Consider the following 55,814-nt stretch of genomic DNA (forward strand, 5'->3'; position numbering starts at 1 on the left):
TCCCAGTCGGCGCGCTTACTCAGCCCGGAGTCCTTGTAGCGCAGCGCGGCCAGGTGCGGCACGTGCTCGTCGGCGACCAGGTCGGCGACCACCTTGCCGAGATCCTGACCGGGCGCGTAGAGGTTGGAGACGGTGAGCACATCGGCGTCGCGGCGCAGCTCGTCGGCGAGCTGGGCGGTGGTCAACGGGCGCGGCTGCTCCAACCCGTCGACGTGGTGGTACCACAGCTCCCGCGCCTCGCACCGGTCCAGCAGCCAGTCGCGCAGCGCCTTCGCCTGCATCGCGTCCCAGCCCTCGGTGGCCCAGCGCCGCTTGCACTCCGGCCGCTCGATCAGCCCGATGTTCCGGTTACCCTCGATGACCGCGATCCGCCGCTCCACCACCGCCCGGTACTCATCCGACCAGTGCGCCGGTAGCTCTGTGACGGCTTCAAAATCGTGACTAGGGTGCTTGAACCACGCCGTCTCCGCCTCACCGGCGGCGACCTTGCGGGCGAGCACGATCTCGAACGTCCGCTCCCCCAGCTTCAGCTCGGGCACCGAGTCGACCGGCACGGAGAGTTTCTCGTCCAGCAGCCCGTAGAGCGAGTAGACCTGCCAGTCCAACTCCTCCTGCAACCCGATCATCCGCGCCCGAACCGAGTGCCACTCGTCGCGAGCGGCGGCCAGACGCTCGCGGGTAGGAACCCCAGAAGCTGCGACCGCCGCCCAGGTTACCGTGGCGAGCCGCTGCGCCAGCCGGTCGATCTCCCGGCTCAATTCCAGCGGGTACGCCGACGGTAGCGGAAACTCTAGGAGCTTTGTGCCGGTGAACTCGTAGAACGAATACCAAGGTTCGGGGCTCCATCGATTTCCACCGCCGCTAGAGTTATCCGCGCCAGTCTTCGCATGGCTCACCTGCTTAAGCCAGAAACAGGCCACCGAACTGTTTAGTACGCCGAGCAGGCGCAGGTGATCGTCCTCCGACGCCCCCTCCGCCAACTTGATCACCGGCGCCGAACGATTGAAGACCTTCCCACCTCGGTCCAGCACAAACTGGTTGTGGGTAGCTACGAAGGCAAACGCAATGGAGAGCGGAACGCGGAGTTTGCTGGTGTAATTTTCAAGGTGCTCGTACCAAGGCCGCCCCTGCTGCGAAAGGGTTCGTCCGAAGATCACGCGGCTCTGGAGAAGCCGCCGGACCGGCCATAGAGTGAACGAGGGAAGAGGGTGGCCTGGTTCAACGACCGCCGTTTGCGCCGCATTGGAATAGGGTGAGCGAGTGACCGGGGGGGGAACAATTTCGTAGTCCCGAACGCACTCTCCGGTGACGAACGGCCGAATGTACTCGAGTTCGTTAAAACGACGTGCCGTAGCCTGATTCGGCAGCACCCACGCATCGTCTTCGCCGACGACCGTCGTTCGGCCAATGGCGTCGATCGCCTGCATTAGCTTTTCCGGCCGACGCTCAAGTTGCGCGAGAAGGCCGTCCGCACCGCCGCCACTCAAACTCCATGGAAAGGACGCCAAACGCTCCCTCGGCAGGTCAGCTACGCTGATCCACTCGGATTCGGAGCCGACGCGGTCAACCTGAGTGACGATCGCTTGCCAGACCTGACCCTTGCGCGGGTCAAGCGGGGTGTTTGGCTCACCACGTACACCCATCACAGCACGGATAGTTGTTGCTCGACCTCGCTTGGCATTTCGTCCAGCCAGGATCACCGTCGGGGTTCCATGACCTGGGATATAGGCACCCGAGGTGTCAATGACCCGGGTCAAGTCAATCTCATTGGTGAAATAGTCCTCGATCAGCCTCTTGCCAAACTCTCGCTTCATGAAGGAGTTGGCGGTGATCTGGCCGACATATCCAGAATTGCGGCCGTCCGTGTCAGCGTTCTTGGCGAGTTGGAAGAATCGTTGAATGAAGGGGACCGAAAGCGCGTATTGCTTATAGCATGCGCTATAAATTTCTCGGTACAAATCATTGAGGCGTCTGTCTTTAACAGTAATGTACGGTGGGTTGCCTACGACTACGTGGTAGCCACCCTCTTTGAGAATGCCCGGGTGCTCGTGCAGATCTTCAGTCGCGTAATGGAATCCCGCCAACTCGTCAGTTCCGCCGCCGAAAAGATCGAGCTGCCGAGCCTTGATGAGGGAGTCGCCGACGGCCAGGTGCAATGGGAAGGCGTAGCTGGCCGTGTCGGCCAGGGTCTTGAGGTGGCAGGCGCGTAGGGCGGCGACCAGGAGGCGGAAGCGGGCAATGGCGACGGCGAAAGGATTGATGTCAACACCGTGGACGGCGTCCAGGGCGAGGCGTACCCGCTCGTGGGGGTCGCGGTTGGGGGCGTGCTGCTCCCACTCCTTGAGTAGGCGGTGGAACGCGCCGAGGACGAAGTGCCCCGATCCGCAGGTCGGGTCGATCATCTTGGCCACGTCGTGGCCGAACTCGTCGATCGCCGGGGTGAGGGTCAGATCGAGGATGAACTCCTCGACGAACTCCGGGGTCTGGAGCAGGGCGTAGGTCTTGCGGGCCGCCTCGGAGAGGTCCTGGTAGAGGTCGCCGAGAAAGCGGGTGTCCCACTCCGGTTCGGTGAAGTTGTGGACCAGGCCGCCGCTTTCGCCGCGCCGACGCCAGAAGCTGATCAGCTCCTTGGCCGCGTCATGGGAAATGTCGATCTGGTAGAGCGGGTTGTGCCGCTTGTCGAAGAGCGCCTTGCCGGCCTGGGTGCTGGCGATGGCGTCGAAGCCCTGCTCCAGCCAGCCGCGCAGGGTCTCCTCGGGCCGCTCGCGGAAGAACTGCGCCTCGGCCTCCTCGGCCAGCACGAGGCGGTCCCCCGGCCCGGCGAGGTAGGGGTCGGGCAGCAAGCCGTTGTCCTCGCAGAAGCGAACGAAGACAGTGCCGAGCACCCAGGCGACGGCGACCTGGGTGACGCGCTCGTCCCGCCAGGCCGCCCATGTGGCGGCGGTACGCCCGACCTTGAAGGCGTGGTCGTACTCGTCACGCAGTCGGAGGCGCACCTCCTCGACCGATTCGGCCTGCTCCCGCAGGTCCTTTTCCAGATTCTTGACCTGCTTCTGCAGGTCGGACAAGAGCAGCTTCCGGTCGATCACGCGACGACTCTAGCTGTCCCGCGTACGGGACGGAGGTACCCGTAAGGGCCAATCTGCCCGACGGGTCGCTACCTACGGCTCCCGCATCCAGGTCTTCGGGTCGGTGACGAAGACGCCCTTGCCCTGCTGCCGGCGGATCACCCGCAGCGCTTCGAGGCGGACGTAGGCCAACTGCACGGTCCCGTAGCTGACACCGTAGTCGGCGCGCGTCTCGGTGATCGACGGCAGCCGGTCACCGGGCTTCAGCTTCCCCGACCTCACGTCGGCCATCACGTCGTCGGCAATACGCAGATATTCGGCTGATTCGGGCATGTCACTCCTCGCGTGGCAACCCGAATTCGATCACAGCTCGACTCACTAAACAACGTGCTTTGACTTCCCTGTGTTCCCTAGTTATGTTTGTCCCGAGCCGCTCCTCGCGTGGCAACGAGTTCGGCTCATCCCCCTGGTCGGGGCGGGTGCGCGTGCCCGTCCCGACCCACCGGACTGCTCCGCTGTCGTACCGCTGATCAGAGCTGCGGCGGCGGAGCGGGCGGGCCGCCCGCAGCCGGCGTGCGGACGGCCCGCCCTTCCAGACCCACTGCAAGGACCTTCCCCGCTTCCGCCTGCACAGGAGAGGAACGACGTGGCCCAGGTGTATCGAGGTGGCCAGCTCTACGGGACCGGTCGCCCGGCCCGGTTGACCCCACACGAGGTGCGGACCCGCACCTTCGACCCGCGCCGCCGTGGCGCCGACCCCGATCAGGTACGCGACTTCCAGGCCCTGGTCGCCGACGAGCTGGCCGACCTGCACCAGCAGGTACGCCTGCTCAGCCAGGAGAACGACCGGATCAAGCGGGCGCTGCGCGACTGGCAGACCATGCACGCCCGGGAGTGCCGGCCGCCGCAGGAGTACCGCACCAACGAGGGCCACTGGTAGCCGTGCGCCCCTCCCCCGGTGACCTGCTGATCATCGACGGCCGGGCCTCAGTGCAGTTCGCCGGGGAGCGGGCGCTGATGTTGAACGTCGTCTCGGTCTGCGATCGGCCGACGTACGCCGGCTGGGTCTGGCTGACCGGCTACGTCATCAACCGCGCCGGCCGCGCCACCGCCAAGCGCGAGGTCTACGTCCAGTTCGCCGGCCTCCGCCGCGCCTCCACCCTGAACGCGCGACCGTCAGGGGCAGCAATCTTGTCGTAAGCGTCCCTATGCTCTTTCAAATGACGAGGGTGACGCCGCAGCAACTCGCGGCCACGCGAGGTTGCATGCTCGGGCTGATGCTGGGTGACGCGATCGGCGCCGCCGGCAGCACGGTCCCGTCTGCCGGAACGCTACGGGCCACGAGTGCCGGCCAACTTGCCTGCTTCACCGTCGAGGGCCTGGTCCGCGCCCATGTACGCGGGATGCACAAGGGGATATGCCACCCACCCGGCCAGGTCTGGCACGCCTACGTCCGCTGGGCTACGATGCAGAGGATCTCCGGCGTAAGGCGGTGGCAGGAAACGGACTGGCCAGACGGCTGGCTTGCCCAAGTCCCGGCACTGAGGGAGCGGCGGGGCTCCGCGCCTGCGACGGTGACTGCCCTCCAGGGCGGAGAGGCTGGCACGCTGGAAAAGCCGGGCGGCACCAGCATCGGCGCACACGGTCTCACCCGCAGCCTGCCCGCTGGACTGTGCACCTGGTGGGTGTCGCCGGGAGAGTTGGGTGCAAGCATCGCGGCCCTCAGCCACTCCGGCGATGCTGCGGCGGCAGCCGCACTTGGCGCCGCGATGATCCACCTGATTGGCTCTGGCCACACCATAGTGGGGGCGGCCATGAGGGCTCGCAGTGTTCCTCACGGAAGCTGGCGCGACACAACCGCTGATCTGCTGGCACCCGCGCTGGCCGCCGCCGAAGCAAAACCTCGTCAGCCGTCGGAACTCGCCCGCCTCGCACCGGATGCCACAGCCCAGTCAGCGCTGCTCGGTGGGGTTTATGTCGCTGCGTCGTTCGCTGGTCGAGAGCAGGTCAGGGAGGCGCTGCTGTTCGCTGCCGCGACGGGCGCCAAGCACGCCGCAACAGTCGCAGGCGCACTGCTGGGCGCTGCCCACGGCCCGGACGCGCTACCCGTCGACTGGATGTCCCGAATGGAACTGGCGTGGGTAGCCGATACGCTGGCCCGCGATCTGGTTACCCAGGTCGCGAATAGCCCCTCCGGAGCCGAGTACGTGGAGGCAACCGATCCGCACTGGTGGGAACGCTACCCCGGCTGGTGATAGTGGCCGGTGCAAAGTCATCCTTGATGCCGTCCCGGACATCTGACGCCAGCGTTGCCGCAAGCCGAAGCGAGGGTAACCATGCCAAACAGGCCAGACCTCACCCTGTTTGTTGCATACGATGTCTCCACGGTAATTATCGCAACCCAGCCTTTGCGCATAAGGCGGAGAAGCGCTATTCGCAGGGACCACGGCAACGTTATCGAGTTCGAGCTATTAGCGTTTGCACAGATAAGGCGCATCGAAAGCAAGACCAGGACTACGGCGGCAGCCGGCCAGGTCCTACTTTCCGACCAGGCTGACCGCATGGAATTCCTTGGCGCGCTCGACACGATGATGCGGATTCGGGCGACATTGCCACTGCTTGATAGCATGGTGGATCCTCAATACGGCGACCTGATGCTCGCGCGCGCCCTGTGGCAGCTGGCAGAGCTACTTGACCGCCGACAGGAGATTCGCAGGGTCAGGGATCGCTTGATACAAATGGACTACAGTGACCTTCCGGCAGATAGCCTCGCCGTTTTTCGCATTCTCGCACAGATTGACCAAGTGCGCGACCTGTGGAGCGACAACAATGGCAGGATCGAGAAGGTCCTAGCAGATCTGCGAGCGACACTTGAATCCAGCAGCCGGTTTATCCGAGAGAGGAGGGCAGAGTCGTCTGTGAACCAGACCCTTCAGGAGATCGAAACGACTCTCCTGAATCTGGCCATCACAGCCCCTCCTCATCATCCCGACGCCAGTGAAAACCTGTCCGAAACGACCATTGCAGTTCTAAATGCCTATAAGGAATTGTCCAGACAGTACGGTACCGAATGACTCAGCCATTCATGGCAGCCAGAGAATATCGGTGCTCGCGCATCTATGGCACCCTCCGTTAAGGGCTGTTTCGGACAGCGGGACTACGCGCAGTGCGCACAGGGCTGCAGACGACCACCGACGTCGTCATGTGCCCAGCGTTCAAGTTCGGGGAGGTGGCCGCAGATCTTGATGTAGTCGGTCGTCCAACTGCGACCTTCTGTCGAAAGCTCCGTGATCCATTTGCAGCTGGCCCGATGCAGGATCAGGTAGCTGGGGCTGGGGCTGCGGCTACTGTTCACGACGTACCCCTCTGGGTTGCTGGAGACCCAGCTCAGGTAAGCCTCATCGTCATCCTTGAAGCGCTGCATAGGGCCAGGATGAACCGTCATAGCGCCGGTGGGAAGGCCCGACCGCGTCGCCGGGCGTTGGTCGTGCCGTCCTGCGGCCGACTAGATGATCGGGGGCACGACCTATGACGGACTACCCACCGCGCTGCGGTGGGCGTTGACGACCCAGGCGTCCGGCAGACCGATCCACTCGTTGTCGCCCACCCGCACCACCGCACCGTCCAGCTTCGGCAGCAGCGCCGGGTCCTCCATCGGGCAGAGCAGCCACATGCCCCCCGCCCCACTCCGCGCCGCGTCGGCCAGCTCGTAGAGCCGCTCCATCGCTCGGTACCGGGCCAGCACCGCCGCGTCGTGCAGCAGCACCGGCCCCGCCTCGGCCGACAGTTCGGCGCGCAGCTCCGGCGCGGCCAACTGCCACGCCCGCTCGACGTACTCCCCGAGCTTGATCGCCCCCCGGGAGCCGGGCGGCGCGATGTCCGCCCCGACCACCGTCTCCCAGGTCGGCTTGGGGTGCGCGTCGACCAGGGCGTGCAGGTGGTCGAGGAAGCGGGCCGCGACGTTGACCGGCCGGGCGTCGAAGCGCCGGGCCAGCTCCTCCCGCGCCAGGCCGTACCGCGACAGACGTACCGTCAGCGCCCGGAACCCGCCCGCGGACCTCGCGCCGGTCAGCCGCTCCTCGGCCCGCATCGCCGCCGCCAGCTCCGGCGACTCGGCCGTCCACCGGCTCGGCGCGACGGTAACCGACGGGCGCCGCTGCATGATCGACATGGAGGACGAGGCGTTGCGGGGCGGCAACGGCACGTACCGGTCGCGGTCCCAGCGCAGCTCGAAGCCGGCCTCGGCGAGCAGCCGGTCCAGCTTCGGGTGCGGGGGCAGCGGGTCCAGCTCCGGGAAGCGCGTCCGCACCCGCTGAGTCACCTGCTCCGGCGTCAGCCCGCGGCCCCCCTCTGTCGAGGTCGCCGGAGGCACCACGCCGGCCTGGGCCAGCCGCAGCGCGCGTACCGGATCGAGGTCGCGCGGGTAGAGCTCCAGCCGCGCGGTCGCGGCGGCGCGCTCCGAGGCCGCCGCGGCCAGCAGCACGCGTCGCCGCTCGTCGATGACGTCGGCCGCGCCGCCGGGCGCGGCGACCGCCGCGAGGGTACGCAGCACCGTCGCCGGACTGGGTAGCACCTCGCTGGCGGCGAGCTTGTCGGCGGCCCGGCCGAGCGCATCGGCGTAGTCGAGCAGCGCCGGCGCGGCCGGAGTGTCCGGCGCGTCGTCCTCGCCCGCCTCCAGGGCCACCAGCAGCCGGTCACCACGCGGGTGTGGCTTGCCGTTGATGTCGGCGCGGGCATGCCGGCGCAGCAGCAGGCGCGGCTCGTCGGCGAGCGCGTCGACCTCCACGGCGGCCCGCACCGCGGCGACCGCCACCGCGAGCCGCAGCGCGTCCCCGGTACGCACCGAGCCGCGGCTGCTCAGCAGGGCCGCGGCCAGCTCGGCAACGCCCATCACCCGGCCGCCGTCGCGCAGCAGCTCGATGATCTGGGTACGCACGCTGCCGACCACCGGGATGTCGTGCCATCGCTTGCGCTGCTTGCCGAGGATCTGCGCGATCCGGGCGGGAGTGACACCGAGCGGCTTGGCCACCTGCGGGTGCTGCGGCCACAGCGGCAGGTCCGGTAGGACGCCGGTGGCGTCGGGCAGGTGCAGCGCCAGCCGGGTGGCCTCGATGTCGTTGGGGTTGCGGCTGGCCGGGACGAGCAGCGTGGCGATCGCGTCCAGGCCGACGCGTACCAGATCGGGGTCGCCGTCCCCGGCGGCGGCCTCGGAGGCCACCGCCTCCGTCGCGGCCTTGCGGGCGGCGGGCGTGGTGGGGATGGTCTCCCGCTCCCCCAGCCGGCCGCGCCACTCCTTCACCCGGCGTTGCAGCTCCTGGCGGGTCTTGGCGCCCAGGCCGGGCAGGTGGGCGAGCTTGTTGGCGACGGTGAGCAGCTCGCCGACGGTGCTGGCGTCGAGGCGGTGGGCGGCAGAGACCGCGCGCGGGGTGAGCCCGGCCGCCTCCAGGGCCGTGGCCCGGGTCGCCTTGGTGGCGGCCTCGTCGCGGGCCGCCTCGGCGGCCTTCTCGTCCGGCTCGTCGGCCTCGATCTCGGGGTGGTCGGTGCCCACCGGGGCGCTCGCGTCGGAGCGGCGGAACACCTGCTGCCAGGCGTCGCGCATGTCCTTGAGCGAGGTGAACCGCTGGCGGTGGTCGCGGTGTAGTGCGCGCTGGAAGAAGTCCGCCAGGTCGTCGCGGATGGCCGGGTCGAACGCCTCGACGGCCAGCACCGGCGGGCCCTCGGTCAGCTGCGGCTCGGTGCCACCGTCACCCCAGACGGGCAGCTCGCCGGAGGCCATCTCGTGCAGGGTGACCCCGAGGGCGTACCACTCGGCGTGCTTGTCGTAGCCGGGGCGGGTGGCGGTGCCGAGGAACGGGTCGAGGTAGCGGGGGGTGCCGGCGGTGATCTCCTTGACCGAGACGCCGGCCAGGGAGAAGTCGAAGAGCACCAGCTGCTTGGTGCGGTTGGGGCGCACCCGGATGGCGATGTTGTCCGGCTTGATGTCCCGGTGGTAGACGCCCTCCCCCTCCAGGTAGTCCAGGGCGCCGAACAGGTAGTCGCTGTAGGTCTCCAGCTCGTCGACGGTGAGCCGGCCGTCGTCGCGCAGCTTGCGGGCCAGGGTGCGGTCCCCGGCGTGCTCGAGCACGACGACCGTGCGGTTGCCGATCTGCAGCGGCTCCGGCCGGGCCAGCCGAATCACCCGCGAGTCGGTGAGCGGCCCGAGGACCCTCGCCTCATGTGCCAGGCGGGCGCCCTTCTCGTCGGAGAGCCCGACCTTGAGCACCTCCTCCCGCCGGGTGCGCTCGTTGAAGCCGAGGAACGCCCGGCAGGTCGAGCCGGTACCGAGACTGCGGACGATCTTCCACTCGCCGACCCGGTCGCCGCCGCGCGCCTCGAGGGGGTCGACCTGCTCGGGCTCCGGCTCCTCCGGGTGCACCGACTTCGGCGGCGGTGCGGTCAACTCCTCCTCGACCACCTGGAGCATCTCGACGAACTCGGCCACGGTGGTGAGGCGCTGGGTCGGCACCGGGGCGGTGGCCGCCTGAATCAGCTCGTCGGCGAACTCGGTGATCCCGTCGGCGATCGCGGAGGCGCGCAGCCCGTTGTCCCGCGCGAGCCGGGTGAGCAGTTCGGCACGCTTCGCCGCCGGCGGCTGGCCGGTCAGGATCAGGTAGCTCAACGCGCCGAGGCCGAAGACGTCCATCGCGACCGCGTCCGGCTTCGGCGCGGTCAGCTCCGGCGCGAGGTACGCCTCGGCCGAACGCTCGATGTGCGAGGCCGCGTGCGTGGACAGGGTGACCGGATCGCCGCTGCTGCCCCCGCCGCTCCCGTCGACACCACGGGTCGCCGCCTGCCAGTCGCTGATCTGCAGCTGCGGAGTCAGCCACGCCTCGTCCTCGCTGCCACCCCGCCGCTGTCGTCCCGGGCTGACCAGGACGCTGCGCGCCGACAGGGCGCGATGGTGCAACCGCCGGCGGTGCGCGTACGCGACCGTCTCCGCGAGCTGGCGGATCATCGCCAGGCGGCTCAACGCGTCGAGGCGCTCGCCGTACTGGGCCATGTAGTGGTCGAGGCGGATCGAGCGGGGGTCGTACCGGAAGATCAACGCCGGCCCGGCCTCGTGCGACTCCATCGAGTCCACCTGGACGATGCCGGGGTGGTTGATGCCGTGCATCACCTGCATCTCGCGCTTGGCGGCGCGTTCGATGCTGGCCCGCTCGGCCTGCACCGCGTTGCGCTCGACCAGGTAGATCCGGACCCGGCGGCGCTCCCGCTCCAGGTCACTGTGCCGGGCCTCGTGGTCCTGCCAGGTCGGGCCGACATCGAACGGACGGGGCTCCAGCTTCCACGCGCCGATCTGGTAGTGCCGCCGGCTGCGGGCGATGCCGACCTCTTCCAGCAGGTCCGGCAACGCCGCCGACATCTCCTTGGTGACCCGCTGCTGCTCGTCCTGCGGCGGGCGCTGCAGGAACGAGCCGATGGTCGGCAACTGGCCCGGCTGGTGGCCGGGCGTCGGCTCGGGCCCGTAGACGCCGTGCAGGTGGTGATCGGAGAGCCCGATGTGCAGCCCCGGCCTCGACAGGAACACCGCCGCCTGCACGAACGGGATCCGGACCTTCGCCCCCTTCCGGCGTCCGGCGGCGACCTGGAGCAGCGACTTGAGCTTCTTCGCCTTCGCGTCGGCCAGGTGCAGGGGGTTCTCGAAGACCCGGGTCTTGTTCGGCCCGTTCAGGATCCAGTTGGAGCCGCTGGAGATCAGCCGGCCGGTCAGGCTCTTGATCTCGATCAGGTAGAGCCCGCCCGGACCGGCGACCAGCAGGTCAACCTCGTAGGGGTGACCGGTCTGCGCGGTGAAGGTGAAGTTGGACCACGCCCGGTATGGCTCCGTGTCCGGCAGCAGCGCCTGGACGTGCGCCAGCGCCTCCCGCTCGTGCGCGAACTGCGACGGCGTGATCGTGGTCCACCGGCCCTCCTGCATGGCAGAGATCCTAGGGCCAGGTGAGCAGGACGGGCCCGTCCGGCAGGCATCCATCGGTCAGCCTCACCAGATCATCCCCAGTTCCTGGTACGCGCGCGGCAGGTCGTCGACGGCGAGCACCTGCACCGGCGCCGCGCCACCCTTCCCCGTCACGAGCACCAGCGGGTAACCACCCTCAGCGTCGTCCGGTCGATGCAGAGCGGCCTCGAGCTCCGCCACGGCGCTCGCGAGCGTGGCCGACGCGGCGACGTTCCTCGGCCTCACGGGGCCGACCTCCGGGTGGTCGGCAAGTTCCGACACCGCGACACCGAGGTCGAGCAGCACCATGCCATCCGCTTCGGCCTTGGCCTCCGCCCAACGTCCGACCTGCTCCCTGGTCACCAGGAGCCAGCCACGCTGCCCGTCCTGGTACGGCAGTTGGGAGAAGTCGCCCCGATGCATCGTCTGCAGCGCTTCCCGGAGCGGCGTGGTGGGGAGGCAGGTGCGGGCCTCGGTGGCGATATCGCCGACCTTCCGGGGATGCCGCAGAGCACCCAGGATCTTCTCCAACCGCTCCACGATCTCCTTCGGCGGGGACGCGACCGGCCCGGAGTAGCCCTCGAACGACACGTGGGCGTAGGCGTTGCGGACGCCGCGGCAGCGGTCCAGGAACCGTTCCTGGTCGGCGGTGAGCAGCTTCTGCTCCCGCGCCCAGGCCAGCAGGCTGAACGCGGTCTGCTGGCTCGAGGCACCTCCGGTCTGCTTCATCCAACGGTGCTTCAGGTCCGATTCGAGCCCTTTCCAGGCAACGTCGAAGCGGGTGACGAGTGATTCCCTGTCGTTCTTCGCCATCGGCCGGCCCTTCCAATCCGAACTGGCGGTCCGGGACCGGCCCGGCTTCGCAGCCGATGATCATAGGGTCGTGATCCCCTCAGGTGTCCCCGGGTGCCGGGCTGCCGGCCGGAGGCAGGGTAGAGCCAGGGTCCGACCTGGAGCCGCCCCGTAGGGCGACGGTGCTGCGCAAGGCGGTCGAGATGCGCCCCGGACCGCCGTCTCGTGCGGCGCTCTCAGCTCCCGGTGGTGTGCTCCGGCAGACCCTGCCGCGCCCGCAGGAACGGCCCCAACCCCATCCCGTCCTCACTGGCCAGAAACGCCCCGCGCGCCGTGAGCAGCGCCTCCTCGGCGTGCGCCATGCAGCCCCATACCGTGTCGCCCCAGGAGTCGGCGAGCTTCACCTCGGCCGGCTCGCCGCACGGCTCGCCCTGCGGCCCGCCGATCTGGCACCTGGCCGGCGCCCCGCCTCGACGGCTGACCGCCTCGGCCGCCTCCCTGATCAGCGAGAACCGGGCCTCGGCGCCGGGCTGGGCCACCCGGTCCTGCGCCGCCACGGCTCGCCGCTGGCCGAACAGCACCGCGTTGCCGTCCGGGTCGATGACGCGGCACTCGCCGCCAGGGGCGTGCTCGGGGTAGCCGGCGCGCTGCACCGCGTACCCGGCCGAGGTCAGCCGGTCGACCACGGGCTCCAGCTCGTCGACGTACAGGTAGATCAGCAGCGGCAGCTCGACGGTGACCAGGCGCGGCGTGACCGCGGCCAGCAGCAGGGTCAGCTCCCCGCACTGCAGGTACGACCAGCGCGAGTCCCCGTCGCCGCCGGTGCGCACCTCGGTGTAGCCGAACACCTCGTAGAAGCGCCGCGCCGCGTCGGCGTCCGCGACATACAGCACCGGCACCTGCGCCTGCACTCCACTCTGCACCGCGTAACCCTACCTACAGGCGACCCACGAATCACGTCTTCGAGATCGGCTTTCTCGTACCCCCACCGCGGCGTCGGCCCGCCTACGATGCCGCCATGCCCCCCTCACCCGCGCGCAGCTCCCGGACCACCGACTGGACACCGCCGCGACGGCCGGACTGCTCCTGCCCGGAGCACCACGACGACCTCGCCGAGCTGGTGCTGCCCGCCACCGAGCCCGGCGACCCGGCGATGACGCTGCCGGACCTCGTCGCCGCGAACGCCCTCGGTGTCCTGCCCGCCGAGCCGCGCGACCGCTGGCTGGAGGTCCACGACGAGTCGGACAGCGGCCCGTCGCGGCTCGGCCCCTTCCACTGGGGGCTCTGGCTCGGTGACGAGGCCCGGTCGTGCTACGACGACGACTCCGAGCGGTCGCTGGACCAGGCGCTGCTCGACCGTCCGGGCGTCGACCGGGTCGAGTGGATGGAACGCGAGGAGTTCCTGGTCGGGGCCCCCACGCTCTGCGCGAGCGGGCTGCTGGCCGCCATGGCCCGCGCCCTGGCCGATCCCCGGGTACGCGCCGCGGGCCGGCCGGCCGCCTAGGCCCGCCCGGCGCCGCCGTACCCCGGCGGGCGCGACCGGGGTCAGCGGGCGAGCGCCGCGTAGCGCCCGTCGCGCGCGATCAGCGTGTCGTGGCTGCCGGACTCGATGATGCGGCCGTGGTCGACCACGGCGATCTGGTCGGCCTCGCGCACGGTCGAGAGCCGGTGCGCGATGGTGATCACGGTACGGCCCCGGGCGAGCCGGTCGAAGGCCCGCTGCACCGCCCGCTCGGTCTCGGTGTCCAGGGCGCTGGTGGCCTCGTCCAGCACCAGGATGCGCGGGTCGCGCAGCAGCGTGCGGGCGATCGCCAGGCGCTGCTTCTCCCCGCCGGAGAAGCGGTGGCCACGGGAGCCGACCACGGTGTCGTACCCGTCGGGGAGGCCGGCGATGAGGTCGTGGATCTGCGCGGCGCGCGCGGCGTCCTCGATCTCGGCGTCGGTGGCGTCCGGCCGGGCGTACCGCAGGTTCTCCCGCACGGTGGTGTGCAGCAGGTAGGTCTCCTGGCTGACCACGCCGACCACGGCGGCGAGGTCGGTCAGCCGCAGGTCACGCAGGTCGACGCCGTCGATGGTGATCCGGCCGCTGCCGGGGTCGTGCAGCCGGCTGATCAGGGCGGCCAGGGTGCTCTTGCCGGAGCCGGTCTCGCCCACCAGGGCCAGGCTGGTACCGGCCGGCACGTCCAGGGTGATCCCGGCGACGGCGGCGGTGTCGCTGCCCGGGTAGCTGAAGGTGACGTCCTCGACGCGCAGGTGGCCGCGTACCCGCGCCGGGTCGATCTGCACCGGGTGCGCCGGGTCGTCCACCTCGACCGGGAGGTCCAGGTACTCGAAGATCCGGGCGAAGAGCGCCAGCGACGCGGTCAGCGTGACGCCGACGTTGAGCAGCCCCATCAGCGGGCGGAACAGCCCGCCCTGCAGGGCGGTGAAGGCGACCAGCGTGCCGATGCTGAGGGTGCCGGCGGTGCCGGGCAGGCCGGCGCTGAGGTAGATCACCGCCGGGATGGCGGCGAAGATGACCGTCATCGTGGCCATCCGCCAGCGCCCGGCCAGCTCGGAGCGGAGTTCCAGGTCGACCAGGCGGGCCGACGAGGCGGCGAACCGGTCGATCAGCGCGGCGCCCGCGCCGAGGGTCTTGCTGAGCTGCACGCCGCTGATCGACAGCCCCTCCTCGATGGTGACGTTGAGGTCGGCCAGCTCGCGCTGGCGCTGGGCGGTGATCTCGCGGCGCATCCGGGCGACCTTGCGGGTCAACCAGATCGCCGGGGGCAGCACCAGCAGGGAGACCAGGGAGAGCCGCCAGGACAGCGCCACCATGGCGGCCGCGGTAGCCACCACCGTGGTCAGGTTGGCCGCGATCGAGGTGGCGGTGGAGGTGACGACGGTCTGCATGCCGCCGATGTCGTTGGTGATGCGGGACTGCACCTCGCCGGTGCGGGTGCGGGTGAAGAACGCGATGGACTGGCGGTGCAGGTGGGCGAAGACGTCGGTGCGCAGCCGGTGCATCACCAGCTGGCCGACCCGGGTGGAGATCCAGGTCTGCACGACGCCGAGGACGGCGGTCACGGCCGCGACCGCGATCATGCCGCCGACCAGCCAGACCAGCAGGGTCAGGTCGCGCTCGGGCAGCGCCCGGTCGATCACGGCACGCAGCAGGAACGGCGTGGCCATCGCCAGCACCGACGAGGCCACGATGATCACCGTGATGACGGCCAACTGCCAGCGGTACGCGGTGAAGAGCCGCCCGATGCGGCGCAGCGACACGTCGCGGGCCTGCGCCTTCTCGGCGGCGGAGACGGTACGGGGGGCGCCGCCGCGGCCCTCCCGGTGGGTGGGGGTCGAATCCAAGGAGTGCCTCTTCCTGTCGGGTCGATTACTGAGGTTACCTCATCATGAGGGAGCAACAGCAATATCTGCTACGGTATTCCGGTGGACGCCGACGAGCGCGAGGCGCACGAGGAGAGCCTGGCCGAGCTGTTCTGGGCGGTGGCCCGCCGGCTGCGCCACCAGTCCCGCCAGACCCTCGAACCGTGGGAGATCAACCCCGGCCACGCCCGCGCCCTCGCCGTGCTCGGTCGGCACGGCCCCATGCGGCTGAGCGCGCTCGCCGACCACCTGCACATCGCGCCCCGCTCCACCACCGAGGTCGTCGACGGTCTGGAGGAACGCGGGGTCGTCACGCGCCAGCCCGACCCGGCGGACCGGCGCGCGACCCTGGTCGCGCTGACCGACGAGGGTACGCAGATCGGCGCGGCCATCCGGGCGGCCCGCACCGCCGAGGCGGACCGCTTCTTCGGGCACCTCTCCCCCGCCGACCACGAGCACCTGACCCGCATCCTCCGCACCCTCCGCGACTGACCTCACGCGCTCGGGCGGCTGCTGGCGAGAATCGCCAGCACCTCGCGGAGTACGGCGTCGGTTTCGTGCACCAGGCGGCGGTGGGCGAAGCGCACCACGAGGATGCCGACGGTGGCGAGCAGCGCGTCCCGGCGCAGGTCGACCTCGCGTCGGCGCGGGTGGGCGTGCGTGCTCGCACCGTCGAGTTCGAAATCGACCCGCTCCCGCTCGGCCCAGACGTCCAGGTACATCGTCCGGCGGCCGATGACGATCCGCGTCTGCCGTTGGAACGGCGGCATCCCCGGGCCGGTGAAGACGTGGTCGTGACCCCAGATCTCCAGCGGGCTCCGGCAGCCCGCCTGAAGCTTCGCCAGCAGAGCCCGCAGCTCGGCCCGGCCGGGCAGGCGCGGCACGGTGACGAGAGCTGTGATGATGCGCTGGGGTGTCGTGAGCCGGTCGTTGACGGCGCGGATCACCGGTGCGGGGCGGTCCACGGCGGGCAGCAGCGGCCAGGCGTCGACCAACGCTTGCTCCAGCCGGACCACCGGAACGCCCGACCGGCTCACCACCTGCGGCGGTCCCATCACCAGCCCGTGGCGGTGATGCACCGCGAGATGGGGTCGGGGGCGGACGCCTGAACCGCGCGGCGCGTCCAGGTGCACCGGCTCGTCCGCGGGTTGGCGGCGCAGGCCCCACACGTCGAGGGCGGTGAGACAGCTCAGGGCCGCCCGCCCGTCGGCGTAGGCGAGCGCCGCCCGCCTCCTCGCCGGCGGTTCGAGCCGCAGAAAGGCGGGAGCGTCGACCGGAGGATCGGCTTCGCAGTTCGCGGCCCCCTGGGCCAGCTGGAGCCTCGGGCGCTTCTCTTTCACCAGGGCGCCCGGCTCGCCCCGAGCCAGGTCTGCGTCGACGTAGACGCCGGGAAGCACGCGCAGCAGCTGACCGACATGGCAGGCGTGCCACAGCACCCACTCCGGCACCACCTCGGTCACCCCCCGCCGGGTAACCACTCCCCCGCCCCGCTCAACCAGAGCCCGCAACGCCGAATGCACTCCGGCATGCTCCCGCCCGCCCCGCCCCGCCCGCTCCCCCACCACGTTCCCCTGTGGACGCCATCCCCGCCTGTGGAAAGCCCCCACCCCGACGCCTCAGCTGCTACGGGCACCCATGATCGGGTCGCAGAATCCGAGAGGCTCGTCGGCGTGTCGTCTCGGAAAGACGTACTGGATCAAGAGAGGGCGTCGAGTTTGCGGCGGAGGTGGGTGCGCTCGGGGGTGTTGGTGGTGTGGGTGATGGCGGCTTCGTAGGCCGCTGCGGCCTCGTCCGATCGTCCTAGGCGGTGGAGGAGGTGGGCGCGGATGGTGTGGAAGAGGTGGTACGTGTCGAGGTTGAGGTCGTCGACGAGGGCTAGCGCCAGGGCGGGGCCGTGTACCTCGGCGACGGCGACCGCGCGGTTCAGGGCCACCACCGGGGTGGGGGTGAGGGCGTAGAGGTGGTCGTACAGCTGGAGGACCTGGGCCCAGTCGGTCGGGGGGTCGCTGTGCACGGCGTTGATCGCGGCTTGGAGCTGGTACGGGCCGGGGCGGTTGCGGCGCAGGCAGCGGCGTACCAGGGCCTGCCCCTCGGTGATCAGGGCTCGGTCCCAGCGGGTGTGGTTCTGTTCGGCGAGCGGGACCAGCGTGCCGTCGGCGGCGACCCGGGCGGGGCGGCGCGCCTCGGTGAGCAGCATCAACCCGAGCAGGCCCAGCGCCTCCGGCTCGTCGGGCATCAGATCGACCAGCAGCCGGCCCAGGCGCAGCGCCTCGGCGCAGAGCTCCGTGCGGACCAGCCGCTCACCGGCACTCGCCGTGTACCCCTCGTTGAAGATCAGGTAGACCACGGCGAGTACGGCCCGCAGCCGGTCGGGCAGGTCGGCGTCGCCGGGGACGCGGTACGGGATGCCGGCGTCGCGGATCTTGGCCTTGGCGCGGACCAGCCGCTGGGCCATGGTGGCCTCGGGGACCAGGAAGGCGCGAGCGATCTCGGCGGTGCTCAGCCCGCCGAGCAGGCGCAGGGTGAGCGCGACCCGGGCGGCCGGGCCGAGGGCCGGGTGGCAGCAGGTGAAGATCAGGCGGAGCCGCTCGTCGCGCACGGGTCCCTCCTCGGCCGGTGGCTCCTGGGCGTACAGCAACGCGGCCTGGGCATGCCGGTCCGCTCGGGTCGCCTCCCGCCGGAGCCGGTCGATGGCGCGGCGGCGGGCGGTGGTGATGATCCAGCCGGCCGGGCTGGGCGGTGCCCCGGTCTCCGGCCAGCGCCGCACCGCCTCGGTGAAGGCGTCCTGGACCGCCTCCTCGGCGAGGTCGATGTCGCCGAGGACGCGGACCAGCACGGCGACCGCCCGGCCGTACTCGGCGCGGAAGGCCGCCTCGACGTCGAGGGTCACCCGTCGCCCTGGAAGGGGCGGACCTCGATCGGCAGCGTGGTGGCGAGGGCGTAGCGGCGACCCCATTCGAGGGCGGCGTCGAGGTCGGCGGCGCGGATGATGGTGAAGCCGCCCAGGTATTCCTTGCCCTCGACGAAGGGGCCGTCGGTGACCAGCACCTCGCCGTCCTTCGGGCGCAGCACAGTGGCGGTCTCCGGGGCGTGCAGCCCCTGCCCGAAGACCCACGAGCCGGTCGCCTCCAGCTCCTCGCGGATGGCGCCCAGCTCCCGCATCACCCCGGCCAGGAACTCCGGGTCCGGCGTCCCGCCCTGAGGCTGGTAGATGCTCAACAGGTACTGCTTCATGTCGTCCTCCTGGTGTGGATCGGCTTCCACTCTCCACACGGAGGGCGGGCGGGCGGATCGACACTCCGGCGACGGATTTCCTCAGGCGCGGTAGCCGGCGGCCAGGATCCGCTGCGCGGACATCGCGTACGCCCGAGGGTCGTCCGGGGTGGCCGCGCCGAGCCCGTCGACGTAGCGGTTGTACATGCTGAAGGCGGCGGCGATCAGCACGGTGTCGTGGACCTCCCGGTCGGTGGCGCCGTGGGCGCGGGCGGCGTCGACCAGCTCGCCGGTGACGGCGCGCCCGTCCTCGCGGACGGTGTCGGCGAGGCGGAGCAGGGCGCGCAGCTTCTCCGGCACCGGGGCGGTCGACAGGTCGGCGAGGACCCGGTCGACGAGCTCGGGGCCGTCGTCGAGCTGGGCACCGGCGGTGGCGGAGTGCGAGGCGCGGCAGAAGTCGCACCCGTTGCGGGCCGAGACGTACGCGGCGATCAGCTCGCGTTCGCCGCGGCTCAGGCTGCTCGGCCCGCGCAGCAGCACCTCGGCCAGCTCCATCAGCGGCCCAGCGGTCTCCGGCCGGTACCGCAGCAGGCCGACGATGCCGGGCTCGCGCCGCTCGTCCACGCCGAGGTCGATGTGCGCCATGCGGTCACCCTCTCCGTTGGCCGGGCCCACCGGGCTCGGCAGCCAGCCCCGCCATTCTGGCGGCTACGTCGACGCCGATCCATGGCCGGACGGTCAGGTGTGCTCGGGGGGCGCCACGGCGCTCTGGGACGGCCGACGGGCTGCCGAGGTGCCGGCCGCGCCCGCCGGCTGAATGTCCCCATAGATAATCTTGAGTTCATCTATTGAAAACTATCTACGCTTCGTGACCTAATACTGACAGTTCCTTTCGTCACTCCCGCCGCCCGGTGCGGCATCCCCCAGGGAGGAAAGATGAACCGTCTCCGCGCGGCCGCGGCCGCACTCCTGGCAACCGTCATGGTGGTCGCCGCCGGCAGCCTCGGCGTCACCGCCGCCGGCGCCGCCCCCGCGGGCCTGCCCGGCATGGACGTCTCCAGCTACCAGGGCAACGTCAACTGGTCGGCCGCCTGGACCAACGGCGCCCGGTTCGCGTACGTCAAGGCCACCGAGGGCACCTACTACACCAACCCGTACTTCGCCCAGCAGTACAACGGCTCCTACAACGTGGGGATGATCCGGGGCTCGTACCACTTCGCCCGCCCGGACACCACCAGCGGCGCTACCCAGGCCAACTACTTCGTCGACCACGGCGGCGGCTGGTCCAAGGACGGCAGGACGCTGCCCGGCGCGCTCGACATCGAGTACAACCCGTACGGCGCGACCTGCTACGGGCTGAGCCAGAGCGCGATGCGCAGCTGGATCGCCTCCTTCGTCAACCAGTACCACGCACGCACCGGCCGGTGGGCCACCATCTACACCACCACGGACTGGTGGACGACCTGCACCGGCAACACCTCGCAGTTCGCCGCCAACAACCCGCTCTGGATCGCCCGGTACGCCGGCACGGTCGGCAGCCTGCCGGCGGGCTGGCCGACGTACTCCTTCTGGCAGTGGGCGTCCTCGGGCGCCTTCCCCGGCGACCAGAACGTCTGGAACGGCACCCTGGACCGGCTCCGGGTGCTGGCCTGCAACGGACCCTGCTGACCGCCACCGGCGGCCGGCCGCCCGGCCCGTCGCCGGCCCCACCGACGAAGGAGGCCTCCATGTCCGTACCCGTGTCCCGCCGGGCCGCGCTGCGCGGCGCGGTCCTGCTCGGCGCCGCCGCCGGCGTCTCCGCCCTGACCCAGCTCGGCGGGGGCAGCGGTGCCCGCGCCGTCGCCACCCGGGTCGACCAGCCCGTGATCGCCAACTGCGCGACCTGGGGCGCCCGGCCCCCGTCGTCCCCGGTCAGCGTGGTGCAGAGCCGACCCAACAAGATCATCGTGCACCACACGGCGTTCCCGAACACCACCGACTACAGCCTGGCCAAGGCGTACGCGAACTCCCGCGACATCCAGAACCTGCACATGGACAGCAACGGCTGGCTCGACTCGGGGCAGCACTTCACCAACAGCCGGGGCGGGCATCTCACCGAAGGCCGGCACGGCAGCCTGTACGCGCTGCTGCACGGGCAGACCATGGTGCAGGGCGCGCACTGCGTCGGACAGAACAGTCAGGCGATCGGCATCGAGAACGACGGCACCTACCTCACCGTGCAGCCGCCGGCGGCGCTCTGGAACAGCCTGATCGCGTTCTGCGCCTTCACCTGCCAGCAGTACGGGATCGCGCCCAGCGAGATCTACGGGCACAAGGACTTCAACAACACCCAGTGCCCGGGCCTGCTGCACGGCCGACTGCCCGAGCTGCGCGCCGCGGTCGCCGCGCGGCTGGGCTGATTGCTTATATAAGCCTCGGCTGATAGAAAGGGTTCGTGCACGCCTTCGACGTCCTCGGCGACCCGGTGCGCCGCCGCATTCTCGAGCTGCTCGCCGACGGCGAGCTCAGCGCCGGGGAGGTCTGCGCGGTGATCCAGCGCGAGTACGGCATCTCGCAGCCCGCCGTCTCGCAGCACCTGCGGGTGCTGCGGGACAACGGCTTCGCGACCGTCCGGCCGCAGGGCGCCCGCCGCCTCTACGCCGTCGACCCGCGCCCGCTGCGCGAGGTCGACCAGTGGCTGGCCGGCTTCCGCCGGTTCTGGGCCCCGGCCCTGGATGCCCTCGCCACCGAGCTGGCGCGCGGCAGACGCGAACGGCGCCTGCACCCACCGCAGGACCCGACCGAGGAGAAACCCTGATGACCGACGTCACGCAGCAGATCAGCGCCGTGCGGCGCACCGTGGGCAGCCGGACCCTGGAGGCCGGCGAGGCCCGGGTGATGACCATCAGCCAGACGTACGACGCGCCGCTGGAGGACCTCTGGGACGCGTGCACCAACCCCGAACGCATCCCCCGCTGGTTCCTGCCGGTCTCCGGCGAGCTGCGGCTGCACGGCCGCTACCAGCTCGAGGGCAACGCCGGCGGCACGATCCAGCGCTGCGACCCGCCGAAGAGCTTCGGCGCCACCTGGGAATTCGGCGACGAGGTGAGCTGGATCGAGGTCCGGCTCACCCCGGAGGGCGACGGGCGCACCCGGTTCGAGCTGGAGCACGTCGCGCACGTCGACGACGAGCGCTGGACCGAGTTCGGTCCGGGCGCGGTCGGCGTCGGCTGGGACCTGGGCCTGCTCGGCCTCGCCTCCCACCTGGCCGCCGACGGCAGCGGGATCTCGCCCGAGCAGGCCGAGGCATGGATGGGCTCCGAGGAGGGCCGGCGGTTCGTCACCCTGAGCAGCGAGAGCTGGGGCGAGGCCAGCGTCGCCGCCGGCACCGACCCGGAGGCCGCGCGGGCCGCGACGGCACGCACCACCGCCTTCTACACCGGCGCGCCGGCCGCCTGACCGCAGGCCCACCCGACCGGGGTACGCCGGGCCGCATACGCGCGGCCCGGCGCGCCCGTCGGTCGGCGTCGGCGGGTGAAACCCGGAGGCGGACTGTCGGTGCCCCGGGCGAGACTGTCGGGCATGCCGCCGCCCCGCAGCCGCCGAACTCACCGCCCTCGTCGAGAGTGGACGACGGGTGAAGTACCTCTGTTTCTGGGGGCACCGGCCCCGGCGCGACGGCACCGTCGGCGCGGGGTGCCTGAGCCAGTGGTGGCCGGCGGCGTTCACCGTGGGCGGCCGGCGCTTCCCCACCGCCGAGCACTGGATGATGTGGCACAAGGCGGCCCTCTTCGGCGACGAGGAGATCGGCGAGCGGATCCTCGGCGCGGCCCACCCGCACCGGGCCAAGGCGCTGGGCCGCCAGGTGCGCGGCTTCGACCAGGCGACGTGGGAGGCCCGGCGCTACGACATCGTGGTCGCCGGCAGCGTCGCCAAGTTCGGCCAGCACGACGACCTGCGGGCGTACCTGCTGGGCACCGGGGACCGGGTGCTGGTCGAGGCGAGCCCGGTGGACCGGGTGTGGGGCATCGGGCTGGCCGCCGACGACCCGCGCGCGGAGGACCCGGCCCGCTGGCGAGGGCTGAACCTGCTGGACTTCGCGCTGATGCAGGCCCGGGAGGCGCTCCGGGAAGAGGCCGACCGGTCCCCGGGCGGGTGAGCCGCGCTCGCCGCCGCGACCCAGCCGATCCGGCAGCGGGAACGCGGCGGGCGGGGACCACAGCGCGATGGCCGGCTGATCACCTCGCCCCCGGGTGGCGGACGGGCGGCCGAGGGAAGGCGCGCCGGTCGCCGGGCCGGTAACGTGCGGCGACATGACGGGCGCTCCGTACTCGCACTGCTCCTTCTGCGGCGCCGCCTACCCGGCGGGCACCGGCTGGCCCCGGGTCTGCGCGACCTGCGGCGAGACCGTCTGGCGCAACCCGTTGCCGGTCGCCGTGGCGCTGCTGCCGGTGCGCACCGACGCCGGGGTGGGCCTGGTGGTGGTCCGCCGGGACATCGAGCCCGCGCGGGGCCTGCTGGCCCTGCCGGGCGGCTTCATCGAGTACGGCGAGGAGTGGGCCGACGCGCTGGTCCGGGAACTGCGCGAGGAGACCGGCCTGATCGGCGAGGCCGCCGAGGCACGCCTGTTCGCGGTGCACGGGGCACCGGCCGGCGGCACCATCATGATCTTCGGGGAGCTGCCGGAGCGGCCCGCCGACGGCCTGCCCCCGTCGGCGCCGACCGAGGAGGCCACCGAGTGGCTGGTCCTCACCGAGCCCGTCGAGCTGGCCTTCTCCACGCACACCCGGGCCATGGCCGACTTCTTCGCCCGGCAGGGCTGACCGGCGCGGAGGGCGGACCCTCCGCGCCGGACCGAGGCTCAGCTCGCCGAGCAGGTGGGTGTCGCGGACGGGCCCACGCCGGTGCCCTGGAAGCCGAACGTGGTGCTGGCGCCGGCGCCCAAGCGGCCGTTGTAGCTGACGTTGCGGAAGGTCAGGCTGCCGCTGGCGCCACTGGGCTGGGCGTTCCAGGTGTTGGTGACCGCGGCGCCGGCGGGCAGGGTGAGCCCGACGGTCCAGCTTCCGACGGCCGACGCGCCGGCGGTGACCCGTACGGTGGCGACGAAGCCGCCGGTCCAGGAGTCCAGCGACACGGTGGCCGTGCAGGACGCTCCGCCGGGCGGCGGGGTGGACGGCGGCGGCGTGGTGGGCGGGGTGGTCGTCGGCGGCGGGGTGGTGCCGCCGCCGTTGAGCGCGTCGAGCGTGGCGGTGTAGGCCGGCTTCTTGTTGCCGCTGCCGTCGAAGAGCAGCGGGGTGCCGCCGGCCCGCCAGGAGTCGGTGTCCCGGATGCCCCAGACGGTGATGCCGGTGCATCGGGTCACCGCGAGGCAGGCCCGGACGACCCGCGCGTAGTTGTCGGCCTGGGTCGACCCGGACCCCTCGATGTCCAGCTCGGTGATCTGCACGTCCACGCCGAGGTTGGCGAAGCGCTGGAGGTTGGCCTGGTAGTCGGCGGGCACCGGGGAGGCGCTGTTGAAGTGGGACTGGAAGCCGACGCAGTCGATCGGTACGCCCCGGGCCTTGAAGTCCTGCACCATCGCGTACACCGCATTGCTCTTCGCGTTCTGCCCGTCGGTGTTGTAGTCGTTGTAGCAGAGCTTGGCGGTCGGGTCGGCCGCCCGCGCGGCGCGGAACGCCGCCTCGATCCAGTCGTTGCCGGTGCGCTGGAGGTTGGAGTCGCGCCGGGCGCCGGTGCCGCCGTCGGCGAACGCCTCGTTCACCACGTCCCAGGAGTGGATCCGGCCCCGGTAGTAGGTCGCCACCTGGGTGACGTGGTTGAGCATCGCCGAGCGCAGCGCGCTGCCGCTGAGGTTCTGCGCCCAGCCGGGCTGCTGCGAGTGCCAGGCCAGGGCGTGCCCGCGCACCAGCATCCCGTTGGCCCGCGCGTGGTTGACGATGCGGTCGGCGTTGGCGTACGTGAACTGGCCCTGGGTGGGCTCGGTCGCGTCCCACTTCATCTCGTTCTCGGCCGTGACCGAGGTGAACTCGCGGTTGAGGATCCCGACGTAGGTGGCGTCGGACAGCTTGTTCGCGGCCACCGCCGTACCGAAGTAGCGGCCGGTCTGGGCGGCGGACGCGCCCAGGGTGGTGGCGGCGCTGGCGCCGGGCGCCAGGGCGAGCGTCGTACCGAGGGCGGCGACACCCGCGGCGGTCGCCACCAGGGCTGCGCGGAGCCGGGCCCGGGTCGTCGATCGTCCGCCCGGGCGGACGGGGACGTGGGTCATGACAGGTAACCTTTCGACAGTGGGGGTGGGACGGCGCGCCTCGACCGCCGCCCGACGCGGTGACCGGCTCCGTCGCCCGACGCGCCCGCCCGGAGGCCGCGCCGGGATCCGCCACGCTGCGACCGTCACCGCGAGGGTCGAGGGGTTCCCGCCCCGACGGTACCGAAAGCTTTCCGATACTTCAACGAAAATCGATGTCTCATCCGGCCGATCCGCTGCCCGGCATGTCCAGGCTGAAGGAGCAAAGGTCGGGGTTCGTCCGGCGCGTGAGATGCCGAAAGTTTCGACGACGGGCCTACCACCCACCCGGCTCAGCCGGTCGCCGCGCCACCGGATGCCGCGTCCGTCCCGGCCAGGTACCCGCTGGCCTGGAGCTCGAACAGCTCCCGGTAGAGCCCGTCGGCGGCCATCAACTCCTCGTGGGTGCCGTGCTGCACCAGCCGGCCGCGGTCCATCACGAAGATCTGGTCGGCGTGCCGGACGTTGGCCAGCCGGTGGGTGATCAGGACGACGGCCCGGTCGGGACGGCGGCGCAGGTGCGCAAAGAGGGCGTGCTCGGCCCGCGCGTCGAGGGCGGCGGAGGGCTCGTCGCAGATCAGCAGCCGGGCGTCCCGGTAGAGGCCCCGGGCGGCGACGAGCCGCTGCCACTGGCCGCCGGAGAGGTCCTGGCCCTTCTTGAACTCCCGGTCGAGCAGGGTGTCGTACCCGAACGGCAGGTCGGCGATCATGTCGTGCGCGGCGGCGGCGCGGGCGGCGTCCTCCACGGTCGGGCCGGCCTGGTCGGCGGGGCGGTCGTGCCGGCCGATGCGGATGTTCTGCCCCGCGGTGAAGGGGAACTTCCAGTACTCCTGGGTCACCACCGCCACCTGGGCCGCGGTCTGGGCCTGGTCCAGCTCGGCGGCGTCCACGCCGTCCCAGCGGATCACCCCACCGGTGGGGCGGTAGAGGCCGGCGATCAGCTTGGCCAGGGTGGTCTTGCCGGAGCCGTTCTCGCCGACCAGAGCGACCACCTCACCCCGGCGGACGGTCAGCGAGACCTCGTCCACGGCCGGGGTGTCGGTATCCGGGTAGCGGAGGCTGACCCGGTCGAGCGCGATGGTGTCGAACCCGGGCGCCGGGCGGCCCTGTCCCGCCGCGATCCGCCCCCGCGCCCGGTCGAGGAAGTCCCGGTAGTCCTGGTAGTAGAGGGCGTCCTCGTAGAGGTTGTTGGTGGCGAAGACGGCGATGCCGAGGCTGGACCGGGCCGACTGCAACGCCAGCAGGGCGGTCGCCGCGGCGGCCAGCGCCACCACGCCGGTGAGCAGCAGCCCGCCGAGCACGGCGTACACCCCGAAGGCGGCGGTACCGGAGGCGGACATGCCGACCGCCCGGGTGGCGCTCTGCGCCCGCACCAGGCGCAGCTCGGCCCGGGTCTCCACGGCCATCACGCGGCGGAACTCGCCCAGCAGGAAGTCGCGCATCTGGTAGGCCCGGACCTCGACGGCGGTGCGCCGGTTGGCCATCAGGTGCGCCAGCATCCACATCCGGCGGCGACGGGTGATCCGGGCCAGCATGGCGAGGTACTGCCGGCGGGCCATCCGGACCGCGGTGACCGCCTCGGGCACTGCGGCGAGCAGCAGGCACGGCAGGAGCACGGGCTGGATCACGGTCACCGCCACGGCGGTGGCCAGCACGCCGACCACACCGGTGATCAGGTTGACGGTGTGGTCGACGATGGACGCCGCCTCGGCCATCCCCCGGTCCCGGACCCGGTCCATCTCCTCGGCGAAGCCGGCGTCGTCGAAGGCGGCCAGCTCCACCGCCGTGGTGGCCTCGAAGAGCCGCAGCTCCACCTGGTAGTTGATCTGCGGGATCAGCCGGGCCTGCGCCCAGCCGGCGGCCACGGTGAGAGTGCCCCGGGCGCTCACCGCCAGCGCGGCCAGGACCAGCGACGGCAACGCGGCGCGGACCCGGTCGGGGGTCGGGCCGGCGGCGAACAGCTCCCGCAGCACGCCGGTGGTGGCGAGCAGCCCGAGGGTGGTCATCACCCCGGCCGCGAGGTTCAGCCCGATCGCCGCGAGGGTGTCGCGCCGGCTGGTGGCCCAGGCCAGCGTGACCGCCTCCCGGACCAGGTGGGGCAGCCGCCGGGCGACCGACCGGAAGCTGGTGTGCGCGAACTCGGTCGCGCGGTGCATCCAGTGGCCGTCCTCCAGCTCCGGCAGCTCCAGCTCGTCGGCGTCGTCGGAGGGGGCGTCCTGTCCGGACGAGCGGCGGGGGCCGATCACCGTCGCCATGGGTCCTCCCGGGCCGAGGGGCAGGGCAGAGCGAGCTTACTGTCCGCCACGAGGCAGTGTCTCCGCGTGAGCGGCGTGTCGTACACGTGTGGCAGGGGCGTGTCGCCGACCACCCGTCGGGACGGGTCTGCCGCGTCGCGTCGCGCCGACCCGCCCCGGGTGGCAGGCTGGACGGCGAGCCGGCGACGGGTGCGACGAGGGCCGCCGGCGATCCGTCGTGAAGGAGAAGATCGACCCGATGGCTGCGAGTGTGACCACCACCGACGAATGGCAGGCGCTGCGCAAGCACGCCGAGACGATCCGCGGCACCCACCTGCGGGAGCTGTTCGCGGCCGACCCGCAGCGGGGTGAGCGGCTCACCGGCGAGGTGGCCGACCTGCACGTCGACTACAGCAAGAACCTGGTCACCGACGAGACGCTGGGCCTGCTCACCGCGCTGGCCGAGCGGGTCCGGCTGACCGACCGGATCTGCGCGATGTTCGCCGGGCGGCACATCAACTCCACCGAGGACCGGGCGGTGCTGCACACCGCGCTGCGGCTGCCCCGGGACGCCACCCTGATCGCGGACGGCCAGGACGTGGTCGCCGACGTGCACCGGGTGCTGGACCGGATGGCGGCGTTCGCCGAGCGGGTCCGCTCCGGCCAGTGGCGCGGGCACACCGGCGAGCGGATCAGCACCGTGGTCAACATCGGCATCGGCGGGTCGGACCTCGGGCCGGTGATGGCGTACGAGGCGCTGAAGGCGTACCGGGACGCGGGCATCACCTGCCGGTTTGTGTCCAATATCGACCCGACCGACATCCACGACAAGACTCAGGACCTGGACCCGGCGACCACGCTCTTCGTGGTGGTGTCGAAGACGTTCTCCACCCAGGAGACCCTCGCGAACGCCAACCAGGCGCGGACGTGGCTGTTGTCCGGGCTGGACGCCGAGGACGACGCGGCGATCGCGAAGCACTTCGTCGCGGTGAGCACCAACGAGCAGCGGGTCCGCGACTTCGGCATCGACCCGCAGAACATGTTCGGCTTCTGGGACTGGGTGGGCGGCCGGTACTCGCTGCCCTCGGCGGTCGGCCTGTCGGTGATGCTGGCGGTGGGGCCGGAGCGGTTCCGGGAGCTGCTGGCCGGCTACCACGCCGTGGACGAGCACTTCCGGACCACGCCGGTGGAGCGCAACCTGCCGGCCCTGCTCGGCCTGCTCAACGTCTGGTACGTCAACTTCCTGGGCGCGCAGACCCACGCCGTGCTGCCGTACTCGCAGTACCTGCACCGGTTCCCGGCGTACCTGCAGCAGTTGACCATGGAGAGCAACGGCAAGTCGGTGACCCTGGACGGCACCCCGGTCGACCACCCGACCGGCGAGATCTTCTGGGGCGAGCCGGGCACCAACGGCCAGCACGCCTTCTACCAGCTGATCCACCAGGGCACCCTGCTGATCCCGGCCGACTTCATCGCGTTCAGCCAGCCCAACCACGACCTCGGCGACATGCACGACCTGTTCATGTCGAACTTCTTCGCGCAGACCGCCGCCCTGGCGTTCGGGCGGACGAAGGAGCAGGTCGAGGCGGAGGGGACGAAGGCGGGCGTGGTGCCGCACCGGGTGATGCCGGGCAACCACCCGACCACCTCGATCATCGCGCCGAAGCTGACCCCGGGCACCCTCGGTCAGCTGATCGCGCTCTACGAGCACATCGTCTTCACCGAGGGCGCGATCTGGGACATCAACCCGTTCGACCAGTGGGGCGTGGAGCTGGGCAAGGTGATGGCCAACCAGCTCGCGCCGAAGCTGACCGGTGACGCCCCGGACCTCTCCGACGTGGACTCCTCCACCGCCGGGCTGATCCGCCGCTACCGGCGGGAGCGCGGCCGGGCCTGACGTCGACGCGACGGCGGCCGGGTGAACCACACCCGGCCGCCGTCTTTTTCGGGTACGCGGACTGGTCCAACCAGTTGACGGGTTGATGTGCGCGGGGTCACACTGCTGCCGTGGCCTTCGTACCCGTCCCCCGCAGCTCCGTCGCCGACCACGTCTTCGGCCAGCTCCGCGACGCCATCGTCAGCGGCCGCTACCGCCCCGACGAACCGCTGCCGGGCGAACGGGAACTGGCCGCCGCGTTCGCGGTCAACCGGCACGCCGTCCGCGAGGCGCTGCGGCGGCTGCAACAGCTCGGCCTGCTCCGGGTCAGCCAGGGCGGCGCCACCCGGGTGCTCGACTGGCGGGTGCACGCCGGTCTCGACCTGGCGCTGTCCCTCGTGCAGTCCGGCGACGTGCTCCCCGTCGACACGCTGGTGCGGGACATGCTGGAGATGCGCGCCTGCGTCGGCGTGGACGCCGCCCGGCTCTGCGCCGAGCGGGCCGACGCCGAGCTGCGGAGCAGCGTCACCCGCGACGTCGAGGCGTACGCGGCGCTCGCGCCGGACCTGCACGCGATGGACAAGGCCAACATCGTGCTCTGGCGGGACATCGTCGACGGCTCCGGCAACACGGCGTACCTGCTGTCCTTCAACAGCCTGGTCGCCGGGGCGGTGGCCGTCGGCGAGGTGCCGCCCGAGCGGCGCGCCGCCGAGCTGCTGGACGTCACCGGCCACCGCCGGCTGGCCGAGGCGATCGCCGACGGGCGCGGCGACGACGCCGCCGCGCAGGCCCACGCGCTGCTCACCGCCTCGCTCACCACCCCCGCCACCGGACCAGGAAGGGAATGCCGAGCATGATCCCCGCCGTGCTCTATGCCGTACCCGCGTTCCTGCTGCTCGTCGTCGTGGAAGCGCTGTCGTACCGCTTCGCCCCCGACGACGACGAACGCGGCTACGAGCTGCGCGACACCACCACCAGCCTGACCATGGGCGTCGGGAGCGTGCTCATCGGCACTCCCTGGCGGCTGCTCACCGTCGGCCTCTACGTGGGGCTGTGGACCCTCGCCCCGGTGCAGCTCTCCCCCACCAGCATTTGGACCTGGGTGCTGCTCTTCTTCGCCGAAGACCTGGCCTACTACTGGTTCCACCGCACCCACCACGAGGTACGCCTGTTCTGGGCCGCCCACGTGGTGCACCACTCCAGCACGTTCTACAACCTCTCCACCGCACTGCGGCAGGGCTGGACGACGCCGATGACCTCGCTGCCGTTCTGGCTGCCGCTGGCGCTGCTCGGCATCCCGCCGTGGATGATCTTCCTCCAGCAGTCGATCAGCCTGCTGTACCAGTTCTTCCTGCACACCGAGCGGATCGACGTGCTGCCCCGGCCGATCGAATGGATCTTCAACACCCCGTCGCACCACCGGGTCCACCACGGCGCCAACACCGAGTACCTCGACCGCAACTACGGCGGCATCCTGATCGTCTGGGACCGGCTCTTCGGCAGCTTCGAGCCCGAACGCGCCGCCGTCCGGTACGGCCTGACCAAGAACATCAACACCTACAACCCGCTGCGGGTGGCCACCCACGAGTACGCGGCGATCTGGGCCGACGTCCGGCGGGACACGTCCTGGCGGCACCGGCTGGGGCACGTCTTCGGCCGGCCCGGCTGGCAGCCCGCCCGATGAGGCGGCTCTGGCCCGGGCTGTACGCGGCGGTCGTCGCCGTCGAACTGGCCGGCGTCGCACTCGACGTACCCGCTCTGCAGTGGGCGGCGAAGCCGCTGCTGGCGCCGCTGCTGCTGGCCTGGCTGCTGCGCGTACGCCGCAGGTGGGACCTGGTGGCGGCCGGCCTGGTGTTCGCGACGGCGGGTGACGTGGCGCTGCTGCTGCCCGGCACCACCGCGTTCCTGGTCGGGATGGGGTGCTTCCTCGGCACCCAGCTTTGCCTGCTGACCGCCTTCCTGCGGCACCGGCGGGCGCCGCTGGCCGCGTTCGGCGGCTATCTGGCGCTCTGGGCGGGCGCGAACACGCTGCTCTGGGGGCGGCTGGGCGACCTGCGGCTGCCGGTGCTCGGCTACAGCCTGGCGCTGAGCCTGATGGCCGCCGCCTCGGTGGGGGTCTCCCGCCGGGCGGCCGCCGGTGGGGCGCTCTTCCTGGTCTCCGACGCGCTGATCGGGCTCGGCGCGGCCGGGGCGGAGCTGCCCGGGCGCCGGTTGCTGGTGATGGTCACCTACATCGCGGCGCTGGTCCTGCTCACCACCGCCTGGGCCCGCCGCGAGCTGCCCGACCGGCGCCCCGAAGGAGCCGCGCTGCTGCCGGCCTGACCGCCACGCCGGTCTGCGGCGGGTCGGGGTGTCGGGGCGCTCCGACACCCCGACCCGCCGCATTCCGGGCTCGACGAATCCGTCAGGGGTTCATCTCGTACGCGCCGGAGAGCGCCTCCACCTGGGACCAGACCCGGGCGGTGCGCTGCGGGTCGGCCACCGGCCGGCGGACCTGGGTCAGCGCCCACGCCGCCTGCGCGTCGGTGGTGGCCGCCTTGCCGTGCAGTTCGGTGGCGTGGCCGGAGAAGTCGCGGACCAGGATGTCGAAGATCTCGTCCAGCAAGTCGGCGTCCAGGCCGGTCAGGGTGGCCTGCTCCAGGATCAGCTGACCGTAGACGACCAGCGCGAAGAGCTGCCCGAGGGCGAGCAGGAAGTCCAGGTCCCGCTGCTGCTCCTCGCTCGGCGCGTGCGCGGACAGCAGCGCGCAGAGCCCGTCGGCCTGCTCCCGGAACCGGGCCACATTCGGCACCCCGGCGTGCGCGTCGTACGCGGCCCGCCAGTCGTGGAAGCGAATCGCGCCGAGCCCCCGGGCCGGGCCCTGCCGGAACAGGAACTCGTCGTCGGCCGGGTCGTGCCGGGTGGGCACCGGCGGGAACTCGGCCGGCCGGAACAGGTAGTTGGCCATGAACTTCAAGATCAGGGCGAGGTTGACGTGCACGGTGCCCTCGAGCTTGGGCAGGCCCCGGATGTCCCGGGCGGCCTTGTCGAAGTAGGTGTCCGCCTCGAAGCCCTTGGCGGCGATGACGTCCCAGAGCAGGTCGACGACCTTCTCGCCCTCGGTGGTCACCTTCATCTTGGTCATCGGGTTGAACAGCAGGTAGCGGCGGTCGTCGGGGCCGGCCGAGCGGAAGTAGTCCACCGCCCGGTCGCTGAACAGCTTCATCGCGACGAGCCGGGCGTACGCGTCGGTCAGCTCCCGGCGCACGTGCGGGAAGTCGGTGACCCGCCGGCCGTAGAGCACCCGGTTGTGGGCGTGGGTGACCGCCTCGTACATGGCGTGCTCGCAGATGCCGATCGAGGCGGTGCAGAGGTTGAACTTGCCGACGTTGACCGTGTTGAGCGCCGCGTCGAAGGCGGCCTTGCCGGTGTGCAGCACGTCCTCGGCGCGCACCGGATAGTCCTCCAGCCGGAACTCGCTGACGTACATCTGCGCGTTCACCACGTTGCGCACCAGGCGGTACGCGGGGTGCCGGCTGTCGGCGGCGAAGAAGACGTACCCCTCGGGGCCCTCGACGTCGGCGCGTCGGCCGAAGACGGAGACCAGGCCGGCGACGTTGCCGTTGCCGATGTAGTACTTGCCGCCGGTGGCCCGGAAGCCGCCCTCGCCGTCCGGGGTGAGCAGCATGTCGGTGGAGTAGATGTCGGCGCCGTGGCTGCGCTCGGAGAGGCCGAACGCCATCACGTGCCCGGCGTCGAGCAGCTCGGCGGCGCGGGCCCGGGCGGCGGCGTTGTCGCTCTGCCAGACCGGGCCGAGGCCGAGGACGGTGACCTGCCAGGTGTACCAGTAGCCGAGGCCGTAGAAGCCGAGCACCTCGCTGAGCGCGGCGTTGCGGGCGGTGTCCCAGCGCTTGGCCGGGTCGCCGCCGCCGTCGGCGGCCGGGGTGCAGAACGCGGCGAAGAGGCCGGACTTGGCGGCGAAGTCGAGGAAGTCGCCGTACCAGGCGTGGTCGTTGTAGCTGTCGACCAACGCCTTCTTGCCGCGCTGCTCGAAGAAGTCGACGGTGGCGCGCAGCAGCCGGCGGGACTCGGAGTCGAGGTGGGCGGGGTCGTAGGTGCGCGGATTGAGCAACGGGTCGGCCATGGGGGGGTCCCTTCCGGAGGTGGGGGGTCAGCGGGCGAGGTCGCGCAGGGTGGCGAGGACGTCGTCGAGCCAGGCCAGCACCATCCGCTCGTACGCGATGCCGCCGCGCAGCACGACGTGCTGGAGTGCCGCGCGGGCGTCGCCGGGGTCGGGCGCCGGGAAGTCGCGGCGCTCGCCGGCCAGGTAGCTGGCGAGGACGGCCTCGTGGTCGGCGCGGTAGCGCTCGACCTCGGCGATCAGCTCGGCGCGGCCGGCCCGGTCGGCGAAGGCGGCGCCACGGATCTTGACGGCCAGCTCGTGCCGGACCGCCTCGGGCTGCACCGGCGCACGCAGCCAGTCCGCGAGCGCGGCCTGGCCGGCGGGGGTGGCCGACCAGGACCGCTTGTCGGGGCGGCCGTCCTGGCCGACCTCCTCGGCGGTGACCCAGCCGTCGCTCTCCATCCGCTTGAGCACCCGGTAGATCTGCTGGTGGGTGGCGGTCCAGAAGCGGCCGATCGAGCGGTCGAAGCGGCGGGCCAGCTCGTAACCGGAGGCCGGCTGCTCCAGCAGGGAGACCAGGATCGCGTGCTCGAGGGCCATGCGGGCATCCTGCTATGCAACGAGTTGCATAGGCAAGAGTGCAGGGGCGTCGGTCACACACCCGACGACGCCGCGCCCCTGTGAGGGGCGCGGCGTCGTCGGACGAGGATCAGCGGCGGGCGCCGGCGGGGCGGCGGGTCAACGCCACCCCCAGCCCGATCATGCCGAGCCCGAGGAAGAGGTGCAGCCAGTCGTCCGCGGTGTTGAGCGGGACGAAGTTGGCGCCGGTCTCCTGGCCGACCACCAGGCCGTAGAGCCAGAGCACCAGGTAGATCGCGCCACCGGCGAGCAGGTACATCCGCGCGCCGGAGACGGTCCGCGCCAGGGCGAGCCCGGCGACGCCGAACGCCAGGTGCACCAGGTTGTGCAGGATCGACACCTGGAAGAGCCCGAGCAGATTCGCCTTCGAGTGGTGCCCGGCGAACATCATGGTGTCGAAGTTCGTGGTGATGCCGGGGATGAAGCCCAGCACCCCGATCAGCAGGAAGAGCACGCCGACCGCCTGGGCGGCGCGACGGACGGGGGACGCGGCGGTCGCCGGCGCCCCTCGGCCAGGCCTGTTCACCATGTCCACCACCTCCGTCGGAGTCCGTGTGGTCCGCGGATGCCCGGGACGGCGCGCCGCAAACCCGGGGAACCGGGCGGTTGTGACCGGAGGCCGGCTCAGGCCGGCTCAGGCCGGCGGCAGGTGCTCCCGGAGGGCGGCGAACTCGGCGACGGTCAGCCAGGAGGGGTTGGCCCCCTGCGGCTGGCGGAGGACCTCCGCCCCGGCCAGCCGAATGTCGGCCCGCAGCCGCTCCCGGGGCACCCGGTCACCCGGGTCCAGCACGGTCAGCTCCAGCGGCACCGACCACGACTCACCCGGCGACCCGGGCACGGCCGGCCCGGTGAGGCGCCCCACCCCCCAGACCCCGTACGTCAGGCGACCCCGGCTGCCACTGGCCCAGAGCACCACCGGCTGACCGGCCCGCATCAGGCGGGACCGGTAGCCCGGGCGGACGCACCAGCTCGTCACCCGGGGATCGGCGGCGAAGCGGGCCGCCAGGTCGGCCGCGTCCGCGTTGCCCTTGACCAGCCACGCGCCGAGTCCCGCCGCCGTCACCCGTCGAGTCGTCATCTCCTGCTGGTGCCCAGGACCGGCGGAGGTCAACCGGTCAACGTGGCGTTGACCACTGCGGTTAGGCGTTTACCGGGGGTGCGAGTGGAGACTTTCCCCCGGTACCGACAAAGGGGGAGACCGTGTCCGAGACCGACCGACCGCAGCCGCGTGACCGGGGCACCGCGCCCGCCGGGGTGACCGACCCGCTCCTGTGGCGGCTCGCCGCCGACGTGGTGGACGCACACCAGCCGGATCAGACCGGGCACTGCGACAACCTGCTCTGCGACCACCAGGAGTGGCCGTGCGACGCGGCGCGCCAGGCGCGGCGCGCGCTGGCGCTCTCCGGCGACGCGCCGGAGGAGATCGCCGACCCGGGCCGGGACGACCGGTGGGAGTCGGAGCGCGAGCTGACGGCCCTGCCCGGCCGCCGCCCCCGGACGGCCGCCGAGGCCGCCTGACCCTTCCCGGGTACGCCCCACCCCCGGCAAACCTTCACCTCGAGCCGACCGGCGGTCGCATCCGGTCGGCCGGGTGTGTCTACTCACGTGGCACACCACGATGGGGCGACGTGACGGCGGTGGACGAGCACGACTGGTTGACGGATCGGTTCGAGGAGCACCGGCCCCGGCTACGGGCGGTGGCCTAGGAGCGGTCCCCGGCTGCCGCGCGGCAACTGGCCAGCCGCGCCCGCCGGCGGGTACGCGGGCAGTCCCCCGTACCCGACCCGGACCTCGCCCGGCAGCGGGAGGTGGTCGACGCGTTCTTCGCCGCCGCCCGCGACGGCGACTTCGACGCGCTCGTCGCCGTGCTCCACCCCGACGTCGTGCTGCGCTCCGACGCCGGCCCGGGCAGCCGCCACACGGTCGTGCTCACCGGCGCGCGGACGGTCGCCGGGCAGGCGGTGACCTTCGGACGGCTCTACCCGTTCATGCGGCCGGCGCTGGTCAACGGGGCCGCGGGCGCGGTGGTCGTCGCGCAGGGCCGGCCGCTGTCGGTGCTGGGCTTCACCGTCGCCGACGGCCGGATCGTCGCCGTCGATGTGCTCTCCGACGCCGACCGGCTGCGCCGACTCGACCTGGCCGCCTTCGACGGCTAGAGCGCCTCCGCGCGCAGTTGCTCCTCCGACGCGCCGCGCCGCCAGTAGCCGGCGAAGGTCACCCGCCGCCGGTCCAGGCCGCGCTCGGCGACCAGGTGCCGGCGGACCGCCCGCACGGTCGAGGACTCACCGGCGATCCAGGCGTACGGGACGCCGGCCGGGAACCGGGCGGCGCGGATCGCCTCGACCAGCAGGCCGCTGCCGGGCGGGGTGGTGCCCCGGACCAGCCAGCGCACCTCCGCGTGCGCCGCGGTGGGCAGTTCCCGCACATCGGCGGCGTGCGGCACCTCGATCCAGGCCCGGACGGTGGCGTCGGCGGGCAGCCAGGCCAGGATGCCGGCGGCGGCGGGCAGCGCCGTCTCGTCGGCGGCGAGCAGGACGTGGTCGGTGCCGGACGGCGGCCGGAAGCAGACGCTGCGGTTGTCGTGCTCGGCCGGGCCGAGCAGGACGAGCCGGTCCCCCGGCCGGGCCCGCGCCGCCCAGCGGGTGGCCGGGCCGCTGTCGCCGTGGTGGACGAAGTCGACGTCCACCTCGCACGCCTCCGGCCGCTGCGCGCTGATGGTGTAGGAGCGCATCACCGCGCGGACGGCCGGGTCGGTGGCCCGCCACCGGCCGTACCAGTCGTCGCCCGCGTCGAGCGGGACCACCGGTTCGGGCTGTCCGGGGTGCGGCAGGAAGAGCGAGACGCTCTGGTCCCGGCCGCCGCCCGCGAACGCGGCCAGCTCGTCCCCGGCCAGGGTGACCCGGATCAGCGAGGCGCCGATCCGCCGGGTGTGCCGGACCTGGGCGGTGTAGAAGCGGTAGCGCAGGGCGACGGGCGTCGCGGTGCCGGTGGTCACGGCGTCAGCCGACCCGCTTGGCCGACCGGATGGCGGTGGCCAGGTTCTCCAGCAGCGGCGCCGCGCCCGCGTACGAGAAGCGGGGCACCGCGTCCCACGGGGTGACCTGGTTGGCGCGGACGGCGGGCAGCTGCTGCCAGGTGGGCTTCGCCGCGAGGTCCTCGGGCTGCAACGCGGTGGACCGGTTGTCGAGCAGGATCAGGTCGGCGGGGAACTTGCCGGCGTTCTCCCAGCTCAGGCTCTCGAAGTAGTCGCCGGTGGCGAGCTTGTTCGGCACCACGATGTCGACGCCCAGCTCGGCGAAGTACATCAGGTCGGTGCTGACCTTCGGGTTGGAGACGTAGAACAGGTCGGGGCTGCCGGAGGCGGCGAGCACCCGGATGCCGGGGTTGGCCTTGACCGCCTGGCGGACCGACTCGGCGGCGGCCTCGAAGCGCGCCTTGGCGTCGGTGACCTTCTTCGCGCTCAGGTCGGCGCCGAGGGAGCGGGCGAGTTCGGCGTACCGCTCGATGGGGCGGGTCATCGGCACCCGGGCGGTGGTGACGGTGGCGCTGGGCGCCAGGGCGAGGATCTTGTCGCGGCTCTCGTCCGGCACGTACCAGAGGGCGCCGGGGTCGTACATGTGGGTGACCAGCAGCTCGGGGCGCAGCCCGGCGTACTTCTCCACGTTGAACTCGCCCCAGACGTTGCCGAGCACGGTGACCCGGTCGACGTCGAGGCCGCCCGCCTGCGGGTCGACCGAGCCGTCGCTACGGGTGGTCTCGCCGAACACGCCGACGATCTGCGAGTCGAGTCCGAAATCGACCAGCGCGGCGGCGACCCCGGTGAAGGCGACGACCCGGGTCGGGGCGCTCGCCAGCTCGATCTTCTGGTTCCGGTCGTCGGTGAACGACCAGGGGCCGGCCGAGCCCTTGGCGCCGGTGGAGCCGGACTTGTCGTCCTGGCCGCAGCCGACGAGGAGGGTGGCGAGAGTGGCGCCGCCGGCGGCGAGCAGGCCCCGGCGGGAGAGTCCGCGGGCGGACGTGGAAGCAGGCATGATGACGTCTTTCGATCAGGACCGGACCGCGATGATCCGCGATGGCCGGGTTAGGTTAACCTAACCTAACCCGAAGTCAACCGGTGCCATGCCGTTTCCCCCCGGAGCCGATCCTGTCCGTCACCACGCTCGCCGCCGCCCCGGCGCCGGCCCCACCCACCCGCCGTGCCGGCCCGGCCGTGGCGCTCGCCGCCGGGCTGCTGCTCCTGCTCGTCGTCGCGGTGCTGAGCATCGCCGTCGGCGCCCGACCGCTCTCGGCCACCGAGGTCTGGCAGGGGCTGGTCTCCGCGGCCTCCCCCGAACACGCCGTGGTGCACCGGATGCGCCTGCCCCGGACGCTGCTCGGCCTGCTCGCCGGCGCGGCGCTCGGGGTGGCCGGGGCGCTGATGCAGGCGCTCACCCGCAACCCCCTGGCCGACCCGGGACTGCTCGGCATCAACGCCGGTGCCGCCGCGGCGGTCGCCACCGCCACCGCCCTGCTCGGCGTCGGCACCGCCGGCGGCTGGGTGTGGTTCGCCCTGCTCGGCGCGGCCACCGTCACCGCCGGGGTGTACGCGGTCGGCGGCGGCCGGCAGGCCACCCCGGACCGCCTCGCGCTGGCCGGGGCGGCACTGAACGCGGTGCTCTACTCGTACGTCAGCGCGGTCATGCTGCTCGACGCCGCCTCGCTGGACCGGCTGCGGTTCTGGACGGTCGGCTCGCTGGCCGGCGCCGAGTTCGCCACCCTGCGTACCGTGGCGCCCTTCGTGGTGGCCGGGTTGCTGGTCGCCCTGGCGGGCGCGCGGTCGCTGAACGCGCTGGCCCTGGGCGACGACACGGCGCGGGCGCTCGGCGCCCGACCGGCCCTGGTGCGCGGCGGGGCGATCGCGGCGGTCACGCTGCTCTGCGGCGCGGCCACCGCCGCCTGCGGGCCGATCGTCTTCGTCGGGCTGCTCGTGCCGCACCTGGTCCGCGTGCTGACCGGGCCGGACCTGCGCTGGCTGCTGCCCGCCTGCGCGCTGTACGCGCCCGTCCTGCTGCTCGGCGCCGACGTGCTGGGCCGGGTGCTGGGCCGCCCCGGCGAACTCCAGGTCGGCCTGGTCACCGCCGTGCTCGGCGGGCCGCTCTTCCTGCGTCTGGTGGCCCGGCGATGACCGTCCTGCGCACCGCCGGCGGCCGTTCGCTGCGCTGGCGCCCCCGGTCGCTGGTCGTCGTCGCCGGCACCGCGCTGCTCGCCGTCGTCCTCGGCGTGCTCGCCGTGGGCGGCGGCGACTACCCGATGAGCCCCGCCGACGTGCTGCGCACGCTGACCGGCGGCGGCAGCGCGGCCGAGGAGTTCATCGTCGGCGAACTGCGCCTGCCCCGGCTGGTCACCGCGCTGGGCGTCGGGGCCGCCCTGGCGCTGTCCGGCGCGGTGGTCCAGACGCTGCTGCGCAACCCGCTCGGCAGCCCGGACATGGTCGGCATCACCCAGGGAGCGGCCACCGGTGGGCTGGTCGTCGTGGTGCTCGGCGGCAGCAGCCTGGCGCTGTCCGGCGCGGCGCTGGTCGGCGGGCTCGGCACCGGCCTGCTGATCCGGGCCGTCGCCGGCAGCCGGGGGCTGGCCGGTCACCGGCTCGTCCTGGTCGGCATCGGCGTCATGGCGATCCTCACTGGCGTCAACGGCTGGCTGCTCACCCGGGCGCCGCTGATGGACGCCGCCCGGGCGGTGCTCTGGCTCACCGGCAGCCTGGACGGGCGCGGCTGGGCGCAGGCGGTGCCGCTGCTGGGCGTCCTCACGGTGCTCACCCCGGTGGTGCTCGCCGGTGGCCGGGCAATGGCCATGGTGGAGCTGGGCGACGAGACCGCCACCGCGCTGGGCGTGCCGGTGGCCCGGGTCCGGCAGGTGCTGCTCGGCGCGGCGGTGCTGCTCGCCTCCGTCGCGGCGGCCGCCGCCGGGCCGGTCTCCTTCGTCGCGCTCACCGCCTCGCACCTGGCCCGCCGGCTCACCCGCGCGCCGGGGCCGAACCTGGTGGCCTCGGCGCTCACCGGGTCGGTGCTGCTGGTCGCGGCGGACCTGGTGGCCCAGCGCGCCCTCACCGGCCAGCAGCTGCCGGTCGGCGTGGTGACCGGGGTGCTCGGCGGGACGTACCTGGTGTGGCTGCTCGCCGCGCGGCGTCGCGCGGGACGGAACTGAAGGAGACCACGTGTCGGGAAACCCACGCCTGGACGGGGTCGGGCTGACCCTGGCGTACGAGCGACGGGTCGTCGCCGAGGAGCTGTCGGTCGCCGTACCCGACGGGTCGTTCACCGTGGTGATCGGGCCGAACGCCTGCGGCAAGTCGACGCTGCTGCGCGCCCTGGCCCGGACGCTGCGGCCCCGCGCCGGGACGGTGCTGCTCGACGGGCGGGACATCCACGCGCTGCCGTCCCGGGCGGTGGCCCGTACCCTCGGCCTGCTGCCCCAGTCGTCGGTGGCGCCGGACGGCATCACGGTGGCCGACCTGGTGGCCCGCGGCCGGTACCCGCACCAGGGGCTGCTGCGGCAGTGGTCCCGGGAGGACGAACGGGTGGTCGCCGAGTCGATGGCCGCCACCGGCGTCGCCGAGCTGGCGGACCGGCCGGTCGACGAGCTCTCCGGCGGGCAGCGGCAGCGCGTCTGGATCGCCATGGCGCTGGCCCAGCAGACCCCGCTGCTGCTGCTCGACGAGCCGACCACCTGGCTGGACGTCGCCCACCAGATCGAGGTGCTGGACCTGTGCGCCCGGCTGCACGAGGAGCAGGGCCGCACCCTGGTGGCGGTGCTGCACGACCTGCACCACGCCGCGCGGTACGCCACCCACCTGATCGCCATGCGCGACGGCCGGGTGGTCGCCGAGGGTGACCCCCGGGACGTGGTCACCGCCGAGCTGGTCCAGGAGGTGTTCGGGCTGCCGTGCCGGATCGTCGAGGACCCGGAGACCGGCACCCCGCTGGTGGTACCCGCCACCCGCCGTCCGCGTTTGCCGCAGGCACGGCCGCGGGTAGTCCCGACGTCCTGACCGGGCCCCAAGATCCGGTGTGTGTACGGCCGGAGGAGTCGGGATGGCGGACATGGCGCGACAGTGGACGGCAGCAGCCGTCGGCCGGCTCCGGCAGGGTTGGCGGCCCGCGGTGGAGGCGGCCGTGGCGGCCACCGTCGCGTGGATCGTCGCGGCCCGGCTGATCGGCCACCCCGACCCGTTCTTCGCGCCGAGCGCCGCGCTGATCGTGCTCGGCGAGGCGCGGGGAAAGCGGCTGCGGCAGACCATCGAGATGGTGCTCGGGGTGGCCGCCGGGGTGCTCGCCGCCGACCTGGCCGTGCAGTCGCTCGGCCCCGGCACCGGCACGGTCTTCCTCGTACTGCTGCTGACCATCGGGCTGATGCTCACCATCGGGGCGAGCAGCACCCTCACCGTGCAGGCCGCGGTCTCCGCCCTCTACCTGGTCGCGGTGGCCGCGCCGCAGGGCCACGGGATGGTGCCGTTCCGGTTCGTCGACGCGCTGATCGGCGGCGCGGTGGCGCTGGCCGCGAGCCAGCTCATGGTCGCCCGCGACCCGCTCGCCCCGCTCGTCGCCGAGGCCCGGCGCACCTACGGCGACCTGGCCGACCTGCTCACCCGGATCGACCGGGCGCTGGCCGGCGGCGACGAGGAGGCCGCCCGGGTGGCGCTGGACCGAGCCCGCGAGGTGGAGGGCTGCGTGGACCGCTTCCGCATCGCGGTGCAGGCCTGCAGCGAGTCGCTGCGGCTGCGGGTCCGCAAGCGCCGGCACCTCGACCAGGTGGCGGAGGTCGAAGCGACCTGCCGTCAGCTCGACGACGCGGTACGCAACATCCGGGTGCTGGCCCGCAACGGCGTGACGTTGACCCGGCTCGGCACGCCGGCCCCACCCGAGCTGGGCGAGGCGATGCAAGCGCTCGGCGACGCGGTGCGCGCCGCCGCCGACGCCCTCTCCACCGATCTCGGCGGGCACTCCGACGCGGACCCGCACGCGGAACGCGCCGACCACGCCGCCCTCGAGGCGGTGCGCATCGCCGCCCGGCTGCTGCGGGCCGACCCGCCGCTGCCACTGGTCATGATCGTGGGCCAGATCCGGGCCACCGCCATCGACCTGCTACGCGGGGTCGGGACGGACGACGCCGCGGTGCTGGGCCGGGTCGACGAGGCGCTGGGCCTGCCAAAGGGGTGAACCCACCGGTTCGTACCCCGGTGCGGCTGCCCTACCGGCTCCCGCGCTCACACTTACCACGGCCACTGCCCGGCCAGGGAGGTCGGATCGTCCCCCGGCGACACCACGAACACGGACTCTCCGCTGTCGTCGCACACCAGCAGCGGTCCCGAGGTGGACGCCAACGCGACCACCGCCACCAGCACCGCCCGGCCGGATGGCTTGCGGAAGCCGATGCCGGTCACGGTCTGGTCCAACTCCAGCGGGTCAGCACCGTTGGGGTCGTCGCCCAGCAGGCTGACCTCGCCAAGGTCCAGGCCGCCCACCGATGCGCAGGTGGCCGGCTCCGGGCACTGTGGAAGAAGGCCGGTGACGTCGTGTCCGGCGACCCGGAACCACGGCACGCCGTGACAGCCGGCCATTCGGAACGCCGCCAGGATCGCCGCCACGGTGGGCATCTCACGGGCGGGCGGCGGTTCCTCGGGCAGGCCGAAGGAGGACGCGGCTTCAGCCGCCCACTCCAGTCCACCGTCTCCGGCCACGATGTGCAGGGGCGTCACCAGCAGGGACCAGCTCACGGCGGGCATCGTGCCATGCCCGCCGTCGGCCGGGACCGACGGCGAGGCGTGCCGCGCGCCTCAGCGGGGCGGCGGGGCGGCCGCCCCGGCCGGCGGCTGCGGGCCGAACGTGGTGAGGAACCGGTCCCGGAAGGTGTCCATCCGCCAGACCGGCGCGCTCGGGCCGGGCCGCAGCCCCTCGTCCCAGCCCCAGCCGGCCACCCGGGCCAGCACGGCGGGATCGCGGGCCACGATGGTGATCGGCACGTCCCGGCCGGCGTCCTCCCCGGTCACCACCGGCGCGGGCTGGTGGTCGCCGAGGAATACCAGCACCAGCTCGTCGTCGCCGTACGTCTCCACGTAGGAGATCAGGCTGTTCAGCGAGTACTCGATCGAGCGCCGGTAGCCGGTGCGGACCTCGGTGGCGCTGCGCCCCACCACGTCCTTCGGGTTGGCGGCGACGGAGGTGGGCCGACGGTAGATGGAACCGTCCCCGACGTGGTCCCAGTCGAGCATCCGGGGGATCGCCGCCCAGGGCGAGTGGCTGGAGATCAGCGGGATCTCCGCCATGATCGGCGCGTGCCCCGGCGTGGCCCGCTCCCGCCGGTGGAAGGTGGCCAGGGTGTACTGGTCGGGCATGGGCGCGAAGCTGAACCTCGGGCCTCGGTAGCCCAGCCCCGCCGCGTCGTGGTAGCGGTCGAAGCCGAAGAAGCGCCCCTCCGGCCAGGGCTTGGTGGCCGCCGGCATCACCCCGACCGTCTGCCAGCCGGCGCGCCGGAAGGCGCCGTTGAGGGTGAGCCGGTCGCCGGCCAGCAGGCTGAGGTGGCGTTGCTGGTTGTCCACCCAGACCCCGGACAGCAGCGTGTCGTGGGCCAGCCAGCTCCCCCCGCCGGCCGTCGGCGAGGTCAGGAAGCCGCTGCGGGCCTGGAAACCCCGCTCGCCGAGACGGCGCGTACCGCCGTCGAGCACCGCGCCGACCTGCGGGGCGAACTCCGGGTCCTGCACCGCGTCCCGGCCGTAGCTCTCCACGAAGGCGACGATCACGTCCTTGCCGCGCAGCGCGGTGAGCAGTTGGTCGCCCGGGGTGTCCCGGAAGGCGTCGGTGGCGACCTCGGCGGCGAAGGTCTCCCGGTCCCGCAGCCCGGTGCCCACCTGGACGAGGTGCTGTCCGACCAGCCTGGACGTCCCCGAGTCGGCGAGCGGCACGCCGATCGTCGCGCCGGCGACCCAGACCACGGCCGCCGCCGCCACGGCCCGGACCGCCCGCCGGTCGTGCCGGGCCACCAGCCGGGTGAGCCGCAGCACCGACCGGGTGGTCAGCACCAGCAGCGCGCCGACGAGCGCGACCAGCGCCACGATCGCGCCGACCGCGCCGGCCCGGCCGACGGAGTCGCGGACGAAGGCGTACGCGTCGTCCAGCAGCACCCAGTCCAGCACCAGGTCGAAGGGGCGGGCGAGGCTGGCGGACATGCCCATGTCGAGCAGCTTCACGATGGCGAGCAGCCCGAGGGCGACGCCGCACAGCAGCGCCACCGCCCGCCGGAGGGCACCGCGCAGCACCAGCAGCAGCCCGGCGGCGACCAGCCCCTCGACCGGGATGCGCAGGAACGCGGCGGGGCCGAGCTGGTCGAGCCGGTTCGGCGCGACCAGCACGGCGAACACGAGCAGGCCGGCCGCCACGGTGGTCACCCGCCCCGCGACGGTACGCACCCGGCCCCGCCGCCCGACGGCGGCAGGTTCCGGCGCGGACGGCGCGTCGAGGGCCGGCCCGGCAGGCGTGTCGCACCCGGGCTGCGGGGCCGGGTCGACCGGCGCTGCGGGGTCGGCGGGCCGGGCGGGTCCGTCCACCGTGGCCCGGCGACGCAGGCGCGACAGCACTGACACTGCGATGTCCCTTCCCTGGGTGACTGCGCGGGGGCGAGCCCGGTGAGCAGGGCGATCCGGGCCGTGAGGCCGATCACCGGGTCGGTTCGAACCGTGGACGCCCTGCCTCCGTGTTTATGATCGACGGCCTCGACAGGAAACACGGAGCGCGCGGCCGTTCGGTTCGGTCCGGCGGCAGATGAGGAGAACAACCCGCGTGACCCGCGATGCCCGGGCCTTCTGGCTCCGCTCCCCCGGCGTGGGTGAGATCCGACCGGTGACGCTGCCGGACCCGGGACCGGACGAGGTCCTGGTGCGCGCGCTCTACTCGGGGGTCAGCCGGGGCACCGAGACGCTGGTCTTCACCGGCGGCGTGCCACAGAGCCAGTACGCGGCGATGCGCGCCCCGTTCCAGGAGGGCGACTTCCCCGCCCCGGTCAAGTACGGCTACCTCAGCGTCGGCGTGGTCGAGGCCGGTCCGGCGGGGCTGCGCGGGCGTACCGTCTTCTGCCTGCACCCGCACCAGAGCGCGTACGTGGTGCCGGCCTCGGCCGTGACGCCGGTCCCGGACGGCGTGCCGGCGGCCCGGGCGGTGCTGGCCGGCACCGTGGAGACGGCGGTGAACGCGCTCTGGGACGCCGCGCCGCTGGTCGGCGACCGGGTCAGCGTGGTGGGTGGCGGCATGGTCGGCTGCGCCGTCGCGGCGCTGCTCGCCCGTTTCCCCGGGGTGCGCGTCGAGCTGGTGGACACCGACCCGGCGCGGGCGGCGGTGGCCGCGGCGCTGGGCGTCGGGTTCGCGCTGCCGGACGACGCGGCCGACGGGCGGGACCTGGTGGTGCACGCCAGCGCGACCGGCCCGGGCCTGCAGCGGTCGATCGAGCTGCTCGCCCCGGAGGGCACGGTGATCGAGCTGAGCTGGTACGGCGACCGGCCGGTGCAGCTGTCGCTGGGCGGGTCGTTCCACTCCGGCCGGTTGACCGTCCGCAGCAGCCAGGTCGGCACGGTCTCGCCCGCCCGGGCGGCGCGGCGCAGCTACGCCGACCGGATGGCGCTGGCCCTGGAGCTGCTCGCCGACCCGGTCTTCGACGCGCTGATCACCGGCCGGTCGGCCTTCGCGGACCTGCCCGACGTGCTCGACCGACTGGCCGCGGGGAGCCTCCCCGCGCTGTGCCACCTCATCACCTACGACGGGGAGTGACGCCGTGTTCAGCGTGACCGTACGGGACCACATGATGGTCGCCCACAGCTTCCGGGGCGAGGTCTTCGGGCCCGCGCAGCGGCTGCACGGGGCGACGTTCGTGGTGGACGCCACCTTCCGCCGCGCCGAGCTGGACGCGGACGGCATCGTGGTGGACATCGGCCGGGCCACCGAGGAGCTGCGGGCCGTCCTCGCCGAGTTGAACTACCGCAACCTCGACGACGAGCCCGCCTTCGCCGGGGTGAACACCACCACCGAGGTGCTGTGCCGCACGGTCGCCGACCGGCTGGCGGAGCGGGCCCACGCCGGCGCGCTCGGCGCGGGGGCCCGCGAGCTGGCCGGGATCACCGTGACGCTGCACGAGTCGCACATCGCCTGGGCCAGCTACGAGCGGTCGCTGTAGACCGTGGCGGTGGCGCACGTCGTCATGCCCGGCGACATCGACGACCCGGCGACCCCGAGCGGCGGCAACACCTACGACCGCCGGGTCTGCCGGGGCCTCGCCGAGCGGGGGTGGGCGGTGCGCGAGCACGGCGTACCCGGGCGGTGGCCGCACCCCGATCCACCGGCGCGGACCCACCTGGCCGGGGTGCTCGCGACGCTGCCCGACGGCGCCGTGGTGCTGCTGGACGGGCTGGTCGCCTCGGCGGTGCCGGAGGTGCTGGCCCCGCACGCCCGGCGGCTGCGGCTGGTGGTGCTGGTGCACATGCCGCTGGAGGACGGCACCGAGGCGGCCGCGCTGGCCTGCGCCGCCGCGGTGGTCACCACCAGCGCGTGGACCCGCCGCCGGCTGCTCGACCGGTACCCGCTGCCCGCCGACCGGGTGCACGTGGCCACCCCCGGGGTGGACCCCGCGCCGCCGGCCCCGGGCACGCCGGCGGGCACGGCGCTGCTCTGCGTCGCGGCGGTCACCCCGCACAAGGGACACGACGTGCTGGTGCGCGCCCTCGCCGAGGTCGCCGAGCTGCCCTGGACGCTGGACTGCGTCGGCGCGCTCACCCGCGATCCCGGCTTCGTCGCCGGGCTGCGCCGGCTGGTGGACGAGCGGGGGCTGACCGGGCGGGTCCGGTTGGTCGGCCCGCGCACCGGCGCCGACCTCGACGCCGCGTACGCGGGCGCCGATCTGCTGGTGCTCGCCTCCCACGCCGAGACGTACGGGATGGTGGTCACCGAGGCCCTGGCCCGCGGCCTGCCGGTGCTCGCGACCCGGGCGGGTGGGGTGCCCGAGGCGCTGGGCCGGGCCCCGGACGGCGAGCCGCCCGGCCTGCTGGTGCCCGCCGCCGACCCGGCCGCGCTGGCCGACGCGCTGCGCCGCTGGCTCACCGGGGCGCCGCTGCGCCACCGGCTGCGGCAGGCCGCCCTGGCCCGCCGCGACGGCCTCGCCGGGTGGCCGGCCACCGCCACCGCGATCGCCCACGTCCTGAACGGAGTGAGGGTTTGACCACGTACGCCACCGACCCCTTCGCCGACTGGCTCGCGCTGCGCGAGCCCGCCGACGCGGCCGCCCGCGCCGAGGACCTGGTCGACCGGGTACGCGCCCGGCTGGCCGCCGACCGGCCCCTGGTGGTGCACGATCTGGGCAGCGGCACCGGGTCCATGGCCCGCTGGCTGGCTCCTCGGCTGCCCGGCCCGCAGCACTGGGTGCTCTACGACCGGGACGCCGGTCTGCTCGACCGGGCCCTCGCCGACCCGCCCCGCGCCGCCGACGGCAGCCCGGTGCGGGTGGAGACCCGGCGCACGGACATCACCCGGCTCACCGCCGCCGACCTGGCCGGCGCCGACCTGGTCACCGCCTCGGCGCTGCTGGACATGCTGACCGCCGAGGAGATCGAGGCGATCGTGGCGGCCTGCGCCGGGGCGGGCCGGCCGACCCTGTTCACGCTCTCCGTCATCGGCCGGGTGCGGCTCGACCCGCCCGACGAGCTGGACGCGGAGATCGCCGCCGCGTTCGACGCGCACCAGCGCCGGACAGTGGACGGTCGGAGCCTGCTCGGGCCGGACGCCGCCGCCGCCACCGTCGCCGCGTTCCGGCGGCACGGGGTCGCCGTGACCGTGCGGTCCAGCCCGTGGCGGCTGGACGCCGGTCACGCCGCGCTGACCGCCGAGTGGTTCACCGGCTGGTGCGACGCCGCCGTCGAGCAGCGCCCGGAGCTGGCCGCCCGGACGGGCGCGTACGCGCGCCGCCGGCTGGCCGAGGCGGCGGCGGGCCGGCTGACCGTCACGGTGGGGCACGACGACCTGCTCGCCGGGGCGGAATGAACCCGACGGCCGGCCGGTACGTGGAGGAGGGAGAGATCTTCGACAGGAGGACCCGCGTGTCACAGGCTGCCGGCGACGCATCCACCGCCCCGGCCCGTCCGAGCTGGGCCTGGGTGAGCAACCTCGGCGGCGTCGCCCTGGTGGTGGCGCTGCTGTGGTGGCTCGGCACCGGTCCGGCCCTGGCGGCGCTGAGCCGCATCGACACCCCGGCGGTGGTCGCCGCGCTGCTGCTCGGCGCGCTCAGCACCGTCTGCTGCGCCTGGCGGTGGCGACTGGTCGCCGAGGGGCTCGGGGTCCGGCTCCCGCTGGGCACCGCGGTGGCCGACTGCTACCGGGCGGTCTTCCTCAACGCCACGCTGCCCGGCGGGGTGCTCGGCGACGTGCACCGGGCGGTGCGGCACGGCCGGGAGGCCGGCGCCGTGGGCCGGGCCGTCCGGGCCGTGGTCTGGGAACGCACCGCCGGTCAGGTCGTCCAGGTCACGCTCGCGGCGGCGCTCCTGCTGGCGCTGCCGTCGCCGGTGCGGCCGTGGCTGCCGGAGGCCACCGCGCTGGCCGTGGCGGTCGCCCTCGGCGTGGTGCTGGTGGCCCGGGCGCTGCCCCGCTCCGGGCCGTCCCGACGGGCCCGGGCGCTGCGCGCCGCCGCCGCCGACGTCCGCGCCGGCCTGCTGACCCGCCGGACCGGGCCGAAGGTGCTGCTCGCCTCGGCGGTCGCGGTCCTCGGCCACCTGGGCACCTTCGTGGTGGCGGCCCGGGTCGCCGGTGCCACCGCCCCGCTGGCCCAGTTGGTGCCGCTGACCCTGCTGGCGCTGCTGGCGATGGGGCTGCCGGCGAACGTGGCCGGGTTCGGCCCGCGCGAGGGGGTGGCCGCCTGGGCGTTCGGCGCCGCCGGGCTGGGCGCCGCCCAGGGGGTGTCCACCGCGCTGGTGTACGGGGCACTGGTGATCATCGCCGCGCTGCCCGGCGCCGCCGTGCTGCTGCTGGGCCGGCAGCCGGCCCGCCGTGCGCGCCGCTCCACGGTGAACCAGGGTGGTTCTGCCCCGGTGCCCGCTGCCGGGCTGGCCGGCAGCGTCTGACAGAGGAGACACATGTACCCAGCAGCACTGCCGGTCGCCACGATCCGCACGCAGGTCACGGTCCCGCTCCGCCTTCCCGACGGGTACGCCACCACGGCCCGGGTCTTCACCTTCGACGGGTTGGTGGACGGGCGGGAGCACCTGGCGTTCGGTCTCGGCGACTGGGCGGGCGCGCTGCGGCGGCAGCCGGCCGAGCCCGCGCCCCTGGTCCGCCCGCACAGCGAGTGCCTGACCGGGGACGTGTTCGGCAGCCAGCGCTGCGACTGCGGTCCGCAGCTGCGCGAGGCGGTGGAGCGCATCGCCGGGGCCGGCGGCTTCCTGCTCTACCTGCGGCAGGAGGGGCGCGGGATCGGCCTCTACCCGAAGCTGGACGCCTACGCGTTGCAGGACGCCGGCCTGGACACGTACGAGGCGAACGTGGCGCTCGGGCACGGCGAGGACGAACGCGACTACCGGGCGGCCGCGCAGATGCTGGCGGCGCTGGGCGTGCGGCGGCTGGCGCTGCTGAGCAACAACCCGGAGAAGGCCGAGCAGCTCGACCGGCTCGACGTGACGGTCACGGAGGTGGTCCCGACGGGGGTCTACCTCTCCCCCGCCAACGCCGACTACCTGGCGGCGAAGGCGCACCGGGCCGCCGCCCGTACCGCCGACTCGCCGTCGCTGACCTGACATGGCCGCCGTACCGGGCGGCGGGCGGCCGTACGTGCTGCTCAGCTGCGCCACCTCGATCGACGGGTACCTCGACGACGCCACCGAGCAGCGGCTGCTGCTGTCCAACGCCGACGACCTGGACCGGGTCGACGCCGTCCGGGCCGGCTGCGACGCGATCCTGGTCGGGGCCGGCACCGTACGCCGGGACGACCCCCGGCTGGTGGTCCGCGCGGAGCGGCTGCGCCGGGCGCGGGTGGCCCGCGGGCTGCCGCCGTCGCCGCTGAAGGTGACCCTGACCGAGCGGGGCGACCTGGACCGGACCGCCCGGTTCTTCACCGTCGGCGACGCCGACCGGATCGTGTACTGCGCGTCGCCGGCGGTGCCGAAGACCACCGAGCTGCTGGACGGCGTGGCCACCGTCGTGGACGCCGGCGACCCGGTGGACCCGGCCTGGATGCTGGCCGACCTGGCCGGGCGCGGAGTGGACCGGCTGATGGTGGAGGGCGGCGCGTCGGTGCACGCGCAGTTCCTCGCCGCCGGGGTCGCCGACGAGCTGCACCTGGTGGTCGCCCCGTTCTTCGTCGGCGACCCCCGGGCGCCCCGCTTCGGCGGCGACGGCCCGTTCCCCTGGCACCCCGGCCGGCGGGCCCGGGTGGTCGAGGCCCGCCAGATCGGTGACGTGGTGCTCGTCCGGTACGCCCTGTCACCGCGCTGCCCGGACGCCTGAACCGGAGAGCCGGTTCGTCCGTACCACCGGCCGAGACGGAAGACCGCCCTACTACGCTTCGTCGTAACGGGTGGACGTGGCGGACGAGGGGGCGGACGTGATGGACGAGGGCGACGAGCAGGTGACCGCGTGGGCGCTGGCCGCCGGGCGGGGCGACCCGCTCGCGCTGGCCGCGTTCGTCCGGGCCACCCAGGGCCCGACCTGGCGGTTCCTGCACCACCTGCTGGCCGACGCGGAGACCGACGACCTGGTGCAGGAGACGTACCTGCGGGCGATGCGCGCGCTGCCCCGGTTCGCCGCCCGGTCCTCCGCGCGGACCTGGCTGTTCGGCATCGCCCGGCGGGTCGCCGCCGATCACCTCCGGTCCCGGCGGGCCCGCCCGCCGGCCACCACCATCGACGGGTACGACCCGCCGTCGGCGGGCCGGTTCGAGAACGTCGTGGTGCTCGACGCCCTGCTGCGCGAGCTGCCGGCCGAGCGGCGGGAAGCCTTCGTCGCCACCCAGGTCCTCGGCCTGTCGTACGCGGAGGCGGCGCAGGTCTGCGACTGCCCCGTCGGCACCATCCGCTCGCGGGTGGCACGGGCCCGGGCGGACCTGGTCGAGGCCATGGCCGAGCGGGCCGGCCGGACCGACACCCGCGCCGGCTGAATCGCCCCGCTGCTGCCGCCCGATCCGTAAGGACCTCGCAAGGTCTGCGCGACGCGCCGCGCGCGCCGCCGCCGCTACGCTGACCGGCACGAGGGGGAGGCACGCGTGGCGCAGCGGGTGCTGGTCGTCGACGACGACCGGACGGTCAGCGACGTGGTCTGCCGCTACCTGGAACACGCCGGCTACCAGGTGGACCACGTCGCCGACGGCGCCGCCGCGCTGGCCGCCGTCGCCGCGGCGCCGCCGCAGCTGGTGGTGCTCGACGTGATGCTGCCCGGGGTCGACGGGCTGGAGGTGTGCCGGCGGCTGCGGGAGCGGCCGGACGGCGTACCCATCGTGATGTTGACCGCGCGCGGCGACGAGGCCGACCGGATCCTCGGCCTGCAACTGGGCGCGGACGACTATCTGAGCAAGCCCTTCTCCCCCCGCGAGCTGGTGCTGCGCGTGCGGTCGGTGCTGCGCCGGGCCGGCGGCGAGCCGGCCGCCGCGACCGCCGAGGTGCTCACCGACGGCGGCCTCACCGTGGAGACCGGCCCACGGGTGGCCCGCCTGCACGGCCGGGAACTGGCCCTCACGCTGCGCGAGTTCGACCTGCTGGCCCACCTGATGCGCCACCCGGCGCGGGCGTTCCGCCGGGCCGAGCTGCTGGAGCGGGTCTGGGGCTGGAGCTTCGGCGACCAGTCCACCGTCACCGTCCACGTGCGGCGGCTGCGCGAGAAGATCGAGGCCGACCCGGCCGACCCGCGCCGGATCGTCACGGTGTGGGGCGTCGGCTACCGGTACGAGCCGGTCGATGGCTGACCTCGCGCTGATCTTCGGGGCGGCGCTCGGTGCGGCCTGCTGCGTCGGGCTGCTCGGCGCGGGGGCGCTGCGGCTGCTGCGCGGCCGGTCGATCACCGTGCACATCTCCGTCCTGCTGGCGATGACCGTGACCGCGGTGGCGGCCGGCGTCGCGGTGATCGCCGAGGCGATGTTCCTGTCGCCGCACGACCTGGAGGTGGTGCTGATCACCGTCTCCGCGGCGGCGCTGGTCAGCCTCGCCGTCGGCTGGCTCTTCGGCCGGCGGCTCGCCGCGGCGGCGGTCTGGGCGGACCAGGCGCGGGAGCGGGAGCGGCGGATCGAGAAGGGACGCCGGGACCTGGTCGCCTGGGTGTCGCACGACCTGCGCACCCCGCTGGCCGGGCTGCGGGCGATGGCCGAGGCGCTGGAGGACGGGGTGGTCGCCGACCCGGCGACGGTGCACGAGTACCACCGCCGCGTCCGGGTGGAGACCGACCGGATGACCCGGCTCGTCGACGACCTGTTCGAACTGTCCCGGATCAACGCCGGGGCGCTGCGGCTGTCGCTGTCCGCCGTACCGCTGGGAGACGTCGTCTCCGACGCCCTGGCCGGCACCGCGCCGCTGGCCGCGGCCCGCCGGATCCGGCTGGTCGCCGCCGAGTCGGGCTGGCCGACAGTAACCGCCAGCGAGCCGGAACTGGCCCGGGTGGTGGGGAACCTGCTGCTCAACGCGGTGCGCTACACCCCGGACGACGGCACCGTCCGGGTCGACGCGGGCCGCGACGGCGACGCCGCCTGGCTGGCCGTCGCGGACACCTGCGGCGGCATCCCGGAGGCCGACCTGCCCCGGCTCTTCGACGTGGCGTTCCGGGGCGAACCGGCCCGCACCCCCCGCAGCGGCAACGGCGGCGTCGAGGGTTCCGGCGGGCTGGGCCTGGCGATCGTGCGCGGGCTGGTCGAGGCGCACGGCGGCCGGGTCGACGTGCGCAACGTCGCCGGCGGGTGCCGGTTCGTCGTCCGGCTGCCGCTGGCCGACGGCTAGGGCCTGTCCGGCGGATCATGCCGGACAGGCCCGTGGGCCCGTGGAGGGCTCAGCGCTTGAGCGTGAAGGTGAAGTCGCCGGAGAGCTTGCCGCTCAGCCGGACTGCCGAAACAACTTTCCCCTCCGCGATCAGTCTCTCGACCTCGGCCCGCGAAAGACCGCAACCTTCAGCGATCAGTCGCGCCGGCCGGACAGGGATCCGCGCCGCAAAGCGGACCGCGACGTCGATCACCTCGCGGTCCAGGTGATCCGATCCGCCGGTGTCGAGGCGCCAGGCGTTGTCCCAGTCGAGGGCGATGCGATTACGGAACTGCACGACCGGATCCTGGAGCAGCTCCGCTGTCAGGCCAGGGTCGTTGTCATGCAGCCGGTCCAGCAGCTCAGGTCGAATGGAGCGCACAGTCATCCGTTCCAGGACCGTGAGCTTTGCGGTGTCCCCGCAAGCGGTACAGAGCGCGAGGAGCCAGGCGTCGATGAGCTTGTGGTTTGCGTTGACGCGAAATTTACCGCTTGCCCGGAAGCGCTCGGACCCGCACGCGTGGCAGCGGCGGCGAACGAGCGGCAGGCAGGTGGGCACGACTATCCAGTTTTTGAGCACAGAAGTACACCGGTTTCAGTGAGAAGTCCGCAGCATGAAGGAGCGCGGCGCACATGCGCGACGCGCGACAAATCAGCGCTCGGGAGGTCTCACAGGGTGTACAACGGCACGTCCTTGACTAGACGACTTGGTTCGGCAGCACGGTAATGGCACACAGTGGAGCCGCGCCACTGGCTTTCGAGCGCAACGACCCCGGCCGGACCGTCACATGATTCGCCGGACAGGCCTCCGCCGGCCGGGGCCCTCCGACCCCGGACGCGGGCCGCCGCCCCGGCCGGTCAAGGCGCGGACGGGCGCTCCGGGCGGGTCAGCTCGGCGAACCAGCGGCGGCCGGCCCGGAACACCTCGCCGACCAGCAGCCCGGCCGACGCCGCCGGGCCCGCCACCGCGGCGGTGTCCAGCCAGGCCCAGCGGAAGCTCGGCCCCCGGTCGTGCCCCGTCACCACGTGCACCTGCCCCTGCCAGGCGCCGGACCCGGGCGGCTCCAGCTCCACCAGCACCGTGCCGGCCGGCCGCAGCAGCTCCCGGCACCGGCGCAGCAGCGCCGCCGGGTCGCCCCCGATGCCGATGTTCCCGTCCAGCAGCACCGCGTGCGCCCACCGTCCCTCCGCCGGCAGCGGCCCGAACAGGTCGGCCTGCACCGCCACCGCGCCCCGGCCCCGGGTCAGCGCCACCGCCCGCGCCGACACGTCGACGCCGAGGGTGGTCAGGCCGGCCCGGGTCAGCGCCAGGGTCACCCGGCCCGGTCCGCAACCCAGGTCGAGGGTGGGACCGGCGCAGCGGGCGAGCACCGCGGCGTCCGCCGGGTCGGCCGGGCGGTGCCACCGGTCCACCGGCAGCCGGCGCCGCAGCCCGTCGGCCGGCACCAGCCAGTACGCGTCCACGCTGCGGTCACGCAGCGCGGCGGCGAAGCCGTCCACGGTCGGGACGGTCACGCCCGCACCACCATGGCCCGGCGCACCGCCGCGACCTCCCGGGCGAACCGGCCACCCGGGACCGTCGCGGCCACCGCCCGCGCGTCCGACCAGTCGTCGACGTCCCGCAGCACCGGCAGCGGCACGGTGCGCAGCCCCCGCTCGGCCAGCGCCGACCAGGTCGACCGGCCGGTGTCCGGGGTCGACATCGGCACCGCCCGCAGCGCCACCGCCTGCCGAGGGTCGCGCAGCCCCAGCGCCCACCAGCCGCCGTCGGCGGCCCGCCCCAGCACCGCGTCGGCCCGGAAGAGCCGGCGTACGGCGGCAGCCAGCCGGGCCGGGGTCAGCTGCGGGGTGTCCATGCCGATCTGGAGCACCGGGCGGCCCGGGAAGGCGTCGGCGACGTCGGCGTGGGCGTGCACGAGCCGGGCGGCGAAGTCCGCGCCCCGCTGCGGCAGGACCGGCCAACCGGCGACGGCGGCGGTCAGCTCGGCGGCGTCCTCCGCATCGGCGAGGCGTCCGGCCAACGCCAGCATCGGCGTCACGCCGGGGGTGGCCCGGACGGCGTCCAGGGTGTCGCGCAGCGCGGCGGCGGCCACCCGGGCGGCCTGGACCGCGGTGGCGGGCGGGCAGAGCCGCGTCTTCACCGCGCCGGGCACGGGCGCCTTCGCGACCACCAGCAGCACGGTCACCGGGGACCCTCCACGCTGCGCAGCACGGCGGCGAAGTCCCGGGTGGCGCGCAGGGTGCCCCGCACCGAGCCGGAGACCTTGGAGCGGGTGCCCGCGGCGCGCGGGGCGTACGCGACGTCGAGTTCGTGGATCCGCCAGCCCGCGGCGGCGGCCCGGATCAGCAGCTCCAGCGGGTAGCCGAAGGCCCGGTCGGTGACGCCGAGCGCCAGCAGCGCCTCGCGCCGGGCCACCCGGATCGGACTCAGGTCCCGCAACGGTACGCCCCGGTGTCGCAGCAGCGCGGCGACCAGCGCGGTGCCGGCCCGGGCGTGCCAGGGCCAGACCCCGACGCGGACCGGCCGGCGGCGACCGACGGCCAGATCGGCGATCCCCCCGGCGACCGGGGCGACCAGGGCGGGCAGTTCCGCGGGGGCGAAGGAACCGTCGGCGTCCAGGACGCAGACCAGCTCCGTCTCGGCGGCCTCGATGCCGGCGTGCACGGCCGCGCCGTACCCGCGGCGGGGCTCGTGCACCACCCGGGCGCCGTGCCGGGCGGCCACCTCGGGCGAGCCGTCCCGCGAGCCGTTGTCCACCACGATCGCCCGGTAGCCGGGCGGCAGCGCGGTCAGCACGCCGGGCAGCGCGGCGGCCTCGTCCAGGCACGGCAGCACCACGTCGATCTGTGTCGGCATACCGCCGACGCTAGGTCCGCAGGGGCCGGCCCGCCCCGCGTTCGGCCTTACGGAACGCTTACCGACCAGGTGATTCTTACCGTCCGGTGACGTACCGGCGGTTCGGCTGACGAGCCGGGGCGGCAGGCCGTACCGTCCGGTCGACATGAGACCCGGCGCCACGCTCCCCCGCTCCCCCGCCCCCGACCGCGTCCCGGCCCACGACCGGGGCGATGTCGTCGTGCTGGGTGTCGAGGCGGCGCTGCTGGCCGCCGCGGTGACCGTGGGCTCGGTGCTCAACCAACGGGGGGTGGGGCTGCACGCCGACGCCGCGCCGCTCTTCGCCACCTGGCGGCCGCACCTGGGCTGGGGCACCCCCGCCGCGCTGCTGGTCGCCGTCGTGGTGCTCGGCCCCGGGCTGCGCTGGGCCCGGACCGCCCGATGGACGCCGCTGCTG

57 protein-coding genes and 1 pseudogene (2 of these 58 running past the window's edge) are annotated in these 55,814 nt (G+C 73.3%); 33 read left to right on the forward strand and 25 right to left on the reverse strand.

Features of this window, described 5'->3' with window-relative positions:
• A protein-coding gene (gene pglX, locus V6U88_RS13380) for a BREX-2 system adenine-specific DNA-methyltransferase PglX (RefSeq protein ID WP_334452886.1) crosses the window boundary here: on the reverse strand, positions 1–3,089 show its 5' portion. It extends 514 nt beyond the left edge of the window; 3,089 of the gene's 3,603 nt are visible here — the first part of the coding sequence; its start codon is at positions 3,087–3,089; the stop codon falls past the left edge of the window.
• 72 nt (positions 3,090–3,161) lie between these two features.
• On the reverse strand, positions 3,162–3,401 hold the full coding sequence (locus V6U88_RS13385; RefSeq protein ID WP_091558877.1) for a winged helix-turn-helix domain-containing protein: 240 nt from the start codon (positions 3,399–3,401) through the stop codon (positions 3,162–3,164).
• 313 nt (positions 3,402–3,714) lie between these two features.
• Between V6U88_RS13385 and V6U88_RS13390 the strand changes: the two genes are divergently transcribed.
• The 4 genes from V6U88_RS13390 (at position 3,715) to V6U88_RS13405 (ending at position 6,142) form a co-directional block, all read left to right on the forward strand.
• Positions 3,715–4,008 carry a DivIVA domain-containing protein gene (locus V6U88_RS13390; protein WP_334452887.1) on the forward strand — a complete coding sequence of 98 codons (294 nt, stop codon included), beginning with the start codon at positions 3,715–3,717 and terminating at the stop codon, positions 4,006–4,008.
• A 2-nt stretch (positions 4,009–4,010) separates the two neighbouring features.
• Positions 4,011–4,268 (forward strand): hypothetical protein, encoded by a 258-nt coding sequence (locus tag V6U88_RS13395; RefSeq protein ID WP_334452888.1) that lies wholly within the window; start codon positions 4,011–4,013, stop codon positions 4,266–4,268.
• A 20-nt stretch (positions 4,269–4,288) separates the two neighbouring features.
• Positions 4,289–5,323, forward strand: coding sequence for an ADP-ribosylglycohydrolase family protein (locus V6U88_RS13400; RefSeq protein ID WP_334452890.1), 1,035 nt, complete (start codon positions 4,289–4,291; stop codon positions 5,321–5,323).
• A gap of 306 nt (positions 5,324–5,629) precedes the next feature.
• Positions 5,630–6,142 (forward strand): hypothetical protein, encoded by a 513-nt coding sequence (locus V6U88_RS13405; protein ID WP_334452892.1) that lies wholly within the window; start codon positions 5,630–5,632, stop codon positions 6,140–6,142.
• Positions 6,143–6,225: 83 nt separating this feature from the next.
• Here the strand turns inward: V6U88_RS13405 and V6U88_RS13410 are convergent, their stop codons facing one another.
• The 4 genes from V6U88_RS13410 to V6U88_RS13425 all read right to left on the reverse strand — a co-directional run bounded on the left by V6U88_RS13410 (position 6,226) and on the right by V6U88_RS13425 (position 12,758).
• Positions 6,226–6,492 carry a hypothetical protein gene (locus V6U88_RS13410; protein WP_334452894.1) on the reverse strand — a complete coding sequence of 89 codons (267 nt, stop codon included), beginning with the start codon at positions 6,490–6,492 and terminating at the stop codon, positions 6,226–6,228.
• A gap of 102 nt (positions 6,493–6,594) precedes the next feature.
• A complete protein-coding gene (pglW, locus tag V6U88_RS13415) occupies positions 6,595–11,025 on the reverse strand; it encodes a BREX system serine/threonine kinase PglW (protein WP_334452897.1) in 4,431 nt (1,476 codons plus the stop codon).
• A 63-nt stretch (positions 11,026–11,088) separates the two neighbouring features.
• Complete coding sequence (locus V6U88_RS13420) at positions 11,089–11,856, reverse strand: hypothetical protein (protein WP_334452898.1); 768 nt, start codon at positions 11,854–11,856, stop codon at positions 11,089–11,091.
• 215 nt (positions 11,857–12,071) lie between these two features.
• Positions 12,072–12,758, reverse strand: a complete 687-nt coding sequence (locus V6U88_RS13425; protein ID WP_334452899.1) for a VOC family protein — start codon at positions 12,756–12,758, stop codon at positions 12,072–12,074.
• A 95-nt stretch (positions 12,759–12,853) separates the two neighbouring features.
• Between V6U88_RS13425 and V6U88_RS13430 the strand changes: the two genes are divergently transcribed.
• Positions 12,854–13,339, forward strand: coding sequence for a hypothetical protein (locus tag V6U88_RS13430; protein ID WP_334452900.1), 486 nt, complete (start codon positions 12,854–12,856; stop codon positions 13,337–13,339).
• A 41-nt stretch (positions 13,340–13,380) separates the two neighbouring features.
• On the opposite strand, the gene V6U88_RS13435 is transcribed toward V6U88_RS13430, so the two are convergent.
• Entirely contained in the window at positions 13,381–15,183 is a 1,803-nt protein-coding gene (locus V6U88_RS13435) for an ABC transporter ATP-binding protein (RefSeq protein ID WP_334452902.1), read from the reverse strand.
• An 81-nt stretch (positions 15,184–15,264) separates the two neighbouring features.
• On the opposite strand from V6U88_RS13435, the gene V6U88_RS13440 reads away from it, so the two are divergent.
• Positions 15,265–15,693, forward strand: a complete 429-nt coding sequence (locus V6U88_RS13440; RefSeq protein ID WP_334452904.1) for a MarR family winged helix-turn-helix transcriptional regulator — start codon at positions 15,265–15,267, stop codon at positions 15,691–15,693.
• A gap of 2 nt (positions 15,694–15,695) precedes the next feature.
• Here V6U88_RS13440 and V6U88_RS13445 read toward each other — a convergent pair whose 3' ends face one another.
• The 4 genes from V6U88_RS13445 to V6U88_RS13460 form a co-directional block, all read right to left on the reverse strand.
• Positions 15,696–16,661 carry a DUF559 domain-containing protein gene (locus V6U88_RS13445; protein ID WP_334452905.1) on the reverse strand — a complete coding sequence of 322 codons (966 nt, stop codon included), beginning with the start codon at positions 16,659–16,661 and terminating at the stop codon, positions 15,696–15,698.
• Between the two features lie 236 nt (positions 16,662–16,897).
• A complete protein-coding gene (locus V6U88_RS13450; protein ID WP_334452906.1) occupies positions 16,898–18,091 on the reverse strand; it encodes an RNA polymerase sigma factor in 1,194 nt (397 codons plus the stop codon).
• Complete coding sequence (locus V6U88_RS13455; protein ID WP_334452907.1) at positions 18,088–18,435, reverse strand: YciI family protein; 348 nt, start codon at positions 18,433–18,435, stop codon at positions 18,088–18,090. Before V6U88_RS13455 ends, V6U88_RS13450 begins: the two co-directional genes overlap by 4 nt.
• 81 nt (positions 18,436–18,516) lie before the next feature.
• Positions 18,517–19,059 (reverse strand): carboxymuconolactone decarboxylase family protein, encoded by a 543-nt coding sequence (locus tag V6U88_RS13460; RefSeq protein WP_334452908.1) that lies wholly within the window; start codon positions 19,057–19,059, stop codon positions 18,517–18,519.
• Between the two features lie 291 nt (positions 19,060–19,350).
• Between V6U88_RS13460 and V6U88_RS13465 the strand changes: the two genes are divergently transcribed.
• From V6U88_RS13465 to V6U88_RS13490, 6 genes and pseudogenes are all read left to right on the forward strand, one after another.
• A complete protein-coding gene (locus tag V6U88_RS13465) occupies positions 19,351–20,082 on the forward strand; it encodes a lysozyme (protein WP_334452910.1) in 732 nt (243 codons plus the stop codon).
• Positions 20,083–20,141: 59 nt separating this feature from the next.
• Positions 20,142–20,813 carry a peptidoglycan recognition protein family protein gene (locus V6U88_RS13470; protein WP_334452911.1) on the forward strand — a complete coding sequence of 224 codons (672 nt, stop codon included), beginning with the start codon at positions 20,142–20,144 and terminating at the stop codon, positions 20,811–20,813.
• A gap of 35 nt (positions 20,814–20,848) precedes the next feature.
• Positions 20,849–21,211: an ArsR/SmtB family transcription factor gene (locus V6U88_RS13475; protein WP_334452913.1), complete on the forward strand. Its 363-nt coding sequence runs from the start codon at positions 20,849–20,851 to the stop codon at positions 21,209–21,211.
• Positions 21,211–21,852, forward strand: coding sequence for an SRPBCC family protein (locus tag V6U88_RS13480; protein ID WP_334452915.1), 642 nt, complete (start codon positions 21,211–21,213; stop codon positions 21,850–21,852). The genes V6U88_RS13475 and V6U88_RS13480 overlap by 1 nt, the downstream gene beginning before the upstream one ends.
• A 123-nt stretch (positions 21,853–21,975) precedes the next feature.
• A pseudogene (locus V6U88_RS13485) lies at positions 21,976–22,552 on the forward strand (NADAR family protein).
• 154 nt (positions 22,553–22,706) lie between these two features.
• Positions 22,707–23,216 carry an NUDIX domain-containing protein gene (locus V6U88_RS13490; protein WP_334452918.1) on the forward strand — a complete coding sequence of 170 codons (510 nt, stop codon included), beginning with the start codon at positions 22,707–22,709 and terminating at the stop codon, positions 23,214–23,216.
• A 38-nt stretch (positions 23,217–23,254) separates the two neighbouring features.
• Here V6U88_RS13490 and V6U88_RS13495 read toward each other — a convergent pair whose 3' ends face one another.
• Positions 23,255–24,658: an endo-1,4-beta-xylanase gene (locus V6U88_RS13495; protein WP_334452921.1), complete on the reverse strand. Its 1,404-nt coding sequence runs from the start codon at positions 24,656–24,658 to the stop codon at positions 23,255–23,257.
• Between the two features lie 311 nt (positions 24,659–24,969).
• Complete coding sequence (locus V6U88_RS13500; protein ID WP_334452922.1) at positions 24,970–26,931, reverse strand: ABC transporter ATP-binding protein; 1,962 nt, start codon at positions 26,929–26,931, stop codon at positions 24,970–24,972.
• 238 nt (positions 26,932–27,169) lie between these two features.
• Between V6U88_RS13500 and pgi the strand changes: the two genes are divergently transcribed.
• From pgi to V6U88_RS13520, 4 genes are all read left to right on the forward strand, one after another.
• A complete protein-coding gene (pgi, locus tag V6U88_RS13505) occupies positions 27,170–28,807 on the forward strand; it encodes a glucose-6-phosphate isomerase (protein ID WP_334452923.1) in 1,638 nt (545 codons plus the stop codon).
• 110 nt (positions 28,808–28,917) lie between these two features.
• Positions 28,918–29,643: a FadR/GntR family transcriptional regulator gene (locus V6U88_RS13510; RefSeq protein WP_334452924.1), complete on the forward strand. Its 726-nt coding sequence runs from the start codon at positions 28,918–28,920 to the stop codon at positions 29,641–29,643.
• A complete protein-coding gene (locus V6U88_RS13515) occupies positions 29,640–30,470 on the forward strand; it encodes a sterol desaturase family protein (protein ID WP_334452927.1) in 831 nt (276 codons plus the stop codon). The genes V6U88_RS13510 and V6U88_RS13515 overlap by 4 nt, the downstream gene beginning before the upstream one ends.
• Positions 30,467–31,108, forward strand: a complete 642-nt coding sequence (locus V6U88_RS13520; protein WP_334452929.1) for a lysoplasmalogenase — start codon at positions 30,467–30,469, stop codon at positions 31,106–31,108. The genes V6U88_RS13515 and V6U88_RS13520 overlap by 4 nt, the downstream gene beginning before the upstream one ends.
• Before the next feature lie 82 nt (positions 31,109–31,190).
• On the opposite strand, the gene V6U88_RS13525 is transcribed toward V6U88_RS13520, so the two are convergent.
• The 4 genes from V6U88_RS13525 to V6U88_RS13540 all read right to left on the reverse strand — a co-directional run bounded on the left by V6U88_RS13525 (position 31,191) and on the right by V6U88_RS13540 (position 34,605).
• Positions 31,191–32,909, reverse strand: coding sequence for an acyl-CoA dehydrogenase (locus tag V6U88_RS13525; RefSeq protein WP_334452931.1), 1,719 nt, complete (start codon positions 32,907–32,909; stop codon positions 31,191–31,193).
• Between the two features lie 27 nt (positions 32,910–32,936).
• The gene (locus V6U88_RS13530; protein WP_334452932.1) at positions 32,937–33,488 is read right to left on the reverse strand and encodes a PadR family transcriptional regulator; all 552 of its coding nucleotides are present in this window, start codon (positions 33,486–33,488) and stop codon (positions 32,937–32,939) included.
• A gap of 109 nt (positions 33,489–33,597) precedes the next feature.
• Positions 33,598–34,056 carry a DUF4383 domain-containing protein gene (locus V6U88_RS13535; RefSeq protein ID WP_334452934.1) on the reverse strand — a complete coding sequence of 153 codons (459 nt, stop codon included), beginning with the start codon at positions 34,054–34,056 and terminating at the stop codon, positions 33,598–33,600.
• Positions 34,057–34,161: 105 nt separating this feature from the next.
• The gene (locus tag V6U88_RS13540) at positions 34,162–34,605 is read right to left on the reverse strand and encodes a hypothetical protein (protein WP_334452935.1); all 444 of its coding nucleotides are present in this window, start codon (positions 34,603–34,605) and stop codon (positions 34,162–34,164) included.
• Positions 34,606–34,727: 122 nt separating this feature from the next.
• Between V6U88_RS13540 and V6U88_RS13545 the strand changes: the two genes are divergently transcribed.
• Both V6U88_RS13545 and V6U88_RS13550 read left to right on the forward strand, forming a co-directional pair.
• Positions 34,728–35,045, forward strand: a complete 318-nt coding sequence (locus V6U88_RS13545; RefSeq protein ID WP_334452936.1) for a hypothetical protein — start codon at positions 34,728–34,730, stop codon at positions 35,043–35,045.
• 290 nt (positions 35,046–35,335) lie between these two features.
• Positions 35,336–35,683: a hypothetical protein gene (locus tag V6U88_RS13550; RefSeq protein WP_334452938.1), complete on the forward strand. Its 348-nt coding sequence runs from the start codon at positions 35,336–35,338 to the stop codon at positions 35,681–35,683.
• Here the strand turns inward: V6U88_RS13550 and V6U88_RS13555 are convergent.
• Together V6U88_RS13555 and V6U88_RS13560 are read right to left on the reverse strand one after the other, a co-directional pair.
• Complete coding sequence (locus V6U88_RS13555) at positions 35,680–36,522, reverse strand: siderophore-interacting protein (RefSeq protein ID WP_334452939.1); 843 nt, start codon at positions 36,520–36,522, stop codon at positions 35,680–35,682. The genes V6U88_RS13550 and V6U88_RS13555 overlap by 4 nt on opposite strands.
• Positions 36,523–36,526: 4 nt before the next feature.
• Complete coding sequence (locus V6U88_RS13560) at positions 36,527–37,558, reverse strand: ABC transporter substrate-binding protein (RefSeq protein WP_334452941.1); 1,032 nt, start codon at positions 37,556–37,558, stop codon at positions 36,527–36,529.
• An 83-nt stretch (positions 37,559–37,641) separates the two neighbouring features.
• On the opposite strand from V6U88_RS13560, the gene V6U88_RS13565 reads away from it, so the two are divergent.
• Genes V6U88_RS13565 through V6U88_RS13580 form a run of 4 tightly spaced genes read left to right on the forward strand, consistent with a single transcriptional unit; the run spans position 37,642 to position 41,725 of the window.
• The gene (locus V6U88_RS13565; protein ID WP_442934623.1) at positions 37,642–38,691 is read left to right on the forward strand and encodes a FecCD family ABC transporter permease; all 1,050 of its coding nucleotides are present in this window, start codon (positions 37,642–37,644) and stop codon (positions 38,689–38,691) included.
• Entirely contained in the window at positions 38,688–39,713 is a 1,026-nt protein-coding gene (locus V6U88_RS13570; protein WP_334452943.1) for a FecCD family ABC transporter permease, read from the forward strand. The genes V6U88_RS13565 and V6U88_RS13570 overlap by 4 nt, the downstream gene beginning before the upstream one ends.
• 43 nt (positions 39,714–39,756) lie before the next feature.
• The gene (locus V6U88_RS13575; protein WP_334453046.1) at positions 39,757–40,557 is read left to right on the forward strand and encodes an ABC transporter ATP-binding protein; all 801 of its coding nucleotides are present in this window, start codon (positions 39,757–39,759) and stop codon (positions 40,555–40,557) included.
• Positions 40,558–40,600: 43 nt separating this feature from the next.
• A complete protein-coding gene (locus V6U88_RS13580) occupies positions 40,601–41,725 on the forward strand; it encodes an FUSC family protein (protein ID WP_334452944.1) in 1,125 nt (374 codons plus the stop codon).
• Positions 41,726–41,778: 53 nt separating this feature from the next.
• Here V6U88_RS13580 and V6U88_RS13585 read toward each other — a convergent pair whose 3' ends face one another.
• Both V6U88_RS13585 and V6U88_RS13590 read right to left on the reverse strand, forming a co-directional pair.
• Positions 41,779–42,282: a hypothetical protein gene (locus tag V6U88_RS13585; RefSeq protein ID WP_334452945.1), complete on the reverse strand. Its 504-nt coding sequence runs from the start codon at positions 42,280–42,282 to the stop codon at positions 41,779–41,781.
• Between the two features lie 60 nt (positions 42,283–42,342).
• Positions 42,343–44,145: a sulfatase gene (locus tag V6U88_RS13590; RefSeq protein ID WP_334452946.1), complete on the reverse strand. Its 1,803-nt coding sequence runs from the start codon at positions 44,143–44,145 to the stop codon at positions 42,343–42,345.
• Positions 44,146–44,341: 196 nt separating this feature from the next.
• On the opposite strand from V6U88_RS13590, the gene V6U88_RS13595 reads away from it, so the two are divergent.
• The 10 genes from V6U88_RS13595 (at position 44,342) to V6U88_RS13640 (ending at position 52,503) form a co-directional block, all read left to right on the forward strand.
• Positions 44,342–45,322 (forward strand): zinc-dependent alcohol dehydrogenase, encoded by a 981-nt coding sequence (locus V6U88_RS13595; protein ID WP_334452948.1) that lies wholly within the window; start codon positions 44,342–44,344, stop codon positions 45,320–45,322.
• A gap of 4 nt (positions 45,323–45,326) precedes the next feature.
• Positions 45,327–45,725: a 6-pyruvoyl trahydropterin synthase family protein gene (locus V6U88_RS13600; RefSeq protein ID WP_334452950.1), complete on the forward strand. Its 399-nt coding sequence runs from the start codon at positions 45,327–45,329 to the stop codon at positions 45,723–45,725.
• Positions 45,726–45,749: 24 nt separating this feature from the next.
• A complete protein-coding gene (locus V6U88_RS13605; RefSeq protein ID WP_334453047.1) occupies positions 45,750–46,763 on the forward strand; it encodes a glycosyltransferase family 4 protein in 1,014 nt (337 codons plus the stop codon).
• Positions 46,760–47,581 carry a class I SAM-dependent methyltransferase gene (locus V6U88_RS13610; protein ID WP_334452951.1) on the forward strand — a complete coding sequence of 274 codons (822 nt, stop codon included), beginning with the start codon at positions 46,760–46,762 and terminating at the stop codon, positions 47,579–47,581. The genes V6U88_RS13605 and V6U88_RS13610 overlap by 4 nt, the downstream gene beginning before the upstream one ends.
• Positions 47,578–48,654 (forward strand): lysylphosphatidylglycerol synthase transmembrane domain-containing protein, encoded by a 1,077-nt coding sequence (locus tag V6U88_RS13615; protein WP_442934624.1) that lies wholly within the window; start codon positions 47,578–47,580, stop codon positions 48,652–48,654. Before V6U88_RS13610 ends, V6U88_RS13615 begins: the two co-directional genes overlap by 4 nt.
• Positions 48,655–48,666: 12 nt before the next feature.
• Entirely contained in the window at positions 48,667–49,323 is a 657-nt protein-coding gene (locus tag V6U88_RS13620) for a GTP cyclohydrolase II (RefSeq protein WP_334452953.1), read from the forward strand.
• A 1-nt stretch (position 49,324) separates the two neighbouring features.
• Positions 49,325–50,032: a RibD family protein gene (locus V6U88_RS13625; RefSeq protein ID WP_334452954.1), complete on the forward strand. Its 708-nt coding sequence runs from the start codon at positions 49,325–49,327 to the stop codon at positions 50,030–50,032.
• 100 nt (positions 50,033–50,132) lie between these two features.
• A complete protein-coding gene (locus V6U88_RS13630) occupies positions 50,133–50,681 on the forward strand; it encodes a sigma-70 family RNA polymerase sigma factor (RefSeq protein ID WP_334453048.1) in 549 nt (182 codons plus the stop codon).
• Between the two features lie 105 nt (positions 50,682–50,786).
• A complete protein-coding gene (locus V6U88_RS13635) occupies positions 50,787–51,482 on the forward strand; it encodes a response regulator transcription factor (RefSeq protein ID WP_334452955.1) in 696 nt (231 codons plus the stop codon).
• Positions 51,475–52,503 carry a sensor histidine kinase gene (locus V6U88_RS13640; protein ID WP_334452956.1) on the forward strand — a complete coding sequence of 343 codons (1,029 nt, stop codon included), beginning with the start codon at positions 51,475–51,477 and terminating at the stop codon, positions 52,501–52,503. The genes V6U88_RS13635 and V6U88_RS13640 overlap by 8 nt, the downstream gene beginning before the upstream one ends.
• A gap of 49 nt (positions 52,504–52,552) precedes the next feature.
• Here the strand turns inward: V6U88_RS13640 and V6U88_RS13645 are convergent, their stop codons facing one another.
• The 4 genes from V6U88_RS13645 to V6U88_RS13660 form a co-directional block, all read right to left on the reverse strand.
• Positions 52,553–53,101 carry a DUF1062 domain-containing protein gene (locus V6U88_RS13645; protein WP_334452958.1) on the reverse strand — a complete coding sequence of 183 codons (549 nt, stop codon included), beginning with the start codon at positions 53,099–53,101 and terminating at the stop codon, positions 52,553–52,555.
• Positions 53,102–53,379: 278 nt separating this feature from the next.
• Positions 53,380–54,036, reverse strand: a complete 657-nt coding sequence (locus V6U88_RS13650; RefSeq protein ID WP_334452959.1) for a class I SAM-dependent methyltransferase — start codon at positions 54,034–54,036, stop codon at positions 53,380–53,382.
• Positions 54,033–54,707 carry a TIGR04282 family arsenosugar biosynthesis glycosyltransferase gene (locus V6U88_RS13655; RefSeq protein WP_334452960.1) on the reverse strand — a complete coding sequence of 225 codons (675 nt, stop codon included), beginning with the start codon at positions 54,705–54,707 and terminating at the stop codon, positions 54,033–54,035. The genes V6U88_RS13650 and V6U88_RS13655 overlap by 4 nt, the downstream gene beginning before the upstream one ends.
• The gene (locus V6U88_RS13660; protein ID WP_334452961.1) at positions 54,704–55,378 is read right to left on the reverse strand and encodes a glycosyltransferase family 2 protein; all 675 of its coding nucleotides are present in this window, start codon (positions 55,376–55,378) and stop codon (positions 54,704–54,706) included. Before V6U88_RS13660 ends, V6U88_RS13655 begins: the two co-directional genes overlap by 4 nt.
• 145 nt (positions 55,379–55,523) lie before the next feature.
• On the opposite strand from V6U88_RS13660, the gene V6U88_RS13665 reads away from it, so the two are divergent.
• On the forward strand, positions 55,524–55,814 hold the 5' end (the start) of the coding sequence (locus tag V6U88_RS13665; RefSeq protein WP_334452962.1) for a hypothetical protein. 1,233 nt of this gene lie beyond the right edge of the window; only the first 291 of its 1,524 coding nucleotides appear in the window; the start codon lies at positions 55,524–55,526; the stop codon falls past the right edge of the window.

Origin of the sequence: Micromonospora sp. CPCC 205739 (assembly GCF_036906795.1) — a bacterium.
Lineage (GTDB): Bacteria > Actinomycetota > Actinomycetes > Mycobacteriales > Micromonosporaceae > Micromonospora.

Bases quoted from the DNA above. Each gene is read 5' to 3' on its own strand.
- V6U88_RS13625 (WP_334452954.1), top strand. From the start codon at position 49,325: ATGGCCGCCGTACCGGGCGGCGGGCGGCCGTACGTGCTGCTCAGCTGC.
- V6U88_RS13615 (WP_442934624.1), top strand. From the start codon at position 47,578: ATGAACCCGACGGCCGGCCGGTACGTGGAGGAGGGAGAGATCTTCGAC.
- V6U88_RS13535 (WP_334452934.1), bottom strand. From the start codon at position 34,056: ATGGTGAACAGGCCTGGCCGAGGGGCGCCGGCGACCGCCGCGTCCCCC.
- V6U88_RS13630 (WP_334453048.1), top strand. From the start codon at position 50,133: ATGGACGAGGGCGACGAGCAGGTGACCGCGTGGGCGCTGGCCGCCGGG.
- V6U88_RS13400 (WP_334452890.1), top strand. From the start codon at position 4,289: ATGACGAGGGTGACGCCGCAGCAACTCGCGGCCACGCGAGGTTGCATG.
- V6U88_RS13540 (WP_334452935.1), bottom strand. From the start codon at position 34,605: ATGACGACTCGACGGGTGACGGCGGCGGGACTCGGCGCGTGGCTGGTC.
- pglW (WP_334452897.1), bottom strand. From the start codon at position 11,025: ATGCAGGAGGGCCGGTGGACCACGATCACGCCGTCGCAGTTCGCGCAC.
- V6U88_RS13410 (WP_334452894.1), bottom strand. From the start codon at position 6,492: ATGCAGCGCTTCAAGGATGACGATGAGGCTTACCTGAGCTGGGTCTCC.
- pgi (WP_334452923.1), top strand. From the start codon at position 27,170: ATGGCTGCGAGTGTGACCACCACCGACGAATGGCAGGCGCTGCGCAAG.
- V6U88_RS13515 (WP_334452927.1), top strand. From the start codon at position 29,640: ATGATCCCCGCCGTGCTCTATGCCGTACCCGCGTTCCTGCTGCTCGTC.
- V6U88_RS13465 (WP_334452910.1), top strand. From the start codon at position 19,351: ATGAACCGTCTCCGCGCGGCCGCGGCCGCACTCCTGGCAACCGTCATG.
- V6U88_RS13500 (WP_334452922.1), bottom strand. From the start codon at position 26,931: ATGGCGACGGTGATCGGCCCCCGCCGCTCGTCCGGACAGGACGCCCCC.
- V6U88_RS13560 (WP_334452941.1), bottom strand. From the start codon at position 37,558: ATGCCTGCTTCCACGTCCGCCCGCGGACTCTCCCGCCGGGGCCTGCTC.
- V6U88_RS13405 (WP_334452892.1), top strand. From the start codon at position 5,630: ATGGAATTCCTTGGCGCGCTCGACACGATGATGCGGATTCGGGCGACA.
- V6U88_RS13470 (WP_334452911.1), top strand. From the start codon at position 20,142: ATGTCCGTACCCGTGTCCCGCCGGGCCGCGCTGCGCGGCGCGGTCCTG.
- V6U88_RS13420 (WP_334452898.1), bottom strand. From the start codon at position 11,856: ATGGCGAAGAACGACAGGGAATCACTCGTCACCCGCTTCGACGTTGCC.
- V6U88_RS13660 (WP_334452961.1), bottom strand. From the start codon at position 55,378: ATGCCGACACAGATCGACGTGGTGCTGCCGTGCCTGGACGAGGCCGCC.
- V6U88_RS13490 (WP_334452918.1), top strand. From the start codon at position 22,707: ATGACGGGCGCTCCGTACTCGCACTGCTCCTTCTGCGGCGCCGCCTAC.
- V6U88_RS13640 (WP_334452956.1), top strand. From the start codon at position 51,475: ATGGCTGACCTCGCGCTGATCTTCGGGGCGGCGCTCGGTGCGGCCTGC.
- V6U88_RS13520 (WP_334452929.1), top strand. From the start codon at position 30,467: ATGAGGCGGCTCTGGCCCGGGCTGTACGCGGCGGTCGTCGCCGTCGAA.
- V6U88_RS13530 (WP_334452932.1), bottom strand. From the start codon at position 33,488: ATGGCCCTCGAGCACGCGATCCTGGTCTCCCTGCTGGAGCAGCCGGCC.
- V6U88_RS13620 (WP_334452953.1), top strand. From the start codon at position 48,667: ATGTACCCAGCAGCACTGCCGGTCGCCACGATCCGCACGCAGGTCACG.
- V6U88_RS13480 (WP_334452915.1), top strand. From the start codon at position 21,211: ATGACCGACGTCACGCAGCAGATCAGCGCCGTGCGGCGCACCGTGGGC.
- V6U88_RS13605 (WP_334453047.1), top strand. From the start codon at position 45,750: ATGCCCGGCGACATCGACGACCCGGCGACCCCGAGCGGCGGCAACACC.
- V6U88_RS13570 (WP_334452943.1), top strand. From the start codon at position 38,688: ATGACCGTCCTGCGCACCGCCGGCGGCCGTTCGCTGCGCTGGCGCCCC.
- V6U88_RS13495 (WP_334452921.1), bottom strand. From the start codon at position 24,658: ATGACCCACGTCCCCGTCCGCCCGGGCGGACGATCGACGACCCGGGCC.
- V6U88_RS13430 (WP_334452900.1), top strand. From the start codon at position 12,854: ATGCCCCCCTCACCCGCGCGCAGCTCCCGGACCACCGACTGGACACCG.
- V6U88_RS13455 (WP_334452907.1), bottom strand. From the start codon at position 18,435: ATGAAGCAGTACCTGTTGAGCATCTACCAGCCTCAGGGCGGGACGCCG.
- V6U88_RS13460 (WP_334452908.1), bottom strand. From the start codon at position 19,059: ATGGCGCACATCGACCTCGGCGTGGACGAGCGGCGCGAGCCCGGCATC.
- V6U88_RS13385 (WP_091558877.1), bottom strand. From the start codon at position 3,401: ATGCCCGAATCAGCCGAATATCTGCGTATTGCCGACGACGTGATGGCC.
- V6U88_RS13525 (WP_334452931.1), bottom strand. From the start codon at position 32,909: ATGGCCGACCCGTTGCTCAATCCGCGCACCTACGACCCCGCCCACCTC.
- V6U88_RS13580 (WP_334452944.1), top strand. From the start codon at position 40,601: ATGGCGGACATGGCGCGACAGTGGACGGCAGCAGCCGTCGGCCGGCTC.